53 protein-coding genes (1 of these 53 running past the window's edge) are annotated in these 57,671 nt (G+C 33.9%); 30 read left to right on the top strand and 23 right to left on the bottom strand.

Annotation, left to right across the window (positions count from 1 at the left end):
• From B0A75_RS13245 to B0A75_RS13230, 4 genes are all read left to right on the top strand, one after another.
• Positions 1–1,649: the 3' portion of a rhamnogalacturonan lyase gene (locus B0A75_RS13245; RefSeq protein ID WP_089054755.1), read on the top strand. Its footprint begins 205 nt before the window's first position; the window shows 1,649 of its 1,854 coding nt (coding positions 206–1,854); its start codon lies beyond the left edge, outside the window; it ends in the stop codon at positions 1,647–1,649.
• A gap of 266 nt (positions 1,650–1,915) precedes the next feature.
• Positions 1,916–2,377 (top strand): hypothetical protein, encoded by a 462-nt coding sequence (locus B0A75_RS13240; RefSeq protein WP_089054754.1) that lies wholly within the window; start codon positions 1,916–1,918, stop codon positions 2,375–2,377.
• A 17-nt stretch (positions 2,378–2,394) separates the two neighbouring features.
• A complete protein-coding gene (locus tag B0A75_RS13235) occupies positions 2,395–3,087 on the top strand; it encodes a hypothetical protein (protein ID WP_089054753.1) in 693 nt (230 codons plus the stop codon).
• A gap of 12 nt (positions 3,088–3,099) precedes the next feature.
• A complete protein-coding gene (locus tag B0A75_RS13230; protein ID WP_089054752.1) occupies positions 3,100–3,813 on the top strand; it encodes a DUF1266 domain-containing protein in 714 nt (237 codons plus the stop codon).
• Between the two features lie 246 nt (positions 3,814–4,059).
• Here the strand turns inward: B0A75_RS13230 and B0A75_RS13225 are convergent, their stop codons facing one another.
• On the bottom strand, positions 4,060–5,115 hold the full coding sequence (locus tag B0A75_RS13225) for a serine hydrolase domain-containing protein (protein ID WP_089054751.1): 1,056 nt from the start codon (positions 5,113–5,115) through the stop codon (positions 4,060–4,062).
• A 315-nt stretch (positions 5,116–5,430) separates the two neighbouring features.
• Between B0A75_RS13225 and B0A75_RS13220 the strand changes: the two genes are divergently transcribed.
• A complete protein-coding gene (locus tag B0A75_RS13220; protein ID WP_089054750.1) occupies positions 5,431–6,486 on the top strand; it encodes a hypothetical protein in 1,056 nt (351 codons plus the stop codon).
• A gap of 248 nt (positions 6,487–6,734) precedes the next feature.
• Here B0A75_RS13220 and B0A75_RS13215 read toward each other — a convergent pair whose 3' ends face one another.
• A complete protein-coding gene (locus tag B0A75_RS13215) occupies positions 6,735–7,775 on the bottom strand; it encodes a GntR family transcriptional regulator (RefSeq protein WP_089054749.1) in 1,041 nt (346 codons plus the stop codon).
• 394 nt (positions 7,776–8,169) lie between these two features.
• Between B0A75_RS13215 and rhaT the strand changes: the two genes are divergently transcribed.
• From rhaT to B0A75_RS13170, 9 genes are all read left to right on the top strand, one after another.
• Positions 8,170–9,219 (top strand): L-rhamnose/proton symporter RhaT, encoded by a 1,050-nt coding sequence (gene rhaT, locus B0A75_RS13210; RefSeq protein WP_089054748.1) that lies wholly within the window; start codon positions 8,170–8,172, stop codon positions 9,217–9,219.
• Between the two features lie 24 nt (positions 9,220–9,243).
• Positions 9,244–11,385: a bifunctional aldolase/short-chain dehydrogenase gene (locus B0A75_RS13205; protein ID WP_089054747.1), complete on the top strand. Its 2,142-nt coding sequence runs from the start codon at positions 9,244–9,246 to the stop codon at positions 11,383–11,385.
• 358 nt (positions 11,386–11,743) lie between these two features.
• On the top strand, positions 11,744–13,018 hold the full coding sequence (locus B0A75_RS13200; protein WP_089054746.1) for a TIM barrel protein: 1,275 nt from the start codon (positions 11,744–11,746) through the stop codon (positions 13,016–13,018).
• 36 nt (positions 13,019–13,054) lie between these two features.
• Positions 13,055–14,416: an FGGY-family carbohydrate kinase gene (locus B0A75_RS13195; RefSeq protein ID WP_089054745.1), complete on the top strand. Its 1,362-nt coding sequence runs from the start codon at positions 13,055–13,057 to the stop codon at positions 14,414–14,416.
• 183 nt (positions 14,417–14,599) lie between these two features.
• Positions 14,600–15,340, top strand: a complete 741-nt coding sequence (locus tag B0A75_RS13190; protein WP_089054744.1) for a (Fe-S)-binding protein — start codon at positions 14,600–14,602, stop codon at positions 15,338–15,340.
• 155 nt (positions 15,341–15,495) lie between these two features.
• Entirely contained in the window at positions 15,496–16,899 is a 1,404-nt protein-coding gene (locus B0A75_RS13185) for a lactate utilization protein B (protein ID WP_089054743.1), read from the top strand.
• Positions 16,889–17,476, top strand: coding sequence for a LutC/YkgG family protein (locus tag B0A75_RS13180; RefSeq protein ID WP_089054742.1), 588 nt, complete (start codon positions 16,889–16,891; stop codon positions 17,474–17,476). The genes B0A75_RS13185 and B0A75_RS13180 overlap by 11 nt, the downstream gene beginning before the upstream one ends.
• Before the next feature lie 396 nt (positions 17,477–17,872).
• Positions 17,873–21,700 (top strand): beta strand repeat-containing protein, encoded by a 3,828-nt coding sequence (locus B0A75_RS13175; protein ID WP_089054741.1) that lies wholly within the window; start codon positions 17,873–17,875, stop codon positions 21,698–21,700.
• Positions 21,701–21,705: 5 nt separating this feature from the next.
• Positions 21,706–22,959, top strand: coding sequence for a gliding motility-associated C-terminal domain-containing protein (locus B0A75_RS13170; RefSeq protein ID WP_089054740.1), 1,254 nt, complete (start codon positions 21,706–21,708; stop codon positions 22,957–22,959).
• Between the two features lie 46 nt (positions 22,960–23,005).
• Here the strand turns inward: B0A75_RS13170 and B0A75_RS13165 are convergent, their stop codons facing one another.
• Positions 23,006–23,338, bottom strand: coding sequence for a YegP family protein (locus B0A75_RS13165; protein WP_089054739.1), 333 nt, complete (start codon positions 23,336–23,338; stop codon positions 23,006–23,008).
• A 194-nt stretch (positions 23,339–23,532) separates the two neighbouring features.
• Between B0A75_RS13165 and B0A75_RS13160 the strand changes: the two genes are divergently transcribed.
• Complete coding sequence (locus B0A75_RS13160; protein WP_089054738.1) at positions 23,533–24,018, top strand: copper resistance protein NlpE; 486 nt, start codon at positions 23,533–23,535, stop codon at positions 24,016–24,018.
• Between the two features lie 77 nt (positions 24,019–24,095).
• Here the strand turns inward: B0A75_RS13160 and B0A75_RS13155 are convergent, their stop codons facing one another.
• The 4 genes from B0A75_RS13155 to B0A75_RS13140 all read right to left on the bottom strand — a co-directional run bounded on the left by B0A75_RS13155 (position 24,096) and on the right by B0A75_RS13140 (position 27,408).
• Positions 24,096–24,659: a DUF2911 domain-containing protein gene (locus B0A75_RS13155; RefSeq protein ID WP_089054737.1), complete on the bottom strand. Its 564-nt coding sequence runs from the start codon at positions 24,657–24,659 to the stop codon at positions 24,096–24,098.
• A gap of 129 nt (positions 24,660–24,788) precedes the next feature.
• The gene (gene uxuA, locus B0A75_RS13150; protein WP_089054736.1) at positions 24,789–25,973 is read right to left on the bottom strand and encodes a mannonate dehydratase; all 1,185 of its coding nucleotides are present in this window, start codon (positions 25,971–25,973) and stop codon (positions 24,789–24,791) included.
• A 31-nt stretch (positions 25,974–26,004) separates the two neighbouring features.
• Positions 26,005–26,817, bottom strand: coding sequence for an SDR family oxidoreductase (locus B0A75_RS13145; protein ID WP_089054735.1), 813 nt, complete (start codon positions 26,815–26,817; stop codon positions 26,005–26,007).
• A gap of 141 nt (positions 26,818–26,958) precedes the next feature.
• Positions 26,959–27,408: a YhcH/YjgK/YiaL family protein gene (locus B0A75_RS13140; RefSeq protein ID WP_089054734.1), complete on the bottom strand. Its 450-nt coding sequence runs from the start codon at positions 27,406–27,408 to the stop codon at positions 26,959–26,961.
• Between the two features lie 158 nt (positions 27,409–27,566).
• Between B0A75_RS13140 and B0A75_RS13135 the strand changes: the two genes are divergently transcribed.
• From B0A75_RS13135 to B0A75_RS13120, 4 genes are all read left to right on the top strand, one after another.
• Entirely contained in the window at positions 27,567–28,631 is a 1,065-nt protein-coding gene (locus tag B0A75_RS13135) for a LacI family DNA-binding transcriptional regulator (protein WP_317044189.1), read from the top strand.
• A 108-nt stretch (positions 28,632–28,739) separates the two neighbouring features.
• Entirely contained in the window at positions 28,740–29,375 is a 636-nt protein-coding gene (locus B0A75_RS13130; RefSeq protein ID WP_089054732.1) for an HAD family hydrolase, read from the top strand.
• A gap of 563 nt (positions 29,376–29,938) precedes the next feature.
• On the top strand, positions 29,939–30,964 hold the full coding sequence (locus tag B0A75_RS13125) for an NAD(P)-dependent alcohol dehydrogenase (RefSeq protein WP_089054770.1): 1,026 nt from the start codon (positions 29,939–29,941) through the stop codon (positions 30,962–30,964).
• 164 nt (positions 30,965–31,128) lie between these two features.
• Positions 31,129–31,503 (top strand): SpoIIAA family protein, encoded by a 375-nt coding sequence (locus B0A75_RS13120; protein ID WP_089054731.1) that lies wholly within the window; start codon positions 31,129–31,131, stop codon positions 31,501–31,503.
• A gap of 146 nt (positions 31,504–31,649) precedes the next feature.
• On the opposite strand, the gene B0A75_RS13115 is transcribed toward B0A75_RS13120, so the two are convergent.
• From B0A75_RS13115 to B0A75_RS13105, 3 genes are all read right to left on the bottom strand, one after another.
• Complete coding sequence (locus B0A75_RS13115; RefSeq protein WP_089054730.1) at positions 31,650–31,931, bottom strand: hypothetical protein; 282 nt, start codon at positions 31,929–31,931, stop codon at positions 31,650–31,652.
• Positions 31,932–32,202: 271 nt separating this feature from the next.
• Positions 32,203–32,589 carry a hypothetical protein gene (locus B0A75_RS13110; RefSeq protein ID WP_089054729.1) on the bottom strand — a complete coding sequence of 129 codons (387 nt, stop codon included), beginning with the start codon at positions 32,587–32,589 and terminating at the stop codon, positions 32,203–32,205.
• Positions 32,590–32,887: 298 nt separating this feature from the next.
• Positions 32,888–33,805, bottom strand: coding sequence for a DsbA family protein (locus tag B0A75_RS13105; RefSeq protein ID WP_089054728.1), 918 nt, complete (start codon positions 33,803–33,805; stop codon positions 32,888–32,890).
• A 165-nt stretch (positions 33,806–33,970) separates the two neighbouring features.
• Here B0A75_RS13105 and B0A75_RS13100 point away from each other — a divergent pair, with 165 nt between their 5' ends.
• From B0A75_RS13100 to B0A75_RS13085, 4 genes are all read left to right on the top strand, one after another.
• Positions 33,971–34,288 (top strand): winged helix-turn-helix transcriptional regulator, encoded by a 318-nt coding sequence (locus tag B0A75_RS13100; protein WP_089054727.1) that lies wholly within the window; start codon positions 33,971–33,973, stop codon positions 34,286–34,288.
• A gap of 35 nt (positions 34,289–34,323) precedes the next feature.
• A complete protein-coding gene (locus tag B0A75_RS13095) occupies positions 34,324–34,722 on the top strand; it encodes a hypothetical protein (protein WP_089054726.1) in 399 nt (132 codons plus the stop codon).
• A 212-nt stretch (positions 34,723–34,934) separates the two neighbouring features.
• Positions 34,935–35,411, top strand: coding sequence for a TlpA disulfide reductase family protein (locus tag B0A75_RS13090; protein WP_089054725.1), 477 nt, complete (start codon positions 34,935–34,937; stop codon positions 35,409–35,411).
• Between the two features lie 11 nt (positions 35,412–35,422).
• A complete protein-coding gene (locus B0A75_RS13085) occupies positions 35,423–36,034 on the top strand; it encodes a thioredoxin family protein (RefSeq protein ID WP_089054724.1) in 612 nt (203 codons plus the stop codon).
• A 48-nt stretch (positions 36,035–36,082) separates the two neighbouring features.
• Here the strand turns inward: B0A75_RS13085 and B0A75_RS13080 are convergent, their stop codons facing one another.
• Both B0A75_RS13080 and B0A75_RS13075 read right to left on the bottom strand, forming a co-directional pair.
• The gene (locus B0A75_RS13080; RefSeq protein ID WP_089054723.1) at positions 36,083–36,817 is read right to left on the bottom strand and encodes an AAA family ATPase; all 735 of its coding nucleotides are present in this window, start codon (positions 36,815–36,817) and stop codon (positions 36,083–36,085) included.
• Positions 36,818–36,848: 31 nt separating this feature from the next.
• The gene (locus B0A75_RS13075) at positions 36,849–37,580 is read right to left on the bottom strand and encodes a YggS family pyridoxal phosphate-dependent enzyme (protein WP_089054722.1); all 732 of its coding nucleotides are present in this window, start codon (positions 37,578–37,580) and stop codon (positions 36,849–36,851) included.
• 161 nt (positions 37,581–37,741) lie between these two features.
• Here B0A75_RS13075 and B0A75_RS13070 point away from each other — a divergent pair, with 161 nt between their 5' ends.
• Together B0A75_RS13070 and B0A75_RS13065 are read left to right on the top strand one after the other, a co-directional pair.
• Positions 37,742–37,969, top strand: coding sequence for a thioredoxin domain-containing protein (locus tag B0A75_RS13070; RefSeq protein WP_089054721.1), 228 nt, complete (start codon positions 37,742–37,744; stop codon positions 37,967–37,969).
• An 80-nt stretch (positions 37,970–38,049) separates the two neighbouring features.
• A complete protein-coding gene (locus B0A75_RS13065; protein WP_089054720.1) occupies positions 38,050–38,313 on the top strand; it encodes a DUF2024 family protein in 264 nt (87 codons plus the stop codon).
• A 57-nt stretch (positions 38,314–38,370) separates the two neighbouring features.
• Here the strand turns inward: B0A75_RS13065 and pdxR are convergent, their stop codons facing one another.
• Positions 38,371–39,783 carry a MocR-like pyridoxine biosynthesis transcription factor PdxR gene (gene pdxR, locus B0A75_RS13060; protein WP_089054719.1) on the bottom strand — a complete coding sequence of 471 codons (1,413 nt, stop codon included), beginning with the start codon at positions 39,781–39,783 and terminating at the stop codon, positions 38,371–38,373.
• Between the two features lie 97 nt (positions 39,784–39,880).
• Here pdxR and B0A75_RS13055 point away from each other — a divergent pair, with 97 nt between their 5' ends.
• Together B0A75_RS13055 and B0A75_RS13050 are read left to right on the top strand one after the other, a co-directional pair.
• Positions 39,881–40,342 (top strand): cupin domain-containing protein, encoded by a 462-nt coding sequence (locus tag B0A75_RS13055; protein ID WP_089054718.1) that lies wholly within the window; start codon positions 39,881–39,883, stop codon positions 40,340–40,342.
• Between the two features lie 12 nt (positions 40,343–40,354).
• Positions 40,355–41,245, top strand: coding sequence for a dihydrodipicolinate synthase family protein (locus B0A75_RS13050; RefSeq protein ID WP_089054717.1), 891 nt, complete (start codon positions 40,355–40,357; stop codon positions 41,243–41,245).
• 249 nt (positions 41,246–41,494) lie between these two features.
• On the opposite strand, the gene B0A75_RS13045 is transcribed toward B0A75_RS13050, so the two are convergent.
• The 3 genes from B0A75_RS13045 to B0A75_RS13035 are packed head-to-tail and all read right to left on the bottom strand — an operon-like array spanning position 41,495 to position 43,580.
• Positions 41,495–41,788 carry a DUF3861 family protein gene (locus tag B0A75_RS13045; protein WP_089054716.1) on the bottom strand — a complete coding sequence of 98 codons (294 nt, stop codon included), beginning with the start codon at positions 41,786–41,788 and terminating at the stop codon, positions 41,495–41,497.
• Between the two features lie 17 nt (positions 41,789–41,805).
• Positions 41,806–42,534 carry a LytR/AlgR family response regulator transcription factor gene (locus tag B0A75_RS13040; RefSeq protein ID WP_089054715.1) on the bottom strand — a complete coding sequence of 243 codons (729 nt, stop codon included), beginning with the start codon at positions 42,532–42,534 and terminating at the stop codon, positions 41,806–41,808.
• Positions 42,535–42,536: 2 nt separating this feature from the next.
• Positions 42,537–43,580 (bottom strand): sensor histidine kinase, encoded by a 1,044-nt coding sequence (locus tag B0A75_RS13035; RefSeq protein ID WP_089054714.1) that lies wholly within the window; start codon positions 43,578–43,580, stop codon positions 42,537–42,539.
• Positions 43,581–43,847: 267 nt separating this feature from the next.
• Here B0A75_RS13035 and B0A75_RS13030 point away from each other — a divergent pair, with 267 nt between their 5' ends.
• The 3 genes from B0A75_RS13030 to B0A75_RS13020 are packed head-to-tail and all read left to right on the top strand — an operon-like array spanning position 43,848 to position 49,606.
• Positions 43,848–45,011, top strand: coding sequence for an efflux RND transporter periplasmic adaptor subunit (locus tag B0A75_RS13030; RefSeq protein WP_089054713.1), 1,164 nt, complete (start codon positions 43,848–43,850; stop codon positions 45,009–45,011).
• Positions 45,012–45,013: 2 nt separating this feature from the next.
• Positions 45,014–48,181 (top strand): efflux RND transporter permease subunit, encoded by a 3,168-nt coding sequence (locus B0A75_RS13025; protein WP_089054712.1) that lies wholly within the window; start codon positions 45,014–45,016, stop codon positions 48,179–48,181.
• An 18-nt stretch (positions 48,182–48,199) separates the two neighbouring features.
• A complete protein-coding gene (locus B0A75_RS13020; protein ID WP_089054711.1) occupies positions 48,200–49,606 on the top strand; it encodes an efflux transporter outer membrane subunit in 1,407 nt (468 codons plus the stop codon).
• A 130-nt stretch (positions 49,607–49,736) separates the two neighbouring features.
• Here B0A75_RS13020 and fucP read toward each other — a convergent pair whose 3' ends face one another.
• The 7 genes from fucP to B0A75_RS12985 form a co-directional block, all read right to left on the bottom strand.
• Entirely contained in the window at positions 49,737–51,041 is a 1,305-nt protein-coding gene (fucP, locus tag B0A75_RS13015) for an L-fucose:H+ symporter permease (RefSeq protein ID WP_089054710.1), read from the bottom strand.
• A gap of 126 nt (positions 51,042–51,167) precedes the next feature.
• Positions 51,168–51,611, bottom strand: coding sequence for a MaoC/PaaZ C-terminal domain-containing protein (locus B0A75_RS13010; RefSeq protein WP_089054709.1), 444 nt, complete (start codon positions 51,609–51,611; stop codon positions 51,168–51,170).
• Positions 51,612–51,727: 116 nt separating this feature from the next.
• Positions 51,728–52,786 (bottom strand): Gfo/Idh/MocA family protein, encoded by a 1,059-nt coding sequence (locus B0A75_RS13005; RefSeq protein ID WP_089054708.1) that lies wholly within the window; start codon positions 52,784–52,786, stop codon positions 51,728–51,730.
• Between the two features lie 80 nt (positions 52,787–52,866).
• Entirely contained in the window at positions 52,867–54,093 is a 1,227-nt protein-coding gene (locus B0A75_RS13000) for an extracellular solute-binding protein (RefSeq protein WP_089054707.1), read from the bottom strand.
• Between the two features lie 3 nt (positions 54,094–54,096).
• A complete protein-coding gene (locus tag B0A75_RS12995) occupies positions 54,097–55,233 on the bottom strand; it encodes a CaiB/BaiF CoA transferase family protein (protein ID WP_089054706.1) in 1,137 nt (378 codons plus the stop codon).
• A 107-nt stretch (positions 55,234–55,340) separates the two neighbouring features.
• Complete coding sequence (locus B0A75_RS12990) at positions 55,341–56,483, bottom strand: CaiB/BaiF CoA transferase family protein (RefSeq protein WP_089054705.1); 1,143 nt, start codon at positions 56,481–56,483, stop codon at positions 55,341–55,343.
• A complete protein-coding gene (locus tag B0A75_RS12985) occupies positions 56,480–57,628 on the bottom strand; it encodes an ABC transporter substrate-binding protein (protein WP_089054704.1) in 1,149 nt (382 codons plus the stop codon). The genes B0A75_RS12990 and B0A75_RS12985 overlap by 4 nt, the downstream gene beginning before the upstream one ends.
• Positions 57,629–57,671 lie beyond the last annotated feature (43 nt).

The raw sequence follows: 57,671 nt of genomic DNA, 5'->3' as shown, positions 1-57,671 counted from the left end.
ATAATAAACCAATTACAGGCGCTACCAATTTTGTTGATATAAAAGGGAATTCTAAAGAAGAAAATACTTGGTTTGTTAAAACGGTTTTAAATGGAAAAGAATCTGAAGCTTCGGGGAGTTTTACAATTCCAGCAAATGCTTCTGATAAACAATATTTATCTATTAAATTAAGAGAAATTGAGGGCTATATTGCAAATGATGTTTCGGTTGGTGATTTAAATGGAAACGGAAAATACGATTTGATTGTTCATATGACGGGAAAAGGACATGATAATTCTCAAACAGGAATTACAGATCCGCCAATATTTCAGGCGTATACTTTAGATGGAATATTTTTATGGCAGATTAATCTCGGAAAAAACATCCGCGAAGGCGCACATTATACACAGTTTATGGTGTATGATTTAGATGGTGACGGTATAGCGGAATTGGTCTGTAAAACTGCAGATGGAACAACTGACAGCCAAGGAAATGTGGTTGGAGACGCCTCAAAAGACTGGGTTGACCGTGATTCTGATTCTAAAACGTATGGCAAGATTTTAAAAGGACCGGAATATCTTTCGGTTTTTGATGGTAAAACAGGAAAGTTGGTTACGACCGTAGATTATATTCCGCAGCGCGGCGATTTAGCAGGCTGGGGTGGAAGAGGAGGAAGCGGCGGCAATGATACCAAAGGAAATAGAATGGATCGTTTTATTGCCTGTATTGCTTATCTCGACGGAATTCATCCAAGTGTTGTAATGTGCCGTGGTTATTATGGCAGAACGGTTTTGGCTGCTTGGGATTTTAAAAATAAAAAATTAACGTCAAGATGGACTTTTGACAGTAAAGATGCTGAAAATCCATATTCGGGAATGGGGAATCATAACCTTACAGTTGCTGATGTCGATAATGACGGAAAAGATGAAATAATCTACGGATCGATGTGTGTTGATGACAACGGACAGGGTTTGTATACTACGGGTTTTAGACATGGAGATGCGATTCATGTTTCTGATCTAGATTTGGATATTCCGGGTTTAGAGGTTTTCGGAATTCATGAAATTGAAAATGGAACAACTGGCCCGGGTGTTACTTTGTTTTCGGCTAAAGATGGAAAAGTACTGTTTACAGGTTCTCTTAATGAAGATGTAGGACGAGGTGTTGCAGACAATATTGACCCAACCCGAAAAGGGGCGCAATGCTGGTGGTCGGGTTCTCCGTATCTGCATGATATGAAAGGAAATAATATTGGTAAAGCACCGAGTTCAACTAACTTCTTAATTTATTGGGACGGAGATACTTCGAGAGAACTTTTAAATTCAAATTATATCGATAAATATAATTTTGGAAGATTGTTTACTGCCGAAGGAGCAGTTTCAAACAACGGCACAAAATCGACACCTGCACTTTCTGCAGATATTTTAGGCGACTGGCGCGAAGAATTGATTTTGAGATCTGAAGATAATAAAGAACTTAGAATTTATTCCACAACAATTCCAACTAATGTCAGGCAATATACTTTAATGCACGATCCGCAATATCGATTAAGCATCGCTTGGCAGAATGTAGGCTATAATCAACCGCCGCATACTAGTTTTTATATGGGAGCAGCTATGGAATCGGCTCCAAAACCAAATATTGTATTGGTTAAATCTCAAGATAATTAAGCGAGACAGACATTCTAAATATTTTGTGAAATGTTAAAATAACATTTAAAATAAAATAACAATTAACCCTTTAAAATAAGGTTATTCTAGTAAAAAGGTTAAAAGTTTAATTTTATTGTTGTTTGGTGTAAGAAAAATGATATATATTTGAATAGAACTTTCCAAGAGGTTTTTTTTTACAATACTCGCATATTTTATTTTTTGTATTGTATTAAAATATAGACTAATTTAAAATAATCCTGATTAAATTGAGACGATTGAAAATTATGAATGATATAAAAAAGATTTTCTTATTAGTAATTATTAGTCTATTTTCTTTCACTACGGCCTCAGCCAAATTAAAAATACCAATTGGAAAAATTGATAAAATAGAAATTGTCTCAGACTTGCCAAACACCGATGAATACCTTTCAAAAGAAGAATCAAATGTACACTTAGATCTTGGCAGACTTCACCAAGAATATAGTATAGCATGGATGCCTGTTTGGATTACTCAAGAACCAAAACTAGTGTTAGTAAAACCAGATTCTGACCGCTATTATGAGTTGTCTAATGAACAGCTTGAAAAAATAATCAGTACAGATAAATTAAACAAAGTCGAGTTGTTAAAACTTGGGTTTTATACGCAGTATGGCGGAAAAATAATTCTATTTCTTCTGCTGTGCTTGATTTTTTACGGCTTGTTCGGAAAGGAAAAAAAGAAAGATGTCAAACCACTTAACCTTTAAATAAATTTAATTAAATTATGAATCCACTATTTTTAATTCCCGTTGTTTTAGTAATTGCCGGTATCATTTTTATGGTATACATGAATAAAAAACATGCTTCGGTAAAAAAAGAAATTGACTTAGATGTTGAAAGAACAAAATATGATCTTCATAAAGAAGAGGTTCTAAAACAAGATTTTCCACAACTAAAAGAATGGATGAAAGGAAAAACAATAGATGCCTATACATCTGCATCTGTGCCGCAGACTAAAGCTGAGAAAGTTCAGGAGATTGTAAGTGACGGCCTAAAAAATGTTGCGCTTTCGGCAGTAGGAGTTAAACTGCAAAGAATAGAAACAGAATGTTTTTGGGTATTGAGCGGTAATGATTTACACTTTTTCAGTACTGATACTGTTGGAGAATTAGACGAGCACATTGTTTTTGATAATTTCCGAATTGAAGAAGCAAAACTTAAAGATGGCGGAATCTTAAAATCACAGTTAGGAGTATACGCAAAATCGGCTGAAGAATATTTGCCAAAAGTACACATCATTACATTTAATATAGATGGTAATCCTTTGTCACTTGAAATTCATGACAGATTACATTATACGCCAGATCCAACAGATATTTTAAATGTAAATAAACAGTTCTTAACAAGAGCAAAATATCAGGTAGTAGGAGAGAATTTTGTAAAAGTATTACAAAGCAAGTTCCCTAATCTGCGATAAAAATAAATAGAAATGGTTTTTCTTTCAAAGATTTTTAATGCGTTTAAAAGTATACGATTAAACGATAAAAATGTAGTCGTTGGTCAACAATTAGATTATTTATTAATTAGTTCAATGTATGCTGAACAGCAATCTGCCTATCTTAACTCTTATGAAACAGGACTCAGCAAAAGTGTTTTAAAAACAATTTTGGAGGATTACTGGAGTATATTTGATAAAGATAGCGCCATCGAAATACTTTTAGATTTGCAGGAAAGAAATCAGGACGAATATATAGATATTGTGTATGATGCTTTTGAGAATAAAGAAGATTATGTTTCTATTTTGAAATCGAATTTACCTCGTGAAGAAGAAATTTTTAAAAGATATTTAGACATATACAGAAATCTAAATAATGTTGTTCCTGAATTAATCGAGCAAAATGTAATTAAAGATTTTGCCCAAATAAAAAGAACAAAAGATGCGGCTTGGAATTATGGAAGAGGAGCTTTTTTAGCACGTTGCTGTTATGAAGCTGGCTATCTTTCTGAAGCAGAATTGAAAGAATATCTTCAAAAATCATATAAAAGTCTAAAGAGCTATTGTGTCACTTGGGAAGAATATACCAAAAGCTATATATTTGGCAGACAGCTTTGGGGAGGTTCAAACAACAGCGGAATGATTCAAATTGCTGACGATTTACTTCATAACAAAAAAAGTCCTATGAGTAATAAAAAGTACTTATAAGGCAGAGATTAAGTCTCATTTTTAGCAAAAGAAAATTAGATATAAAGAAAAAAATCGCAGCGTATACTTTTGTAAACGCTGCTATTTTTTGTTTTCTAAGATTAGCTTCTTGATTAAAAGAAACTATGGTTTTGGTTTAAATTATAGCCAAAAAATCAGCCTTTGTTAGCTAGAGTTTCGGCAGTAGTTCCTTCAAATAGGTTAGAGTCACCGCTTGGTCCGCCGTGAATAAAAATAATAGCTTCTTCATTTTAAAAGAGTAGATTTTAAAACAATTCTTCGTATCTGCTGTTCAAAATAGTAGGCAATATCAAAGTTTTCATTTGCTTGATTTTCCATTACTATTACACTGGTGTTACTTGCAGGATAATATAAATTAACGGCAGTAAATCCTTCACTAGGATGAAATCCAGTGTGTCCAATTTCTTTTATAGCTGCTTTATCGTTAATTCGTAATCCATATCCATAACCAATTGGTTTGTCACTAAAAAGAATATGTGTATTTGTAATAGAGTAAGTTGTCATTAATTTATAAGTCTCGCTTTTTAGCAATTTACCATTATGTAATTTTTCATTCCATTTTGCTAAATCTGGTGCTGTTACAATTAAATTGGAACCAAAATATTGAGACGGCTCAAAATTAATTTTTTCATTTACTCTAAATGTTCCATCAGTTTTTACAGTATGTCCTTTTGTTAAAGTTTTTTGGGCACTTTCCGAAGGATAAGAACTATTATTCATCCCGCATTTTTTAAACAATGCTGTTACTAATTGATTATAGCTTTTTTTGCTTTGCTTTTCGAGAATTTCACCCAAAAGAGAATAGCCGGGATTAGAATAACTAAAATTACTTCCCGGAGAAAATTTCAAAGGTTTATCGAGGCTTTCACTGCTAATTCCGGATGTATTATTAAGCAGTTGGTGTACCGTAACAGAGTCTGCCCAGCTGTATTTAGAATCAGGTAAATATTTTCGAACGGTAGCTTTTAAATCGATTGTTCCTTTTTCGACTTCAGTTAAAACAAGCACTGCTGTAACTTGTTTAGCAATAGACATTGTCGAGAATCGATCAGAAATTTTAAGAGGCTCCTTTGTATTGAAATTACGATATCCGAAAGCTTTTGAGTATTTTGTTTTTCCGTTTTGTTGTATATAAACGACCCCATTAAATGATCTTGGACTTGTGACTTTAATTAAGCTGTCAATTTTAGCGGAATAATTATCCTCTTTTTGTGCAAAAGAATAACAGGAAGAAAATAACACAACAAATAGCGTACACGTTAGTCGAAGAAAATGATTCATTTAAGGTTAAGGATTTTTAAAATTAGAATGTTTTGTTTATGATATTTACTAATGGCAATGCTTGCTTTTACTTTTATTTTAACAGGATAAATGTAATTAAAATTGTTTTTAAGAAGTTGCTTTTAAATTAAAATTAGAGAATTATTTTACTTCAAATTTTGCGGTCGTTTTACGATTAAAAAAGAATGGTCAGCTTGGTAGTTTTTTGCAATAAAATACAATTCGTCATAAAAAAAATACAGTTCAGTACATAAAAATTTATTATTTACTCAGCTTAAAATACTTTTGAAGCAAAATAAAATAACCCTATAAACCATGAAGAAAACTTTAAAATTTTTTAAAATCACATTTATTTCTCTTTTAAGCATTTGTTTAATTTCCCTAATCTATTTTTACATCAGCAGTAAAATATTTATAGGTTCTGCAAACCAAGAAAATATTGATTATTTAGCAAAAAATCAAGTTGAGACAACACAGTCAATCAACGAGAAATTATTTGATGACGATTTTTATAAATCAAAAGTTTTTCTTTTAGGAGAAATTCACGGTTATGCAGATAATCAAACTCTAGATAAGGAGATGTTATTTTTCCTGAATAAAAAAGCTGGAATCAAGTATTATATTGCCGAAATGGATAGTTTAACAGCTAAAAAACTAAACAGCTTTTTATTAAAAAACAGCAAAGACGAAGCAGTACTAAAAGATGTTGTTTTAAATATAGCTAAAAGAATTCCTCAGCAATCGAGTCAAGAATTATTTGATAAATGGAATGCTGTTTATGATTACAATCAAAAGTTATCTGATTCTTCAAAAATTACTGTAATCGGAATAGATAAGAATTTTGATGATACTTCAAAAGGTTCGAGAGATTTAGCTATGATCGCGAATTTTAAGAATTCAATTAAAAAAATGAATATCGAGAATGAAAAGTTTTACGGTCTTTTTGGATATTTTCATACTATACAAAAGAAATCTAAGGGAGGAAAAGAAACATTTGCCACACAATTAAAAGAGGCTGGAATTAAAACAACAAGTATGGTTAGTTATACTATAGACAGCGAAATGTATCTTCCTAAAAACCCGCAACTTCCAACACCAGAAAACGAGAGGGTAGATTGGATCAATGCAGATGGACCTTTAATGCTTGTAAAAGGAATTAATGATTTAAAAGAATTAAGCAAACCTAATGCGATTACTCTTTTCAAGCTTAATGCTCAAAATTCGCCTTATCTTAAATCACAAAATCTAATAAACATAAAATCTAGAGTTTTTGGAGAGAACATTGTTCCTCAAGAAGGTTCGTTTACAACAGATTATTTTCAATATGTTTTTCTTCTTAGAAACTCTAAGGCATTAAGTAAATTGAAATAAAAAAGTACTAGAACTTTTTATTGTGATTTTAGATTTGATCTTAAGTTGATCGAATCAAAAAATCGGAAAGCAGTGAAATAGTATACTTATTTAAAAAGTCTTAAAATTACCTCCAGCTAAGTTTGGAGGTAATTTTAAAGTATTAATATTGTTTTGAAAAGAATATATTTTGTTAGAAAGAAACAAAAAACCTTAAGTTTTCAAAAAGAAAACCTTTGAACCTTTGCTTCTCTGAACCTTTGAAGCTGTTAAATAGAATTTCGATCAATAAAATTAAAAGGCACTTTTACTTGTCCTTTTTCTTTATTTAAAATCATTCGTGCAGCGGTTTCGCCCATTACATTAAAATCTGTAGACATTACAGTAATTCCTAATAATTCCTTCAAAGGAGTATCGTTATAAGAGATAACGCCGATTTCTTCTCCTAGAATAAATTCTTCATCACGAATTTGCTTCATTAAGTTTACAAGATCAGACTCTTCAATGGTAATAAATAAATCTCCTTTTTTAAGAATCATATCATCGTATACTTCGCTTAGAACTTCGAAATTAATTTCGTGTTCTACGCAGAATTTTCTAAATCCGTGCAAGATTCTTCTTGGATAAGGATAAACAGCTTTGTCGGGATAAACTAGAATCAGCTTTTTGTATTTTGATATTTTTTCTAAACCTTCTTTTAAAGCATTGTAAATATCATTTTCAAAATCCTGATATATTTTAATGATTTCGCCTTCCATTCCTAGTTTAATGTTGTCCATTAAAACTAATTTTTCCTGCGGAATTCTTTGAATTGCTTTTGCAACTTCATCAGTAAAACTCAAATGTTTTAACTCATCAGTTTTAAAATGTGTGGTAATTACATAATAATCATAAGCACCTTCAAACTTGTCTAACAAATTCAAAAACAATGTTTCATCACAATGATAAATGTGAAGGTCAGTATGAGCATTAGCACCAAGTGTGTTGATAAACGAGCTGTACGTTTTCATTTTGTAGGCGCTCAGTTTATTAAATAAAAACAGAATATTTACTTTAGATTCTAGTTTTGTTCTGGTAATGTAGTATCCTTTTCCTCTAATCGATGAAATAATTTTTCGTTCTTTCAGGATATTATATGCCTTTTCTACTGTATCGCGCGACATATAAAATTCTTCACTAAAACTGTTTATAGAGGGGATTTTTTGATTTATTTTTAAATTTCCGTTAGCAATATTCTGTAAAATCGAGTCTACAATTTGTTTGTATTTTGGAACCCTCGAATCTTCATCTATTTTAATTAATTTAATCATGATTATGTTTTGCAAACTAGTTTCATATTTTGGTCATGAAACATAATTTTAAATTATAATATTAAAAAAATGGTTTTTAAAACCTGCTTTACATACTGATTTTATTACTTTCCTTACAAAAAAAGCGCAATTAGATACGGCTTGTTTTATATTTAAGTGTTTTTCACAATTTGGTAGTGAACTGAGGATATAATAATTACGAAATCAATCGCTAAAATAGCGTTTTTAAATTTACTTTTCCAATACTTAAGGATTGTTCTTTGCAAATAATAAGCAGTTTTAACATAATTACAAGATTCATAAAGGATAGTACAGGACAGTTTTCTTTCGAGCATTATATTATTTTACAAAACGAAATTAACTATCACAATTAACCAAAAAAACAAATTATTAAATGGAATCATTATTAGGAATTATTTTTCATTCTATCGGAGGATTTTCGTCAGGTAGTTTTTATATGCCTTTTAAAAAAGTTAAAGATTGGGCTTGGGAAAGCTACTGGCTTGTGGGCGGTTTCTTTTCGTGGTTAATTGTACCGCCGATTGCAGCTTATTTAACGATTCCAAATTTTACAGAAATCATCGTTGCGGCTTCTCCTTCTATTAAAGCCTTTACGTATTCGATGGGATTAATTTGGGGAGTCGGAGGTTTAACATACGGTTTAGGCGTTCGCTATCTTGGAATGTCATTAGGAAATTCAATTACCTTAGGATTTTGTTCTGCTTTTGGAGCATTAGTTCCTTCTATTTATTACGATTTATACCCAACAGCAGGTAAAATTTCATTTTCGGATATGCTGGCAAGTTCTGGCGGACAATTGGTTTTATTGGGTGTTGCAGTTTGCCTTTTAGGAATCGCTATTTCTGGAAAAGCTGGAATGCTGAAAGAAAAAGATTTTGCAACTGGACATGAAGATAAGGACAAAGATTTTAGTCTAGCAAAAGGTTTAACTGTAGCGGTTATTTCTGGGATATTAAGCTCGTTCTTTAATTACGGAATCGAAGCTGGAAAACCAATGGCAGAAAAAGCAGTTGAATTTGGCTGTAATCCTTTATTTCAAAACAACGTAACTTATATTGTTTTGCTTTGGGGAGGTTTGACTACCAATTTTATTTGGTGTCTATATCTTAATTTCAAAAATAAAAGTATTGGTGATTACACCAACAAATCTACTCCAATTACTAAAAACGTGCTTTTTTCAGCACTTGCCGGAACAATGTGGTTTTTGCAGTTTTTCTTTTACGGAATGGGCGAAAGCAAATTAGGAAACGGTGCAAGTTCATGGATTCTGCACATGGCAACGATTATTCTAACGGCTAATTTCTGGGGATTCTATTTGAAAGAATGGACTGGAGTATCGAAAAAAACATTTAGAACATTCCTTTGGGGAATCGGATTAATTATGCTTTCGATTGTTTTAGTGGGAATTGGAAACTCTTTATAAATACTGAAAAAACATATGATAACAATGTCAAATACAAATACAAAAAATATGAATTTTAAGCATGTTAGCTATCTTTGGGATGAGGCAAAAGCTCAAGAACTAGCTGGTGATGAAGTAGCGCTTTTCATTTATCGCTCTAACTTATTGGGAGCCGATTTAAGATTGACAAACTACGGAGGAGGAAATACTTCTGTAAAAATTACGGATAAAGATCCATTAACTGGAGCAAGCTCTGAAGTTATGTGGATTAAAGGTTCTGGAGGTGATATTGGAACTTTAACAAAATCAGGTTGTGCGGCATTATATTTAGACAGACTTCGCAATCTTGAAAATGTATACAGAGGAATTGAGTTTGAAGATGAAATGGTAGAATTGTTCAATCACTGTATTTTCGACTTAGCTTCAAAAGCGCCGTCTATCGATACGCCTTTGCATGGTTTCTTACCATTCAAACACATCGATCACTTGCATCCAGATGCGGCAATTGCAATCGCAGCAGCAAAAGACGGAGCAAAAATTACAGAAGAATTATTTAACGGAGAAATCGGCTGGGTTGGATGGCAGCGTCCGGGCTTCGATTTAGGACTTCAATTAAGAAGTTGTTTAGAAGAAGCAGAAAAGAAAGGTAAAAAACTAAGAGGAATCATGTTAGGTTCTCACGGTTTATTTACTTGGGGTGATACTGCATACGAAAGTTACATCAATACATTGGAAGTAATCGAAAAATGTGCTGAATACCTTGAAAACAATTACGGTAAAAAACGCCCGGTTTTTGGAGGTCAGAAAATCGAAAGCCTTCCAGAAGCAGATCGTAAATTGAAAGCCGCAAAAGTTGCTCCGATTTTAAGAGGTTTCTGTTCATCAGAACGTCAAATGATTGGTCACTATACAGATGACGCAAGAGTTTTAGAATTCATTAATTCAAACGATCTTTCAAAATTAGCTCCATTAGGAACTTCTTGCCCAGATCACTTTTTAAGAACTAAAATCAGTCCATTGGTTTTAGAATTAGATCCAAACGAAGATTTATCAGATATAAATGCGGTTAAAGCAAAACTAGCTCCGGCTTTTGAAGCTTACCGCGCAATGTACAAAGACTATTATAATGCCTGCAAGAAATCGAATTCTCCTGCAATGCGTGATCCAAATCCAGTTGTGATTTTATATCCTGGAGTTGGTATGTTCACTTTTGCAAAAGATAAAACGATGGCACGTTTGGCATCAGAATATTATGTGAATGCAGTAAATGTAATGAAAGGTGCTGAAGCGGTTTCAGAATATACTTCGCTGCCTCACCAAGAAGCTTTTGATATCGAATATTGGTTATTAGAAGAAGCAAAATTACAACGTATGCCAAAACCAAAAGCATTGTCTGGGAGAGTAGCTGTAATTACAGGTTCTGCGGGCGGAATTGGTAAAGCTATTGCTAAGAAATTTGCTCAAGAAGGCGCTTGCGTGGTAATCAACGATATTAATCAAGAGCGTTTAGAAGGCGCAACAGCTGAGTTTATTAAAGCTTTTGGAAAAGATGCGGTTGCGAGTACATTACTTAATGTAACAGATGAAGCTAGTACAGAATTAGCTTTAGATCAAGCTTCTTTAGCTTTTGGTGGTGTAGATATTATTGTAAACAATGCAGGAATCAGTATTTCAAAATCTATTGCAGAACATACTCTTGAAGAATGGGATAGATTATACGATATCTTGGTAAAAGGACAATTTATTGTTTCTAAGGCCGGAATCGAAGTAATGCGTAAACAAGGTTTTGGAGGTGATATTGTGAATATTGTTTCTAAAAATGCTGTTGTTGCTGGTCCAAACAATCCTGGATACGGTTCTGCCAAAGCGGCACAAGCACATTTAACACGTTTAATGGCTGCCGAATTAGGAGCTGATAAAATACGTGTAAATACAGTAAATCCTGATGCTGTAATCTCAGATTCAAATATTTGGTCTGGTGGATGGGCAGAAGGTCGTGCAAAAGCATATGGAATTACAGTTGAAGAACTTCCAGCTTATTATGCAAAACGTACGTTATTAAATGAAATCATATTGCCAGATGATATTGCAAATGCTTGTTTTGCTTTTGTTGGTGGTTTACTTGGTAAATCAACAGGGAACGCTTTAAACGTAGACGGCGGTGTTGCAATGGGCTTTTATAGATAAAGATTGTTTAGGTTTTTTTATAAGTTTGTTTAAGCAAAAGTGGTTTTTTGTGGTCTAACGTTCGATATTTCGGACGTTAGATTTTTTTAGATATAACACTTTTATAAAGAAGACTAAATAGCATAAAATAATAAAGTTAAACGCAGAGAACGATTATATAATTTTGGAGTTCAAAAAATGCTTTAACCTATAGAAATATAGTTTTTTCTTAAGTTTTAAAATAGAAAAAATGATTCATCATTAATGCATAATTAGGTATTTTGATGGGAGAACTTTTAAGGTTATATTTTTATGTGTTAAAAACACACGAATAAAATTAAATTGTATATCTTGTATCTCTATTAAAATAATAAGTATTATGATAATCGGATCAAACAATATTGAATCTCATAACGAGGAATTATTAAAAAAGCACCAAAATAAACTGGTTTTTACAGCATCAGAAATTGATAATACAGAAGCCATTATTCAAAAGTTAATCGACTTTCAAATTGCAATTCCATCTTGGGCTTTAGGAACAGGAGGAACAAGATTTGGGCGTTTTGCAGGTGGAGGAGAACCGCGCTCAATCGAAGAAAAAATCGAAGATGTTGGTTTGCTTCATAAATTAAACAATGCTTCAGGAGCTATTTCGCTGCATATTCCATGGGATATTCCACAAGATTATAAAGCAATAAAAGCGCTTGCGGCACAGCACAATTTAAAGTTCGACGCCATGAACTCGAATACATTTCAAGATCAGGCAGATGCAGAGCATACTTATAAATACGGTTCGTTACAAAATGTAAATAAAGCAGTTCGTAAACAAGCGATTGCTCATAATATTGAAGTTATTAAACACGGAATCGAATTAGGATCTGAGTCATTAACAGTTTGGCTTGCCGATGGTTCTAATTTCCCTGGACAGTTGAACTTTCGTAAAGCGTATCAAAATACATTAGAAAGTTTAGAAGAAATCTATGATGCATTACCTTCAAACTGGAAATTATTTTTAGAATATAAATGTGCTGAGCCTAACTTTTATTCAACGACAGTTGCTGATTGGGGACAGTCTTATTCGTATGTTAAAAAGTTAGGCGATAAAGCGCAGACATTAGTCGATTTAGGACATCATTTACCAAATGCAAATATCGAGCAGATTGTTTCTTTATTATTAATGGAAAACAAACTGGGTGGATTCCACTTTAACGATTCAAAATACGGTGATGACGATTTAACGGCGGGAGCTTTAAAACCATATCAGTTATTTTTAATTTTTAATGAATTGGTTGAAGGAATGGATGCAAGAGGAATGAATCACGCCAAAGATCTTGGCTGGATGATCGACGCATCGCACAACATCAAAGATCCGTTAGAAGATTTATTGCAGTCTGTAGAAGCTATTATGATTGCTTATGCGCAGGCTCTTTCTGTAGACAGAAAAGAATTAGAAAAAGCACAGGAAGAGAATGATGTAGTAAAAGCACAGGAAATTCTTCAGAATGCTTTCCGTACAGACGTTCGCGCGTTAGTTGCCGAGGCTCGTTTCCGTTCAGGTGCTGCTTTAAATCCAGTTGAATTGTACAGAAGTCTATCTGTTAGAAAAAATCTAATTGGAGAAAGAGGATTAAAAACATTAGCTACAGGCCTGTAATTTATAATTGATAATTCACAATTTATAATTAATTAAATGAATGTAGTTGCAATTTTTGATATTGGTAAAACAAACAAAAAAGTATTCTTATTTGATGAAAACTATAGAATCGTTTGGGAGAAATCAGTCAATCTGGACGAAACAGTCGACGAAGACGGTTTTCCTTGCGAGAATATAGAAGTGCTTAAAAATTGGATTTTTGAGCGTTTAGAAGAAATAAAAGCTTTAACCAATTATGTATTAAAAGCGATCAATTTTAGTACCTACGGTGCTAGTTTTGTCTACATTGATAAAGAAGGAAAAATTTTAACTCCTCTGTATAATTACCTAAAAGATTATCCAGAGGATTTAAAAGACGAATTCTATCATAAATATAAAGGCAAAGAAAGATTTGCTGTAAAAACGGCTTCTCCAGTTTTGGGAAGTTTAAATTCAGGAATGCAGATTTATCGTTTAAAAGAAGAAAGACCAGAATTATTCGAAAAGGTTGTATATTGTTTACACCTTCCGCAATTTTTGAGTTTTCTTTTAACCAATGAAGCTTACGCCGATATTACAAGTGTGGGTTGTCATACCAATCTTTGGAATTTCAAGAAAATGAAATACCATAAATGGTTAAAAAACGAAGGCATTTCATTTAAAATTCCTGAGTTCTATTCAGGAAAAGACGTTATCAAAACAAAAGACGGCTTATCTGTAGGTGCAGGACTTCACGATAGTTCATCAGCAATAATTCCGTATACCATAAATTTTACAGAACCTTTTGTTTTATTGTCAACAGGAACTTGGAGCATTTCCTTGAATCCGTTCAATAATAAACAATTGACTTTTGAGGAATTACAAAACGATTGTTTGTGTTATTTGCAATACACAGAAAAACCGGTAAAAGCCGCAAGACTTTTTGCAGGAAACGAACACGAAATACAAACCAAAAGGTTAGCAGAATATTTTAAAGTTCCTGTCGATAGATACAAAGAGGTTTATTTTGATAAAAACATTGTATCTAATTTAAGAGCTCTAAATTTTCAGATTATTTACCCTAAAAAGTATAATTTTGATATACTGAAAGAATGTCCTTTTCAAAAAAGAGAGCTGAAGACATTTAAAAGCTATGAAATTGCCTATCATCAATTAATGTTAGATTTGGTAGAACAACAAGTATTTTCAACTAACTTAGTCATTCATAACAGTCCTGTAAAGAAAATTTTTGTAGATGGAGGTTTCAGTAAAAATTCAATTTATATGAATTTATTAGCCGAAGCTTTCCCTGATATTGAAGTTTATGCCGCATCAATGGCGCAGGCAAGTGCTTTGGGAGCTGCATTGGCAATTCATCAAAACTGGAATCCTAAACCAATTCAGAATGACTTGATTGATTTGAAATTTTATAAGCATTGAAACAATTAAAAATTGAGAATTAAAAATTAAAAAATCTGTTCCTAATAGTTATTGGGATAAAGGATTAAAAAGATTTTTGTTTCTCGCAGATTTGGTAGATTGTGGAGATAAAAAATGCGTGATATTTGAATAAAAATTGGTTTAATCTGCCAAATCTGCGAGTAAAAAATAAAACAATAAAAAATGAAAATCGGGCTATTTATACCGTGTTATGTCGATCAGTTTTACCCAAAAGTGGGTATTGCGACATATGAACTTTTACAGAAATTAGGTTGTGAAGTTCATTTTCCGATGGGACAAACCTGCTGCGGACAGCCAATGGCAAACAGCGGTTATGCACACTTAACAAAAGGCTGTGATACTAATTTTATAGCCAATTTTTCAGGATTCGATTATATTGTATGCCCTTCAGGAAGTTGTGTTCTGCATGTAAAAGACCATTTGCATGATGATAAAAATGAACAAGCAGCAACAAAAATCAGAAACAGTGTTTTTGAATTAACAGAGTTTATAACTGATATTTTAAAAATTGACCATATCGACGGACGTTTTCCTTTTAGAGTAGGAATGCATGTAAGCTGCCACGGACAACGTGGATTGCATCTTTCGCAGATGTCAGAATTAAATGCGCCGTTTTTCTCGAAACCCGAGCAATTACTTCACAATATCGAAGGACTTGATTTAGTTGCTTTAACCAGAAAAGATGAATGCTGCGGTTTTGGAGGAACATTTTGTGTTACTGAAGAAGCTGTTTCTGTAAAAATGGGACAAGACCGAATTAAAGATCACCAAAGTCATGATGTTGATTATATTACAGGCGGTGATATGTCTTGCTTAATGCATTTAGACGGGATCTTGAAAAGACAAAAGAGCAAGATCAAAACCATCCATATTGCAGAAATATTAAATTCCCTCGGAAACTAAAAATAGATGTTGTTTATAAAACTTAACCGCAAAGTGCGTAATCCCGATAGCTATCGGGATACGCAATGTTCGCAAAGTTATTTTTTATCCTTGCGCACTTTGCGGTTAAATAAAACATTATAAACATTTCAAAATTGACTTTTAAATAATTAAAAATGTCATCAGAAAAAATAATACAGCACAGCGAAGCCGCAGCAAAATTCAACAAAGATGTGGAGCGTGTCAATTGGCACGATGAAACACTTTGGTTTGTTCGTGCGAAACGTGATAAATCGGCACATCAAATTGATGATTGGGAATTATTACGTGAAACGGCTTCAAAAATCAAAGGCAATGTGCTTTCAAATATTCATGATTATTTAGTAGAATTTGAAGCCAATGCGCAAAGAAACGGAATTATTGTACATTGGGCAGCTGATGCGAAAGAACACAATGAAATAGTGCATTCGATCATGGCAAAACATGATGTAAAGCAAATGGTGAAATCCAAATCAATGCTTACAGAAGAATGCCATTTAAATGATTATTTAGCCGAAAAAGGGATAGAAGTTATCGATTCAGATTTAGGTGAATATATTGTACAACTTCGTAAAGAACCGCCTAGTCATATTGTATTGCCTGCTATTCACTTAAAGAAAGAAGATGTAAGCGAAACTTTCCACGAACATCTGGGAACTGAAAAAGGAAATTTTGATCCTCAGTATTTAACAGAATCGGCTCGTCATAGTTTAAGAAATACCTTTTTAACTAGAAAAGTGGCTTTAACAGGAGTAAATTTTGCGGTAGCAGAAACCGGTGAATTTGTAGTCTGTACCAATGAAGGAAATGCCGATATGGGTGCACATTTGGCCGATGTTCATATTGCTTGTATGGGATTTGAAAAGCTGATTCCACAACGCAAGCATTTAGGAGTTTTCTTGAGGTTATTAGCAAGAAGTGCAACAGGACAGCCTATAACAACTTTTTCAAGTCATTTCAAAAAGCCAAGAGAAGGAAAAGAACTTCATATCGTAATTGTCGACAACGGCAGAAGCAAACAGTTAGGGCGTGAAGATTTTAGAAATTCTTTAAAATGTATTCGCTGCGGTGCTTGTATGAATACCTGTCCAGTTTACAGACGAAGCGGCGGACACAGTTATCACAATGCGGTAGCAGGACCAATTGGTTCTATTTTGGCACCAAATTTAGATATGAGCAAAAATGCCGATCTGCCTTTTGCAAGCACGCTATGCGGTTCTTGCACAAACGTTTGTCCAGTAAAAATTGATATTCACGATCAATTGTATAAGTGGCGTCAGGTTTTGGTAAAAGACGGTTATACACCAAAAGCCAAAACCATCGCAATGAAAACGATGGCAACAGTATTGGCAAATCCAACTATTTTTAACATTGCAGGAAAATCAGGAAGATTTGTAATGAAAAATATTCCTGCAATGGTCAATAATAAAATGAACAAATGGTACGATCAGCGCGAAATGCCAGACGTTCCTGAGGAATCTTTTAGAGAATGGTACAAGAAAAATTCAAGAGAATCTAAAGCAAAAGATAATGAGCAGTAAAGCCGAAATTTTAAACAGAATAAAACTAAATCAGCCTGATTTGGTTACAGAACTGCCAGATTTAAGTCTTTTAGGTTCCGAAGATTTTGATACCTTAGAAACCTATAAAACGGTTTTAAAAGGAATTGGAGGAGATCCTGTTGAAGTATCTAATTATGAAGAAATAATTACGTATATAAAGGTTAATTATAATCTTAAAAAGAGAGTAATTACAACATTGCCGGAGCTTTCAGAAATCGCTTCTTTAGATTGGACAACTGTTGATCCGCATATGCTTCATGATGTTGAATTAACCGTTGTAAAAGCACATTTTGGAGTTGCAGAAAATAGCGGACTCTGGGTTACGGATGCTATTTTAGGACAGCGGGTAGCACCATTTATTGCACAGTATCTTGCAATAATTGTTCGTAAAAATGATATTATAAGAACCATGCAGCAAGCTTATGAAAGAATCGGAAATCAGGAATATGGTTTTGGAACTTTTATTGCAGGACCATCTAAAACTGCAGATATAGAACAATCGCTGGTTTTAGGCGCACATGGTGCAAGAGGATTGATTGTATTCTTGTTAGATTAAAAAAGATTTTATTTAAAAAAGAGGGCTATTAGGCCCTCTTTTTTTGTTTTAAATAGTCACAAAATCTAAGGAGATAAATGTAAGTAAAATAATATTCTGTATTATTTAAGTGCTTGGTATTTAGTATATTGTCTTTTTTGCATATATTTACGTGTTCTTAATAATGAATTTCTTTTTTATGTCCATACCATATTAAATTTCATTCTCCGCCATTAAAATTTAGATTGTTAATACTTCAGACTTTTTAGTAAAAATTGTAAGCAATAATAATATATTAAGGCATAAAATATTTACTGTAAGAAATTATTTGTTTTAGTAGTAATTTTTAGGATACTTGCGTAAGTATTTATTTATATATTCACGATTTTTTATTCTTAACATTATAATTTATTTCGTATGAAAATATATATATCTATTATAGTTCTATTTTTATGTGGTTTTGTTGCTTATTCGCAAGTTGGTATTGGAACACCAATGCCTAATTCTTCTTCTCAGTTAGAAATTGTTGCATCAAATCGCGGAGTACTAATTCCAAGAGTAAGTTTAATTAACTCAACAGATGTGTCGACAATAGCCAATGGGAATGTAAATAGTTTGCTGGTGTTTAATATTGCTGCAATTGCTGATATAAAACCGGGATATTACTATTGGTATAATAGTAAATGGAATAGAATTGTAATTGATAGTGAAACTTCTACAGCTCTAGGAACAGTTATCTATAATTCCACAACTACAGAGTTCTCTTATGTTGATTCTTCTGGAGATTTGAAGCCTATTGATTTTGGTGTGATCGTAAAAGCAAATGAAACGATTACAACACAAATACAAAATTTAGGAACAGGAGTAATTACGTATATTAATGAAGCTGGAACTCCATCAACTTCTCAAGTAGTGAGTACAAATCCGAGTAACTTACTGGTAGTTGGAACTGATGGCGGAGCGATGTTAAATCCTTCGGCTATTGCCAAAACAATTACTGTTTCAAATGCTTCAAGTGGAAATACTTCAACAATAACGGTGGACGGAATTACAAGTGCTGGAGCCCCAATTGTTAATAATAATGAAATTTCATTATCAGGAACAAGTTTAACCACAACAGTAAATGGTGTTTCGAGTGCGGCTTTAGATTTGGCTCCTGTACTTTCAGCAGGAACGACTAATACTTTAAGTCTTTCAGGAAATACCTTGACTTCAGATGTAAATGGAGTTGCTTCAATCTCTTCTGCTGTGAGCGGAGTTTCAAATGCATCAAATAATAATATTGCAACGGTAACAGTTAACGGAATCACAAGTGCAGGTGCTCCAATCGTCAACAATAATGAAACGTCGTTATCAGGAACAAGTTTGACTACAACAGTAAATGGCGTTTCGAGTGCGGCTTTAGATTTGGCTCCTGTACTTTCAGCAGGAACGACTAATACTTTGAGTTTGGCAGGAAACACTTTGACTTCGGATGTAAATGGAGTTGCTTCAACTTCGGCTGCCGTGAGTGGTGTTTCAAATACATCAAACATCAATACTGCAACGGTAACAGTTAATGGTATTACAAGTACAGGTGCTCCAATTGTCAATAATAATGAAACTTCATTGTCAGGAACAAGTTTGACTACGACTGTAAATGGTGTTTCTAGTGCGGCTTTAGATTTGGCTCCTATACTTTCAGCAGGAACGACTAATACTTTGAGTTTGGCAGGAAACACTTTGACTTCGGATGTAAATGGAGTTACTTCAACTTCGGCTGCCGTGAGTGGTGTTTCTAATTCAAGTTCAATAAATTCTTTAACAACAACAGTAAATGGAATAGCAGGAACAGCAGTAAATCTTGTAAATAGTAATACTTTGATAGGTACAAAAGGAAGTTTAGTTTCAACTGTAAATGGTGTTGCTTCATCACCTGGAGTTTCAGTTTTAATTTCAGCTAATAATGGTTTAACAGTACTTGATGGAAATGTACAATTAGGAGGAAGTTTAATAAAACCTACTACTATTACTGCTGATAATACCAATACTTTGGCCATTTCAGGTTTACAAACGGTTGCTGCACCTACAGCAGATAATCTGGTAACAGCAGATAGTAATGGAATTTTGCACCAAAGAACAGTGGTAGATGCAGTTGGAAGCATAGGCTGGCTAATATCAGGAAATACAGGTACAAACCCAGCAAGTCCAACATTTAACTTTTTAGGTACTAAAGATGACCAGCCTTTAATGTTTAGAATTGCCAATGTAGCATCTGGTACGATTGCTAAAAGCAATACTGCTTTAGGTTATCAGGCTTTGAGTACAGGTACTGTAGGTATTGAGAATACAGCCATAGGTGTGAATGCACTTGCACTAGGAGGAGGATTCTCTGATAACACAGCCGTTGGATTTAGCGCGTTAAGTAAGTTAAATTCAACAATTGGTAATACAGCTGTAGGTGGATTAGCATTGGGTAATTTCACAGGACCAGGCAGCGGTTGGAATACATCTGTAGGGTATTTAGCCTTATTGGGTAATCTTACAGGTGGATATAATAATGCTTTTGGGGCAAATGCATTAAATAAAACGACAGGCAGTAATAATTTAGGGCTTGGATATAATGCACTTGCTGTAAATACTTCGGGGAGTTATAATGTGGCGATTGGAACTAATGCTGGTCTTACCAGCACTACTGGAAATGGTAATATATTGATTGGAGGCGGTGGTGCTGTCGCAGCTTTAAATACCAATACCTCTGCACCAGGAGTCAGCAATGAAATGAATATTGGTAACACTTTGTTTGGAACAGGAGTAAATGGTAGTGTAGGAGGAACTGCAGGTAAAATTGGAATTAATACAAATGCGCCAACTAATACATTACATGTTACCAGTACAGCTGACCCGATTCGTGCTGAGGGATTACAAGCTGGTAATTCTGCGACAGATAGTTTTGTAGTAGCTACCACAACCGGTGTTTTAAGGACTCTAACAGCTTCTGGTGCAAATTTTTGGAGAATGGCTGGTAATGGAGGAACTGATTCTTCTGTAAATTTTTTGGGTACTACTGATGGGCAGCCTTTAATGTTCAAAATAAATAATGTAAAAGCTGGAATGTTATCCCAAACAGGTACGACAGCATTTGGGCTTCGAGCATTATCCAATGCAGTAGGAACTAATAATACAGCTTTTGGGCACAATACATTAACAGGCGCTACAAGCGGCACAGGAAATGTCGCTGTTGGATATAAAGCGCTCGAAATTAATACAGGCAGTTTTAATACAGGACTAGGTGTAGGCGCTCTTATTGTCAATACTTCTGGAAATCAAAATGTCGGAATGGGGAATAGTGCACTTGGTTCTTTAGCAAGCGGAACCGGTAATACTGCATTAGGGTATCAGGCAGGTGCAAACATTGCATCAGGAAGCCAAAATATTATTATAGGAAACACTGTAGATCTTTTTCCTCTTGCTCCAACGACAGTAGGAAGCAATCGCTTAAATATTGGTAATGCTATTTATGGTACTGGGGTAAATAACCTTTCGACATCAGCGAAAGCTGCAAAAATAGGTATTAATATAGATACACCTACAAATACTTTGCATGTGTCTCCTCAGGCAATAGGTGTTGATAATCCAGTACGTATAGATGGTTTACTCACTAGTATTTCGACAACAGATAATGTAGTAGTCGCAGATGCGTCGGGTATTTTAAAGATAAAAAATCCAGCTTTAATAGCTTTAGAGCCTTGGCAGATACAGTCTACGACAAATAAAGCGACTTCAAATACTGATGCAATATATCAAATGGGGAAAATAGGAATAAATACCACAAACTTGTTAGGAACTGCTGATCCAACTGTGTGGCTTGCAGTAAATGGAGCAATACAAACAGCAACAGATACTTATCCTGATTATGTATTTGAAAATTATTTTAATAAAGCGAATCCAAGTAATAAAAAATATTCTTTTAAATCGTTAACAGAAATCGAAAAGTTTGTGAATGAAAATAAACATCTGCCTGGGGTTACAGGAATTGGTGAGTTGTCAAAAAATGAAAAGGGCGATTATATTTTTAATGTTACACAATTATCAGTTCAGGTTTTAGAAAAAGTAGAAGAGCTGTATCTTCATGTTATTGAACAGCAAAAAGTACTGGAAGCAAAGGATAGAGAAATTCAAAATCTTAAGCAGAAATCGGCTGAAATGGATTTGCGTTTGGAGCGTTTGGAAAAATTATTGGCACAAACACCATCTAATAAATAATTAAGATGAAAACGAAACATTTGAAATGGTGTATAATTACAATCTTTTACATTGGAAAGTTGTTTTCGCAAAATGTAAATACGGGTGAATTATCAGTTTTACCCAATACGCAGTTTTCTACTATTACAGATTTTGATAATAAAGTAAGCGGCGATATTTTAAATGATGGGAATTTTTATGTTTATTCTAATTTTAAAAACGATGGACTATTTACTTATACTGATTTGAGTGATGGAAAAACTTTTTTTGCAGGAAATAATGAGCAGTATATTGAAGGAACCGCGCCGCCTTATTTTCAAAATATCGAATTTAATAATATATCGAGTTTAGAGCCTTTTCGATTAGTAACTACACTTGTTATTAATAAAATAGCAGTATTTAAGAACGGAATTGTTGACGCCGCTAATGATAAAGGAAAAATAATTTTTAATGAAAATGCATTTCATTCTAATACAAGTAATTTGAGTTTTGTTGATGGGAGAGTAGAAAAAAAAGGTTCAGCGAAATTTGAATTTCCAATTGGTGACGATGTCTTTTACAGGCCATCACTAAATGAGGAAAGTCAAAATGTAAATAACATTTATACAACAGAATACTTTTTTGAAAGTATAGGAAGTATTTATCCTTATACAAGTAAAGAGGAAAAAATCATAGCAATAGATCAAGCCGAATACTGGAACTTAACTCAGGAAAAAGGAACGGATAAAGCAGTTTTAAGTTTAACATTAGACAAAAATACTACACCCGATGCTTTCTTTCAGGAAAGTAATGAAACTGAACTGGCAATTGTAAGATGGGATACAGCATCTGCTAAATGGATTAATGAAGAGGGAGTAACCGCCGATCTTCTTACCGGAGCAGATTTTACAAAACTAGTAACTACGCAAGTAAGCGGCTATGGAATTTTTACAATTGCTATGGTTAAAAAAGACAACCCGGCGCCCCCATCTGATGAAATTTTAATTTATAATGCGATTTCACCTAATGGAGATGGTATAAACGATAGTTTCGTAATTAAAGGAATTGATAAATTTCCTGATAACAGAGTTCAAATTTACAATCGTTGGGGAGTAAAAGTGTATGATGCAAAATCGTACAATGAAACGGATAATATGTTTCTTGGATTTTCAGAAGGACGCGGCACAGTAAAGAAAGATGAAGGTCTGCCAACTGGAACTTATTTTTATATTTTAGAATACAAAAAAGAAGATAAAACAGTTAAGAGATCAGGTTATCTCTATGTAAGTAATAATAGATAGAATAAAAAAACGAGGTATTTTACACCTCGTTTTTGTTTTATATTTTTTATGATGTTTGATCATCAACAACTGCGTCAGGAGCGTTTTTCTTTACAGATTCAATTCCGTTTTCTCTTGCAGCTACACTTTCATACATTTCGCTTGAACCAATTATTTGACCATTGCTGGCTTTTAAATTAAAATACGGTTTTCCATTGCTGGATTCTTTTCTGTCATAACGACCATCATCTTGTGAGTTTGTTTTTACAGATTCGATTCCGTTTGTGCAGGCCGCTTTCGTTGTATAGCCTTCACTTGTTAAAATTGTCTGGCCGTTACCAGCTTTCAAATTAAATTGAAATTCACCATTGGTTCTTTTAGTAATTACAAATTTTCCCATTTAGTTTTTTATTTAAGTTAACTATAATATTTTGCTTTCTATAAAAATACAAAACTTAGTTATACAATCGCTAGTGTCAGAAAAAATAATTAATAGGATAATTATAACGGAATATTTTCTTTACAATTTGGAGGTTTTGAATAATAGAATAAGAGATTTCTTTATATTTGAATTAAATATTAGCTATAATTATTATGAGAAAACTATGTATTGTATTAGTAATTGCAACGCTGATTTCATCTTGCAATTCTAAAAAGAAGGAAGATACAGTAGAAACTGCTGTGAAAGATTCAACAACAGTAAGTACTGAAAAAAGCACAGCCGCTAAGGTTGATGTTTATGAAGGATTATTACCGTGTGCAGATTGCAGCGGTATAGAAACTGTTCTAAAAATTTATCAAGGAGATGGCACCATGGAAAGCCATAAGTTCGAATTGTATACCATTTACAAGGGGAAATCGCCTGAAAAAGAGTTTGTAGAAAAAGGAACTTTTAATACCGAAAGAGGTTTAGAAAACGATCCAAACGGGACAATCTATGTATTGAATTGGGATAAACCGGCAGAGAACCAGATTTATTACGGTTATTACAGCGCAGATCCTGAGAAAGTATATATGTTAGATCGAGAGAAAAAAATTATCAAATCAGAGCTGAATTATGCTTTAACCTTGAAAAAGTAATAAGATAAGAATCAATTAGCTTAGATAAAAAAAGAGACCTTTTAAAGTCTCTTTTTTTAGTATATAATAATGCTTAATTATTTAATTGTAATAGGCAGTTCAACCGTTGTTTTATCCCATCCAATTACCAAATTTGCTGTAGTGCCTTGTGATGTAAAAGCAATTGATAAAGCTTCGATAACTGTAGAAACAGGTTTTACAGGAACAGATACTCGAACAACATCTTTACTTTCGTCATATGCATAACCACCCCATAAATCAAGTTCTTTGTTGATAATAATCGTCCATTTGTCTTTTTCAGGAATTGCAAATAAACTATAAGTTCCTGCAGGAACATTTTTACCGCCAATAGTTACAGGTTTGTAAAATTTAATTTCTGTATTTTCATTAGCACCAACTCTCCAAACTTCTCCATATTTTATCAAATCACCAAAAATAGTACGTCCTTTCACAGACGGTCTTGCATAGGTAACTTTGACAACAGGAGTTGGATTATCAGTTTTTTTGAACTTAACAGCTTTGTTAGGAAAATAAGAAATATCTACAGGACTTGCATCCAGTGGAGCAAATTTTACAACTTCCTGAGCTTGAACTGTAAATGCAGCAAATAAAGTAACTGCAAGTAAACTTAATTTTTTCATAGGATTACAATTTTTAGAATAAGTACAAAGTAAGTTAATAGTCAATAAAAATCACATCAATACAATTAGTTTTTTGTTAATGAATTGGTAATGACTCTTAAATTTAGTCTAAAACAACATTGAAAAAATTTAAAGAGATTTTTTAATTCCCATTTCAAGTCCTCTTAATTCAGCTAAACCACGTAATCGTCCAATTGCAGAATAACCGGGATTTGTTTTTTTCTTTAAATCATCCAGCATTTGATGTCCGTGATCTGGACGCATTGGCAGTTTGCTGTTGTTTCTTTTTTCAACCTCTAGAATTGCTTTTACCACTTCATACATATCTACATCGCCTTCAAGATGATTTGCTTCATAAAAACTGCCTTCTTCATCTCTCTGTGTACTTCTTAAGTGAATGAAATTCATTTTATCTCCATGACGTCTTACAATTCCAGGTAAATCATTATCAGCTCTAACGCCGTATGAACCTGTGCACATTGTAAATCCGTTTGATTTTGAAGGTGCTGCGTTCATTAATTCGATCAAATCTTCCTCAGTACTTACCACTCTTGGCAAGCCTAAAATTGGGTAAGGAGGATCATCAGGATGAATGGCCATTAAAACACCTTTACTCTCTGCAACTGGAATAATCTGCTTTAAAAAGTAAAACAAGTTATCTTTTAAAGCCTGTCTGTCAATATGATTATAAGCACTTAATGTAATTAAAAAATCCTCAACAGTATAAGCTTCTTCAGCGCCTGGAAGCCCAGCCAGAATGTTTTGTTGTAATTTTACCTTATCCTCATCAGTCATTGCTTCAAAATAACTTTTCGCTTTTTGAGTCTGCTCTGGTGAATATTCCCTTTCAGCACCAGGCCTTTTTAAAATAAACAATTCAAAAGCCGCAAAAGCATTAATGTCAAAACGAAGTGCTTTCGATCCGTCTTCAACCGTATAAGATAAATCAGTTCTAGACCAGTCTAAAACCGGCATAAAATTATAGCAGACACATTTAATACCGCATAAAGCTAGATTGAGAATGCTTTCCTTATAGTTTTCAATGTATTGAAGATAATTTCCAGTTTGTTTTTTAATGTCTTCATGTACAGGAATACTTTCTACAACTGACCAAGTTAACCCTGAAGCGCCTTTTTTAGGATCACCGTCTTGATATTCAATTTCGATTTTTCGTTTATTGATTTCGTCTACGCCCCAAACTTCTCCATTCGGAATATGATGTAAAGCAGTTACAATTCCGGTTGCGCCAGTTTGTGCAATATCTTGTAAAGAAACAGGGTCATTTGGTCCGAACCATCTTAATGTTTGTTCCATTTTGTATTATGTTGTTTTGTAATTTAGTTTATTAAATACTCGTTGCGGCAAATCCGCCGTCAACTTTTAAAATAGTTCCCGTTACGAATTTTGACATATCACTGCATAAGAATAAAAGAGCGCCGTCAATATCTTCTGGTGTCCCAAATCTTCCCATTGGCGTATGATCGATGATTTTTTCGCCTCTTGGAGTCAGATTTCCTTCAGGAGTTAATAATAAAGCTCGGTTTTGTTCTCCAATAAAAAATCCAGGCGAAATAGCGTTTACGCGAATTCCCTCGCCATATTTCTGTGCTAATTCAACCGCCATCCATTGTGTAAAATTGTCGATTGCCGCTTTTGAAGCTGAATATCCCACAACTCGTGTTAATGGTCTTTGAGCCGATGCCGATGAAATATTGATGATATTTCCTGATTTCTGTTTTGCAAAAACCTCCGAAAAAACCTGAGTAGGAAGCATAGTTCCTATGATATTCAAGTCAACAACTTTTTGTAAATCATCGCTTTTCATATCATAAACAGCTTGATCAGGTTGTACAGTTGCTCCCGGCATATTGCCGCCCGCAGCATTAATTAAAATATCCAAACGCCCGTATTTTTCAACAATAAAGTCTTTTGCTTTTTCTAATTCTTCTTTATTCAAAACATTGGCTTGAATCGCAAAACCCTGTCCGCCATTTGCTTCTATATGCTGTACTGTTTTTTCTGCTTTTTCAATAGATTGAGAAACGATCCCAACAATAACACCTTGTTTCGCCAAAACGTTTGCGAAATTACTTCCTAACACACCCGCACCGCCTGTAATAAGCGCAATTTTTCCTTTTAGATTAAATATTGAATCCATTTAGTTTTATTTAAAATACAATACTTTAAATTCCAAAATCTAATTTTTGAAAAGTAAAGTAGATTATATAAGTTTGATTTTAATGTTTAAGTTTTTCCTTGGAATTTGGAATTTAAAACTTGGATTTTCCCCAACAGGGAACTAGATCTTTACTTTAAAAACCAATTTTTTCAAGAAACCTTCGCCAATCATTGCTGCGTGAACATCATCAGGAAATAAAATGGCAAATTGTTTTTCCTGCAATTCAAAAAACATATCTGGTTTATCATAGAAAAAACGTACGTCTCTTTGGTCGCTGTAATCACCATTTGGTTTTGTACATTTTTCTCTTGGTTTCCAAGCAAAAGTTTCAGGACCTTGTATCGAAATTTGAATATCAATATTTTTATCATGGCATTCAAATCCTTTGATGCTTTCTTCTCTTGTACTTCCATCACCATGAATAACAATAAGTTTTAGACCTTCACAGATTTCAAACGAACCAGTTTCAAGGCTGGCAATATCAGTTTGGCTAACGTATTCAAAAGCTTTTTGAAAATTGGGATGCAGATTGTAATATTTCGCTGCATTATGTAATGAATCTATTATCATGAGGTAAGATTTAATTTTTTGTTTTTGAAATAAATAGTATAAAAGCTTCTGCCATTTATATATAATGTGTAATTTTACGTGTACGCACACGGTGTTTTACAAATGTATGTAAAATGTAAAGTATAACAACCTATTTTTGCTTAAAAAAATAGAATTTTATAATAGGCTTTTATCATTTTAACTTAAAAATAATCAATATCATAACAATAAAGAAAATTGCCGAATTAGCTAATGTTTCTCCAGGAACTGTTGACCGAATTATTCATAATCGCGGACAGGCGGCACAAGAAACTGTAGATAAAGTCAACGCTATAATTGAAGAATTTGGTTATAAACGTAATATTTTGGCGAGTAATCTGGCTTTAAATAAGAAGTTTCATTTTGCCGTTTTTCTTCCCAAACATGAAAATCTTGAATATTGGCGCAGTCAGACAGAGGGAATAGAAAAAGCCGCTGCTGAGTTTAGTAAATTCGGAATTGTTTTGGATTATTTCTATTATGATTATAATGCGGCTTCTTTTAAAGAATCAGTAAAAAAAGTAATGAGTTTTGAGTGCGACGGATTGCTTTTTGCGCCCATTTTTCATGAAGATTCCGTTCAGTTTTTAAACGAATACAAAAAAAAGAATATTCCTGTTGTGATGATCGATTCCAATATTTCAAACAATAATGAATATGCTTATGTAGGTCAAGATGCTTTTCAGAGCGGTTATTTGGCGGGAAGACTTATTAGCTTTGCAGTAAAAAATCAAAGAAACATTTTGATTTTTAAAATTACTAGAGAAATAGAAAGTACCTCAGTTTATTTGCAGCGAATAAAGGGATTTTATTCTTTTTTTGAAGACAATAATGAACTTACAAATTTTAAATTTTCTGAAGTTACTTTAAAAGATTCAAGTGTTGATGAGCTAAATCTTGAAATGTTTTCTGGAATAAGCAGCATTTTCGTGCCCAATTCAAGGGCCTATATTGCCGCTCAATTTTTAGAACAAAACAACATAAAAGGTATTCGAATTATAGGCTACGATTTATTAAAAGAAAACATAGAATACTTAAATAAAGGCGTAATTGATTTTTTGATCAATCAAAGACCCGAAGATCAGGGTTATATGGCAATTCAGTATTTGTATAAAAAAATGGTTTTAAAAGAAGATACAGAGCCCACGCATTATATGCCGCTTGAAATAATTTTGAAAGAGAATTATTCTCCAGTCAAAAAGTAATTTTTTGTCATCTATAATAATGCGGCAGTTAAGTGAATTATATTCTGTAATTTACACGAACTAGCTTTTGAGTAAGTTAAAATTGTAATTAAATGAAAATCAATAAAAATGGTTAAATGTATTATTTTCGATTGTGATGGTGTGTTAGTAGATACAGAGAAAATTGGCAACGGAGTATTGCTTGAAATGGCGTCAGAACATGGCTTTGAAATGAAAATTGAAGACGCTTATCGCAGTTTCAACGGTCGTAAGTTAAAAGATTGTTTCAAGTATATTGAAGAAACTATTGATAAAGAACTTCCAGAAACTTTTGAAACAGAATTTCGTCAGAGAAGTTTTGATGCTTTTAAAACGCAGGTTAAACCAATGGAAGGTGTTCTTGAGTTTATAGAGAAACTTACAATTCCGTATTGCGTCGCTTCAAGCGGGCCAGTCGAAAAGATTTGTTTAAATCTTGAAGTTGCTGGTTTGCTGGGTAAATTCGAGAATAAAATGTTTAGTTCATACCAAATTGAGAGTTGGAAACCAGAACCAGGAATTTTTTTGCACGCTGCCAAGGAAATGGGTTTTAATGTAAAAGACTGTATTGTGGTTGAAGACAGCGTCGCAGGTGTACGAGCCGGAATAGATGGCGGTTTTAAAGTATATGGTTTTGCAAACGGATATAATGATAGTGATTTAGAAAAGGAAGGAGCAATACTCTTTAGAAGTTACGAGGAACTTGCTGTTATTTTAAGTTTATAATAGAAAATGGCTGTCACAAAACGACAGCCATTTTTTATTTAAGATATGTCTATTTCTTGATGCGATTACTAAAGGAGCGCGTGAAATAGTTTATTTAAATTCCTAAACATTATGATTTCGTAACAATGCCATAAACATAATAGCAATTTAAAGTTCTAAAATTGCAACTCCTTAGAGAGTTTATATCAAGTATAGTTTTTTTAATTGTTTACGTTTTTTAATGAATGAAGATACGGCTCATTTTTTTTTAAATTGAACATTTATAAACGATATAAGATTCAAACTATAATGACAACAATAAAATAGTTGCTGATACTTTAAAACAAACCACTAAAGTTTATGATCTAGTATTAAAAGACAATTAAAATGTTGTGTTAGTTTATTTTTTATTTTTTTGACAAAACCTATTTCTTTACTGAAATAGGTTTTTGTGTTTTATACACTTAACCAGACCCTTGATTCTTGGTTTAGATTGCGTTAAGAAATGTATAAATAGCCTTGAAAATGTGAGAGTTGAATTTTATTTGATTAAATTTACTAAACTAACTTATAAAAAAAATCTTATGAAAGCAGTGCGTTTTTTTGGACATAAAGATGTTAGAATTGTAAATGATTTAGAAAAACCATCTCCAAAAGGTGATGAGGTATTATTAAAAATTGGAGGTGCTGGAGTATGTCACTCAGATTTACATATAATTGATGATGGCATTGTATCTGGTGTTACTTTTACATTGGGGCATGAAAACGCAGGCTGGATAGAAGAAATAGGAGAGGATGTAAAAGGATTTAAAAAGGGAGACGCAGTTTTGGTCTACGGTCCTTGGGGATGCGGTCATTGTAAACCTTGTCAGCATTCTAATGAAAATTATTGCGACCACCAGTCTGAAATGGCTTTTGGCGGCGGACTTGGATTAAATGGCGGAATGGCCGATTATATGCTTGTACCTTCATCGCGTTTGCTGGTGCCAATTCATGATTTAGATCCTGTGATTGCGGCTCCTTTAACAGATGCTGCTTTAACGCCGTACTCAGCTATAAAGAGATCATTGCATAAATTGATGCCGGATGAATATGTAGTTGTAATTGGGGTTGGCGGATTGGGTCATGTGGCTCTTCAAATTTTATCAGAAATGTGCGGCTCAACTATTATTGCCTGCGATATAACTCCAGAAAGACTCGAATTTGCTAAAAAATTAGGAGCTGCTTATGCTATTAATTCTACAGATAAAGATGCAGCCGAACAAATAAAGAAAATTACAGGAATTAAAAAAGCCAAAGTCGTAATCGATTTTGTAGGAGCAACTTCTACAATAGATTTAGGAACAAAAATAATTGGACTAGACGGTGATTTAACGATTGTTGGTCTTGGCGGCGGAAATTATGAATACAATATGAATGGTCTGCCTTTTGGTGTAAGCTTAACAAATCCTTATTGGGGTTCTAGAACTGAATTAATGGAAGTAATTGGACTTGCACTTCAAAAGAAGATTCATATTGAAGTTGAAAAATACAATTTAGATCAGGCAGTCGAAGTTTATGATAAGCTACGACATGGACAAATAAAAGGGAGAGCAGTATTAATTCCCTAATTGTAATCTTATAAAAAAAGGACTGAATGTGTGTAATAAAAAATAAAAATCTAATAGTAAATTTGAGTTGCCTTTTACTATTCTAATGGTAAAATTCGAATTAATATTTTGAAGGAATAAGACTTGGCAGACTCAAAAAATAATAACTCAAAAAGTGTAATATCATGATACATCAAATTGACACAACTGATAATTTAGTTGCTTTTAGAGCATTGGCAGAAATGACAAAAGAAGATTTTTTGATTGTTGTAGTTCCTGCCGTTGAGCATTTGGTAAAGCAGACTAATGAAATTAATTTTTTACTGGTTTTAGATACTGAAGTAGAAAAGTTTACAGCAGGCGAGTGGCTTCAAGAAGCGCTGCTTGGTCTTAAGAATCTTGGAAAATGGAATAGAGCAGCGATCGTATCAGATTCTGAAGAAATAATTTCGCTTGCAAACGGATTCGGCTATGTAGTTCCAGGAGAATTTCACGGTTTTAGAAAAGAATCTTTTAATAAAGCATTAAACTGGGTAGAAGGAAATATTAATCTTGCCTAAAAAAGTGATTTCAATTTTTCAATCAATTTTATTTTAAACTAAAAAAAACACCTGTAAATTCACGAATTGTAATCAAAAAAAATGGTGAATTTACAGGTGTTTCATTTTAGATTTCAAGTTTTTAAACGGAAGTTTAAAAACACTGCCTAATAATTATATTCGATACCGCTGCTGTCGGTTTTTTCTCTTTTCTCTTTAGAAGTTTCTGTTATCTTTTTATAGCATGCCGCTGCAAGCAAAGGTACAGCAAGACTTCCTACCACTGCGGCCGTTTTATTTTGTCCAACTTTTTTAAGTACGGCTCCAGCTAAAAGAGAACCTAATCCCGCAAATACTAAATGTTTAACTGATGGTCTGTAGTCCTTGTAATCTTTTTTTTCAGGTTTAATTCCGTGTAATAATGGGTCTATAAAATTTAGTTTTTCCATAATTATGATAATTTATTTTAATGATACCTAATTTTGTCTAATGTAATAAAAATGTTACGTTTATTCTACTTTTAACTGTTGATTTTTTTTACGGATTGTTAAACCAGAAAGAAATCATAAGATTATAAAGATCGGCGAAAATCCAGCCAAAATCAATCATCAGGGATCGTTTAACAAAAGTTTATAATAGTAAACGATAAAAACGTTAATTGTATCCTAAAGCTAGGATTGTCATGTGCTAAAAATGTTCTGTTTTAAAGTCTAGTTGATATTAGGCTCTAGGATGATTTTCAGGATAATGTTCGGCATCAAAATCAGTTAAATCTTCATCTTTATCTAAATCCCTTCCTTTCTCTAAATCATCTTCAAAGTTTAGTTCATTATTGGTACTTTGGTTTTCCTCATGATTGGTTTTTTCACTATCATTAGTGATCAAATTATCTTCATTTATAACTCGTTCTTCATTAGGAATGTTTTCCATTCTTATCGATTCATTTACACTAAAATCAGTAGTTTGATCTCGTCCGTCATCGATAAACTCTTCTTGATATTGATATGGATCTTCGTCAGGTGAAAAATTTACGGTATAATCAAAATTTTCCTGATCCATAAAATCAGGGTCTCTAAGACCATAATCTTGGTTGTTTAGCTTTTTCATAACTTTTCTATTTTTTCATTATTTCTTAGCTTCCAAAGTTTTTTATATATTCTGAAAAATAGAGAAAAAGACCTCTTTTATAGTTGATTTAGAGGAGTTTAATTCTCATTAGTTTTTAGCATATTTACAAAGGTACTTTAAAAATTGAAAAAACTTTTATAGAAAAGTAGATTATAGCTGCATAATTTTCAGGTACTTAGGTTTACTTCTGAAATCAATAGAAATTGCAGCTTGCAGTTAAGTATAAACATTAAAAAAGCCATAAAGAAAATGATCTTTATGGCTTCGGTCCAAAAAACTAACTTCTAAAATAAAGTGAATGATTTTTTATAGATATTTTCCCCAATTTTCCATCCTTAAATAATTCATCAAGTATTTCTTCCGCCTGATTATATGAAATATCTAAAATCACGGCATGTTCTTTTGGAGCCAATGTTGGATAGATCTCAAAAAGAGATAATGGATTTTCATTTTTAAATATCTTCTTTTTTGCTTCAGGATGTAATGCCAGCAAAGCATTTTCATAATAAGCATATGGTTTAGAACCATAAACTGTTAGTTGATTGTTGTTTTTATCAGCAAAAAATAAAGTTGGAAAACCTCTTACACCAAGTGTTCTCGCTAAATTTAAATCCTCCTGAAAAAGCCTTTTAGCATCTCCATCGTAATCACTTTTTAGTCTTGCAATGTCAAGATTTGCAAGTTTGGCCGCTTCAGCAATATTATCCCATTTAGCAATATTCTTTTTTTCGAGATATAATTTCTCACGTAGGATACGCATAAAAATTAGTGCTTTTTCTTTACTCTGAATTTGCGCGGCTTTCATAGCAATGCAAGAAGGATAAGAAGAATTCAATGGATCTTCAAGCCAAACATCGCCGTCAATTGGCATTTGGTAATGTTGACTTGCTTCATCCCAATGATGAGCAACGTCCGATGGTTTACTTATTCCGCCGCTGTTGTAACTCCAATCAGGCAGTAAACCGCCCATTTTGTACTCTATTTCAAAATATTCGGAATATTCCAGTTTTAGTTTTCTCAATTGCGGTTCAATTCCCCAGCATGAAGAACAAATAGGGTCTGTATAATAAATAATTTTTACAGGTTTATTTTCGGATTTAATAACCGTTGTTTCATTTGATGCTTTGCCAATTGGCATTTCGCACATACCGCTTTCAGAATCACACAGTAACGGATTTGTTTTATTATCGTTCATTCTAGAATTAGTTTGCGATTGACAGCTCGCACTGCAAATCAGGATTAATAACAGCGAAAGTATTTTCATAATTACTGTTTATAATTCTTGCTTTAGGTTTTAATTTATATTTTTACATAACAAAGCTCGTCCATATTTAATAACAAATCAATTAGTCTAAAAAAGATGACTACAGAAAGTAAAGCAGAAAAAGATAACGAATGTCCGGCACAAGCACTTTTGAAGTTATTATCAGGTAAGTGGAAACCAGAGATTTTTCTATTAGCAGTAGAGGGTCCGCTGCGTTTCAATACACTTTTAAGAGATTTAAAAGGATCAAATAAACAATCGATCGCCGTTGCTCTTCGTGAGCTGGAAGATTTCGAACTTTTAGATAAAAAGATTATCAAGCTAAAGCCGCTTCACATTGAATATACGTTATCTGAGAAGGGAAAATCGTTGATTCCTGTTTTTAAACAATTAGAATTGTTTTTAGAGAAATAGATTTTTTTTGAAGTATAAAGAAAACTTAAATAGATATGAAAAGACTAGTTTTAATTTTATTCATGCTGTTGCAATTTCCTTTAAGTTTTGGGAGTAATCAAACAGAAGAGCCATCTTCACAGAAAATTATTGGAACTTGGTATGCCGACAGGAATCGAAATACAAAATGGATTTTTACTCAAGACAGGAAAATCTATAATTATGATAAGGATGTTTTTAAGGTAATGTATGGTTATACTATTTCTCATCGCTGTCAAAACAATTCAAACGATACTGCTGAATTTTTGACTTTCATGGACAGAGACGGTAATGAATTCTGTTTTAGAATAAATGGAATTAATGAGAATAAAAACGGAATTCTATCTCTTACTAAATTGGATAATGGAGAAACGCTCTTGTTTGTTAACAATTTAAATGTAACAACTGGAAGGTAATATTAAAAAAAAAAATGTTTCGCTCCTCTGGAGCTTGAAATCATAGAGTATATAATCGCTATAAATATTATGCTTCTCTGGAGCATTTTTTTTTACTAAGTGGTCTAATTATACTAAACGTTTTTTCTAGTATTAAACTTTCATTAACAAAAACTAAAACTTCATTAGTTTATATTTGTGAGGCAAAAAATAATTCTAAAGTATTGTAAATCATGAAAATTAAGTCTGTTTTTTATCTGTTTCTATTTGCCATTTTTTCAGTTTCATCGTATAGTCAAAATGTAAAACTGCTTACAATAGATCAGCTTAATGAAAGAATTGAAAAGGGAAAAGACAGTACTTATGTTGTTAATTTTTGGGCAACTTGGTGTGCGCCTTGTATAAAAGAGTTACCGCATTTTGAAAAATTGAGTGCAGAACATAAATCAGATAAATTGGCGGTATTACTAGTAAGTTTGGATTTTAAATCAAAGCTGAATTCGAATGTAATTCCGTTTGTGAAAAGAAAAAATCTGAAAAACGAAGTATTTCTATTGAATGAAGGAAGTCCGCAGGAATTTATTGACCGTATCGATCCAAGTTGGTCAGGAAGTATTCCAGCAACGCTTTTTATAAAAAATGACAAGCGAAAGTTTGTCGAAAGTGAATTTACTTACGAACAATTATTAACTGAATATAAAAAACTGTAAATCCGAAAACCATGAAAAAAATAATTCTTTTATTAACGCTGGCGTTCTCTGCCTTTCTAGCTCAGGCGCAAACCGCAACACTTAAAGCTGGTGATACCGCTCCAGATTTTAAATTGAAAAATGTAGATAATAAAGAGGTTTCTTTTGCAAGTTTCCCAAAAGCAAAAGGTTATATAGTCGTTTTTACTTGTAATACGTGTCCATATGCAGTAGGTTACGAACAAAGAATAATTGATTTAGATAAAAAGTTCAAACCACAAGGATATCCTGTAATTGCAATTAACCCTAACGATCCAGAAGCTTCTAAAGCAGATACTTTTGATAAGATGCAGGATTTGGCAAAAGAAAAAAAATATCCTTTTCCATACTTGTTAGATCCAGGACAAAAAATTACCGATGAGTATGGTGCAAAACGTACGCCTCACATTTTTATCGTTTCTAAAACAGCAAAAGGAAATGTGGTAGAATATGTTGGCGCGATTGATAATGATCCAGAGGGTACAAAAGCAGATAAAGTTAAATATGCTGAAGATGTAATTGCAGCTTTAAAAAGCAATCAAAAACCTGCTGTAACACAAACTAAAGAAATTGGCTGTACTGTGAAAAGAAAAGCTAAAGCTTAATAATATTGTTCTATAAATGAAAACGCCTCAAAATTTTGAGGCGTTTTTTTATGAAATAGTTTCAATACGTTTCTTTTGTTCTTGAAGTTCCAATTCAGCAATAATTTGCCTTTTCATTGCTGTGTGAACATAATCTTTTGCTTCGGCATAGGAAATATCATATTTACGTGAAATATCCTGTAAATGGGCAGGAAAAACATCAAGTATTTTATCATAATACACATTCAGTTCATTTTTACTCGGCATTTCAAATTTTAGTTTAATTTGAAACCTGCGGAGCAATGCAGAATCAATACTATTGTAAAAGTTCGTAGCGCAAATCAACAAACTATCTGTTGGGAAATAATCGATTAATTGAATGATCGTATTTACCAAACGTCTCATTTCGGCAACATCTTTATCGTCACTTTCTCGGCTTCTGCCAATTTGATCAAATTCATCTAGAAATAAAACTGCTTTTTCGCGAATTGCTTTATCAAAAAGAGCCTTTACATTTTTTGAAGTTTCTCCAATTTTAGCATTAATTAAAGTGCTGAGGTTGATAATAACAATGTTTTTATTTAAAGCTGTTGCTACGGCTTTTGCAGTTGTAGTTTTACCACAGCCGGAATGGCCGTAAAGCAGTATTTTATTGTCGACGTTGAGATTGTATTTTTTTAATTCGTCAATATACTTATGCTCTTTGATTGTGTTAAGCAATGTCGTTTTGTTTTCTTCACTGAAAAGCAAATCATCTAGTGCAATTTTTTCAGTATCGTTTACAACAAGTTCGTACAGATTCATTTGTGTGTTTTATTTGATGCAAAATTATGCTTTATTCTGCAATATTTTCATTCCAGATTTCTTTTCCTAGAAAACGATTTCCAAAAATTGAAGTTCCCACTCTTACGATATTAGAACCTTCGGCAATAGCCAGTTCTAAATCCTGCGACATTCCCATTGAAAGTTTTAAATTGGTTACGTCTTCAATTTGAGCATCATAAATTTGATCCCTTATTTCTCGAAGTAATTGTAATGACGGACGCATTTTTTCTTTCTCAACGTCTAATAAACCAATTGTCATTAAGCCTTTAATTTTTAAAGTTTTATGCTTTTTTATTTTTTTAATAAAAGAGATAACTTCAGTTGGTGCAAGTCCAAATTTACTTTCTTCAAACGAGGTGTTTATTTGAATAAAAACATTGATGCTTCTGTTTTCTTTTAATAATTGTTTGTCTAATTCTTCGGCTAAAGACAATCGGTCTAAAGATTGAATACAGGATGCGTATTTTAAAACATCTTTGACTTTGTTGGTTTGAAGATGTCCAATAAAATGACGTTCTATATTTAAATCTTTCAAACCAGACTCTTTATCGCGAAGTTCCTGCATTTTGTTTTCGCCAATAAGCGTTTCGCCAGCTTCTATTGCAATTCGTATTTTTTCTGCCGAAACGGTTTTGGTTGCCAATAATAATTGTACGTCTGATGATTTTCGGTTAGAAAGTCTGCAGGCATCCTCAATTCGCTGATGAACTTGTTTTAAATTGTAAATTATATCCTCCTTCATAGCTGCAAAGGTAAAGGCATTGAGAAACGTAAAAAAGATCCAGTTTTGAGTATTTCAAATAGTCCAGTTTCTTCTATAAATGAGAAAACTGGATTATTTAAGGACTGTATATCCTTTCTAATTTTGTCATGGCAATAAAGTCAAATTAAAAACAAATACAAATGAGCAAATCAATTTTTTATCACGCCGGCTGTCCAGTTTGTGTAAGTGCCGAACACGACATTTTAAGTTTAGTTAAAGATGTTGAAGTAGTAAATATTGGAGAAGACAGAGCGAGAATTTCAGAAGCTCAAAAAGCAGGAGTACAATCTGTACCTGCCTTAGTAACTCCAAACGGAAATGTGCTTCATATTAATTTTGGAGCTTCAATTGCAGATGTAATTGGGTAGATATAAGTACCTCTTTAGAAACTATCTAAAGAGGTTTTATAGCTTTTAAATTTAGAATAATTTATATACAATAAAACAATATGAAAGTAGCAGTATGGGATACTTATGTAACTCGAAAAGACGGAGAGGTTATGCATTTTGATATTTTGGTTGATGAAAATACAAGCGATACAGAACAGGTTTTTGAATATGGAAAAGCGTATCTAAAAAGTGTTTCTCAAGAAGGTCAGCCTTTAACTTCAAAAGAATGCCGATTTTGTCATATCGATAAAGCGCCTTTGGAAATTGAAAACCAAATTCGTAAAAACGGCTTTTCGATTATCGAAATGGAAAATTGTAATTAACTAGTATTTCTTAATTTAATATAGACTGAAAATCTTGTGTTTTCAGTCTTTTTTGTTTTATAAATACTTAGAGAGCGCAATGATGCCTTCTTCTAATTGCTTTTCGTTTAGTGAGGCATAACCTAAGCGTAAACCTAAAACAGGTTTTTCAAAACTAAATTTCTCAGGATTCATGATTTTGATTCCTTTAGTTAACAGTTCATCACATACTTTTTGAAGATTGGTTTCAGTAGTTGGAACAATCCAAAAAGCCAATCCGCCTTCTGGTTTAATAAAAGTAATTTTGTCTTTAAGATGGAGCTTGCAAAGACTTTCAAAATAATCTCTTTTAGCCTTGTAAATTAAACTCGTTCGCTTAAGATGTCTTTTTATTTTGCCTTCGTTTATAAGGTTCAAGACAGCTTCTTCCATGATGTTATCACCTTGAACGTCGATGATTTTTCTGTGTTTTCCTATTTTTTCTACGTTTTCTACTGAACTTGCTAGATAACCAATTCGCAGTGCCGGCGCAACAATTTTACTTAACGTGCCTATATAAACAAAGTTTTTGGCTTTGCTGTAACTTGAAATGGGTAAAATTGGTCGCTGCCCGAAATGAAATTCATTATCATAATCATCCTCAATAATGGTGAAATTATACTGATTGGATAATTCTATCAATTTCAATCTTTTTTTTAAGCTCATTGTAACCGTCGTCGGAAATTGATGATGAGGTGTAACATAAATGGCTTTTATGTTTTTATGTTTTTTTAGATAAGCTTCAACCTCATTTAGATCTAAACCATCTAATGCAACGCTTACTGGAAGCAGTTTTGCGCCAGCATTTTCAAAAGCTTCCCAAGCAGGTTTGTAGCCGGGATTTTCAATTATCACAAAATCATCTTTAGTAAGCAAACAATGAGCCGCCAAATACATTGCCATTTGACTTCCTCTTGTGATACAGATTTCATTTGCCGAAACGTTCATCCCTCTTTTAAAATTCAGCATCTGGACTATTGCTTTTCTAAATTCGATATCACCAAGTTCAGTACTGTATCCCATAATTTGTCTTCGGGACTTTCGATTAAAGATTTCTCTGTAAGCACGAGCAAGATCATTCATCGGCGCAAGACTGCTGTCGGGTAGTCCATCATCAAAAATAAGATGCGTTTTTGCTTCTGCAATAGTTGTATTAATCTGAGAATCGTTCTGTTTATCACAAAGCATATCAGGTGATAAATCGGCAATAAAAGTACCTTTTCTATCAATTGTAATGAGCCAGCCTTCGGCAGTTAAGACGTCTAATGCTTCGATGACTGTATTTCTGTTTACGCTCAGTAAACCAGCGAGTTGTCTGCTTCCAGGTAAAGCATTTCCTGAGGTAAGTTTGTGTGATTTAATTGCGACGATAATGGCATCGGCAATTTGCAGATATAGTGCTTTATCTGATTTCTTATCTAATTGAATTTCAAATTGCCATGGTCGTAACATCTGGACTAGTTATTTGTGATAAAACTGTGTTATCTGTGCAGTCCAAAGTTACGATATTTTTGTCACGCAATAATGCATCAACTAAAATTTAATGAACATGGAAACTAAAGAAAAAAAATTCTCATCAAAAGATTTTCATCAAACTTATGCAAGACCAAGTTTTGTAATGCCTGAAAAATTAATTCATAGAAATGTTGAAAATGCGGGGGTACATGATCAATTTTCTACAGAACGAAAACATCCAGTGTTTTTTGTCGATTTGCCAAGTAAAAATGTAAGTATGACTATTGGAGGATTATTGCCTGGACAATTAACGAACAGACATAGACATACGTACGAAACATTGTTGTATGTAATTGAAGGTTCTGGATATACTGAAATCGAAGATCAAAAAGTAGAGTGGAAGGCTGGAGATGCGGTTTATATTCCGGCTTGGACATGGCACAGACATCAAAACTTAAGTAATACTGAAAATGCAAAATACATTGCGACTGAAAATGCACCGCAATTGCAAAATTTAGGAGTAGCACTTAGAGAAGAAGAGGGAAGAGATTTATAAAAAAGCGAAGAAATGAAAAACAACCAGTTTAAAGGTATTATTGCCTATCCAATTACGCCATTTGATGAAAATGAAAAAGTTGATATTAAGCTTTATAAGCAATTATTAGAGCGGTTAATTGTATCAGGATCTCACGCAGTTGCTCCGCTGGGAAGTACAGGAGTAATGCCTTATTTGAATGATGAAGAAAAGGAGGCTATTACTGAAGCAACTGTTGAGCAGACAAAAGGGCGGGTTCCGATATTAGTAGGAGTTTCAAATTTAACAACTGAAAAAACTATTTATCATGCAAAAGCGGCTGAAAAGGCTGGAGCCGATGCTGTAATGATTATTCCGATGAGCTATTGGAAACTAAGCGATGATGAAATTGTGAAACATTACGACACTGTCGCGAAGCAAATTTCTATTCCAATAATGGCTTACAATAACCCAGCTACGGCAGGAATTGATATGTCGCCTGCTTTATTGAAAAGACTTCTTGAAATTCCAAATGTTACGATGATTAAGGAAAGTACCGGCGATGTTCAAAGAATGCATTATTTGAAGAAAGAGTTAGGCGAAGATGTTGCTTTTTACAACGGATCAAATCCGCTGGCGCTTTCTGCATTCGCTGCAGGAGCAGCGGGTTGGTGTACAGCAGCTCCCAATTTAATTCCTGAATTGAATATTGCGTTATACAACGCAATTCAAAATAATGATTTAAAAGAAGCTCAAAAAGTATTTTACAAGCAGATCAATTTGTTGAAGTTTATTGTAGAAAAAGGACTTCCAAGAGCAATAAAATCTGGTTTGAATAGTATGGGAATTGACGGTGGAAAATTAAGAAAACCGCTATTGCCGTTAACTGAAAAAGAAAGCAGCGAACTTAGTGTTATTTTGAAGTTAATTAATGATTTGAATTAGTTAAGCTGAATAATAAGTGCAGCATCATCATTAAACACATATAAACATAGAATTCCAGCCGCAGAAAAAGGCGTTTCACTTATTTTAAATGCACAAAGCCGACTATGTGAGAGAAATAAATTTCTCTTTTGTATTCTTGTTTTGACAGTATATCTATGTTTCTATGTGTTAAAAAAAAGATCATGGATTATGACTACTAAAAAAACAGCCAAACTTGATTATCAGGTTTGGCTGTTTTTATGTGTAAAATTATAAACTTTTAAGCTTTTTCATGAAGATAGGAAACACTTCGTTTAATTCGTCAAACAAAGGATTTTTGCGATGCTTGATGTGTATTTCATTAAATAGTTTTAAGCCTACGGCAAACTGTGTTGCTTCATGCGGATTATCGAATATGTTTTTGTCTTTTATTTTTTCTATGATTCCAAAGATTTCATCGTGATTACTAAACTCCAGTCCAAGTTCTTTTGCGGGTTCTGTTTCACCATTTGCATATTGTTTTAGACTTAATGTCAAATGATATTTGTTTGATCTTTTTTCCATGATATTCTATTTCAATTTTATTTTAACCATTTATCTACGATGGTTTTAAACGTTTCTTTGTATTGTTCGCCTACTGTAATTTCAAATTTTCCAATGAATAGTGAGTTTTTACTAATAGCGGTAATTTGATCCAGCGAAACAATAAATGAGCGGTGAACTCTCATAAATTTGGTTGAAGGCAGTTTTTCTTCCAATGCTTTTAAGGAAATAAGCGACAGCACTGTTTTTTGAGAATCATCGAGATGTACTTTTACATAATCTTTCAAACTTTCGATATATAAAATATGTTTTAAAGAAATTCTAACCCATTGATATTCTACTTTTAAGAAAATAAACTCATCATCGGCAGTAATAGACTGAAATTGGTTAGAGTTATCTTCTGTTAATTGCAGTACTTTGTTTGCGGCACGCAGAAATTCTTCATAGCTAAAAGGTTTTAAGAGATAATCTACTGCATTTACTCTATAACCTTCTATTGCATAATGGTTGTAAGCTGTTGTAAAAACAATTCTTGGCAGTGATCCCGGCTGATCTTGCAAAAGTCGGGCGAGTTCCATACCAGTTAAATTTGGCATGTTTATATCCAAGAAAACAAGATCTGGCTGTTTGTCGCGAATTAAAGCCATAGCTTCAACTGCATTATCACAACTGGCACTCAATTGTAAAAAAGGCGTTTGCTCAATAAAAGTTTCCACGAGCTTTAATGCGAGTGGTTCATCGTCTACAGCTATACATTTTAATACCATCGTTAATCTAAAGTTAAGTGCAGTTTTACATTGTATTTACCATTTGGAGCAATACCAGCTTTTAAAGTATGCTTGTCAGGGTAAATTAAATGTAGTCTGCGTTTTGTATTTGTTAACCCAATACCGCCTTCATTTGTAGTTGAAGATTTTTCGAAATACGTATTTTCTACTTCGAATTCTAAAGTACTGTCCTTCTGCCTCAGCGAAATATGAATTTCACTTTTATCAGTAGCATGAACACCATGTTTAAAAGCATTTTCTACTAAAGGTAATAATAACATTGGAACTATTGGGTAATCGTGGATTTTTTGCGGTATATCAGTTGTAATAGTAAGTTTACTGTTGGCACGAAGTTTCATTAAAGCAATAAAATCCTTCATGAAGTCAGCTTCTTTCAGTAAAGTCGTCGTTTCTTCAGTACTATAAAGTAAGTAACGCATCATTCGGCTTAGAGTATGCAGCGCATTTCTAGAATCTTCAATATCAGTGTAAGTAAGCGAATAAATACTATTAAGAGAATTAAAGAAAAAGTGCGGATTTATCTGTGCTTTAAGCATCGCCAATTCAGCCATTGTTTTATCCTGTTCCAGTTTTTGTTTGTGCTGAGCAGCTTTCTGCCAATGTTGCAGCATAGCCCAGCTTGTACTGATTCCTAAAACCAATAAAGTTAACATTAAAACATAATTGTCAAAATAGGGGCTTTTATACTTTTTTAGTCCTAAAACCAGGCGGATTTTGCTGTGAAGATCTGTTTGCGACGTATAAAAAAAGGCGATGATCTGCATAGCAAAAACAATAAGCAGAGCCCACAGCAGAAATGGCGAAGTATTATCTTTTATTATGGTTTTTGGAACTATAATTCGGGCATTCGAATAGAAAACAATTATTAATAAAAACAGTACTATTATCTGCCAAATCCAAAAAACTGTTGGAAGTACTACATTCCAGGTTAAAGGGATGTAAAACAACATGATAAATCCCAATAATAACCAGCTCAAAATATGCAGTCCAGTAAATAAATAAGGTCTAAAAATGTTTGAAGCCATTATACGTTTTTCTTTTTTTATGACAATATTACATTTTATTTAAATAAGATATAAAAGCAATCGCTAAAAAGAGATTTAGAGACTTTATAAACCTTATTAGAACCGATGAGTTTAGAAATTAAACAGTTGTTTAATTTTTAGAAAATTTCATCGTGTGTCAGTTCATCTCTATCGATTGTCTTTTGCTTTTCGTCTATTTCCTATTTTTCGCGTATTCTATTTTAGTTCTTTTGCTTACTAATAAATAGATAATTACACATTTTAACAATGAATAAGCAATCGTTTTTAAGCATTTTCGCAGCATCAATTATTATCGCATCTTGTGGTAATAAAAATGATAAATCGGCTCAAGCCGGAGGCGCGCCACAAGTTAAAGAGTATAAAACGCTGACATTACAGCCAGAATCAGCTACGCTAAACAGCGATTATCCTGCTAGTATTCAAGGACAGCAGAATATTGATATTCGACCAAGAGTTGAAGGTTATATTGACAAGATTTTTGTAGATGAAGGTGCAGTAGTAAAAGCAGGCCAGCCATTGTTTAAAATCAGTGCACCAGAATACGAGCAGCAAGTACGAACTGCTGCAGCAAGCATTAAAAGCGCACAAGCTGATGTAAGCAGCGCAAAACTTGCAGTTAACAAAGTAAAGCCATTAGTAGAAAAAGGTATTATAAGCAAATATGACTTAGAGTCAGCTCAATATACTTACGAATCAGCATTAGCAGCTTTAGCACAGGCAAATGCAGCTTTAGTAAATGCAAAAATCAATTTAGGATATACAACAGTAACAAGTCCAGTAGACGGTGTTGTAGGTTCAATCCCATTTCGTTTAGGAAGTTTAGTAAGTTCTAATACTGCTGAAGCTTTAACAACAGTTTCGAGTATAGGAAATGTGTATGCTTATTTTGCTATGAATGAAAAAGCGCTTTTAAACTTTACTAAAGATAATACCGGAATGTCGTTAAGTCAGAAAATTAAAAGTCTGCCAGATGTTTCTTTATTGCTTTCAGATGGTTCAGCTTACGATCAAAAAGGAAAAATAGAGACTGTAAACGGGTTGATTAATACTGAAACAGGAACTGTAAATATTAGAGCTCGTTTTTCAAATCCAAAAGGAATTATTAGAAGCGGAAGCAGCACAACAATTAGAATTCCTAGTGAAGTAAAAGATGCTATGATCATTCCTCAGAGTGCAACATTTGAACTTCAGGATAAAATTTTTGCAGTAGTTGTAGGTAAAGATGGCAAAACTAAAAATGCCAATATTACGATTCTTGAAAATACAGCCAAAAACTATTACGTAGTAACAAGCGGTTTGAAAGCAGGAGATGAAATTGTATTAGAAGGAGTAGCTTCTTTAAAAGAGGGAAGTGAGATTAAAGCTAATAATCAAAAATCAGAAATGATTTATGCTGACTTAAAACAATAAAGATGTTTAAAAAATTTATACAAAGACCCGTACTCTCGACGGTAATATCTGTTATTATTGTCATTTTAGGTGTTTTAGGCCTAATAGAGTTACCTATTTCTCAATATCCGGATATTGCGCCTCCTACTGTAAACGTAGCGGCAAGTTATACTGGAGCCAATGCCGATGTGGTACTTAAAAGTATTGTAATTCCGCTTGAAGAGCAGATTAATGGTGTAGAGAACATGACTTACATGACTTCTACAGCAACAAATGACGGAAATTCTTCGATTAAAATTTTCTTTAAAGTTGGTACAGATCCTGATTTAGCGGCGGTAAACGTTCAAAATAGAGTTTCAAGAGCAACAAGTTTATTACCAGTTGAGGTAACTCAGGCAGGGGTTACAGTAACCAAAAGTCAGAGTAGTAACTTATTGATATTCTCTTTATACAGTGATGATAAAGCTTACGATCAAACGTTTCTTCAAAATTATGCTAAGATCAATCTTGTTCCTCAGATCCAGCGTGTAGTTGGAGTAGGAGATGTAACCGTTTTTGGTGCAAAAGATTACTCTATGCGAATTTGGCTGAAACCAGATGTAATGCAGCAATATAAATTGATTCCGAGTGATATTTCGGCTGCTTTGGCAGAACAAAATATCGAAGCGGCACCTGGTAAATTTGGTGAAAACGGAAATCAAGCGTTTCAATATGTAATTAAATACAAAGGACGTTTAACCAGTGCTCAGGAATTTGAGGATATTGTTATTAAATCGGTTGGAAACGGACAAATGCTCCGACTTAAAGATGTGGCTAAAGTAGAGTTAGGATCTTTAAGTTATGCTCAAACCATTAAAACAAACGGTGTAGAATCGGCAGCAATGGCGATCAGCCAGACTCCAGGATCTAATGCACGTGATGTAATTATTAATTCTAAAAAATTAATTGAAGAAGCGGCGAAGACTTTTCCAAAAGGAATGAAGTATACCATTATGGTTGATGTCAACGAAAATTTGGATGCCTCTATTGAGAAAGTAATTCATACTTTGATCGAAGCTTTTATATTAGTTTTCATCGTAGTATTTATCTTCCTTCAAGATTTTAGATCCACTTTAATTCCGGCAATTGCAGTTCCGGTTGCAATTGTGGGAACGTTCTTCTTCCTGAATTTATTCGGATTTACGATTAACTTGTTGACGCTGTTTGCTATGGTTCTTGCTATTGGTATTGTCGTCGATGATGCAATTGTGGTCGTCGAGGCGGTGCACGCCAAATTAGATCACGGTTATAAATCGGCAAAAAAAGCAACGATTCATGCTATGGACGAAATTTCGGGAGCAATTATTTCGATTACATTAGTAATGGCGGCGGTATTTATTCCAGTAACTTTTATTACGGGATCAACAGGAGTTTTCTATAAGCAGTTTGGTATTACACTGGCTGTAGCGATTATACTTTCGGCAGTAAATGCCTTGACGCTGAGTCCGGCTTTATGTGCGCTTTTACTTAAACCGCATGCAGATGACCATAAACATAAAAGCTATTTACAGCGCTTTTATACTTCATTTAACGTTGCATTTGATAATGTAACCAAAAGATATAAACGTTCAGTAAGTTTCCTTTCTGTAAAAAAATGGATTGTATTAGCCTCAATTTTGATTTCAGGTCTGGCATTATTTTACATGATGAAAACCACGCCATCTGCTTTCGTTCCTTCGGAAGATCAGGGAACTGTTTTTGCCAATATCAGTTTGCCGCCATCATCTTCTATGGAGCGTTCTGATGTAATTGCGAAACAAGTAGACAGTATTGCTAAGACGATTCCAGGAGTTAAAAATACACTTCGTATTGTGGGGCAGAATTTTACTGCTGGAGCGGGAAGTGCGTACAGTATGGTTATTGTAAAACTGGTACCGTGGGGTGATCGTGATTTAAGTGTTGATGATGTTATTGGGCAGCTTTTTGCTAAAACAAGAGGAATACGTGAAGCTAATATTTTCTTTATTTCACCTCCTACTATTCAAGGTTTTGGACAAAGCGGCGGATTCGAATTTCAGCTTCAAGATAAAGGTGGACATACAACTGCTGAGTTTTTTAAAGTGAATACTGAGTTTTTAGAAAAGTTATCTAAACGTCCAGAAATACAATACGCGACAACACCTTTTAATCCTGGCTTCCCGCAGTATATGATGGACATTAATTTGGCAAAAGCCAAAGATGCAGGAGTTTCGATAAATACAATTTTATCAACCATGCAGGGATATTATGGTGGATTGTATGCTTCAAATTTCAATAAGTTTGGAAAACAGTATCGTGTGATGATTCAGGCTTCGCCAGAATTTAGAACCAATACAGAAGGATTAAATAAAATCTTTATTCGTAACAGTGCTGGAAATATGGCTCCAATTACTGAGTTTGTAAAAATGACCAGAGTTTTTGGACCAGAATCGATTTCAAGATTTAACCTTTTCTCTTCTATTTCGATTACAGGAGCTCCAAATCCAGGATTTAGTTCTGGAGATGCAATCAAAGCGATTCAAGAAGTTGCAGCAGAAAATCTGCCTGCAGGTTACGGATATGAATTTTCAGGGTTAACGCGTGAGGAATTAGCATCAGGAAGTGAAACGATTTTCATCTTTATTTTGTGTTTAGTATTCGTTTACTTCTTATTAAGTGCGCAGTATGAAAGTTATATTTTGCCGTTTGCAGTATTATTCTCCATTCCGTTTGGATTAGCGGGAGCGTATTTGTTCTCGATTGTGTTCAAGCTAAACAGTAATATCTATTTGCAGATTTCCTTAATCATGCTTATCGGACTTCTTGCGAAGAATGGTATTTTGATCGTCGAATTTGCCCTTGATAGAAGACGTAAAGGTCTGCCAATTGTGCAAGCAGCAATCGAAGGAGCCGTAGCACGTTTACGACCAATTTTAATGACTTCGTTTGCCTTTATTTTAGGACTTGTTCCTTTAATGTTTGCTACTGGAGCAGGAGCTGTAGGAAATAGATCGATTGGAACAGGAGCTGTTGGAGGTATGTTAATTGGAACCATTTTAGGAGTATTTGTAATTCCGGTTCTGTTTATCATTTTCCAAACCTTACAAGAAAGAGTAAGCGGTCCTGCAAAAGACGGTTATGATGATGAAGACGATGATGAGGAAATTCAGTTACTAGAAGCTCACAAAGAGTAAAATTTAATTAAAACAGAGATGACTAATAGTTCAAATAAATATATTCTGATGGTAATCACAGCCGCACTTTTAAGTGCGTGCTCGATTACCAAAAAGTACGAACGTCCAACAACGCTCTCAACAGATAAACTGTATCGCGATCAGGCTTCTGCCGATTCTACTACAATTGCCGATATGCCTTGGCAGAGTGTTTTTAAAGATGAAAAATTAAATGCGTTAATTCAAAAAGGATTAGACCAAAATCTTAATCTGAAAAATGCAATTGAAAATATTGTGCAGTCGAGAGCCGTTTTGCGTCAAAGTAAATTAGCGTATTATCCAACATTAAATGTAGATGCAAACATTACGCGAAATAAACAATCACAAGCGGGACTTAATTTTCCTCCAGGAATTAATATCAATACATTAACTACAACCCATAAACTAGGGTTAAGTTCTTCGTGGGAAATTGATGTTTGGGGAAAACTAAGCAGTTCAAAAAGAGCAGCTTTAGCTTCTTATCTTGCTACAGATGCTGCAAAGCAAGCAATTCAGACACAATTGATTTCAGACATTGCAAATAATTATTTCTTGTTGTTAGCTTACGATAAACAATTAGCAATTACAGAAGCTACATTGGCAAGTCGAATTAAGAACGTTGAAACGATTAAAGCATTAAAAGAAGGAGCTATTGTAACTGGTGCAGCTGTAGTACAAAGTGAAGCCAATCAACATGCTGCTGAGGTATTGATTCCAGATTTAAAACAAAGCATTCGTGAAACCGAGAATGCAATAAATATTTTGTTAGGGCAGGCGCCTGGAGCAATTGAAAGAGGAGTATTAGGTACGCAGATTATTCCTGAGAATATTGCTGTAGGCATGCCTTCACAATTACTGCACAATCGTCCAGATGTTCGTCAAGCGGAATTTAATTTCAGAGTTGCTTTTGAATCGACGAATTTGGCTAAAACTTATTTTTATCCAAGTTTAACCCTTACTGCCAGCACCGGATTTTCGAATTTAGAGTTAAAAGATTTTTTTAGTAATTCTATTTTCTATTCGATTATTGGCGGTTTAACACAGCCGATTTTTAATCAAGGGCTTAATAAAATGAGATTGACAAATGCGCAGTCACAACAATTACAAGCTTACAATAATTTTCAACAAAGTCTTTTAAATGCAGGACAAGAAGTTTCAAATGCTTTGTATGCTTATGAGATGGCAGTAGAAAAAGAAGATTCAAGAGAAAAACAAATTGAAGCTTTAGAAAAAGCAGTCGATTTTACGCAACAGCTTTTAGAGTACAGCTCGGCAACAAATTACACCGATGTATTAACTTCAGAACAAAACCTTTTAGCGGCGCAATTGAGCGGTGTAAATGATAACCTGCAAAAACTGCAAGCCGTTGTTAATTTGTACAGATCTCTTGGCGGAGGCTGGAAATAGAAGTAAAAGCAATAAAAATTCCACAATGATCATGTTTCTTCGATGATCGCCTATTAATTAAATTTAAACATGACGAAAAACGCCTCAATTAATTGAGGCGTTTTTTATTAAATCTAAAATTTTGAATGATTTATTGTTTTAAAGCTTTCACTTTATGTCCATATAAACCAAACGATAAAATAATCACAAAACACAAAAGCGGAATAATATAACCTGATTGAATATCGTCATGTTTCATATCGATTAAAGTTCCCATTGCATAAGGAAGAATTGCACCGCCCACAATAGACATTACAAGCCATGAAGAACCAGTTTCTGTATTCGATTTTAAACCAACTAATCCTAATGAGAAAATAGTCGGGAACATAATCGACATAAAAAAACCGATACCGCCTAAAGCGTAGATAACTACGATTCCAGTTCCGTAAATGGCTAACAAACAAAGTACAATACTGGCAGCGCAATAAATAGAAAGTAAAACATAATCCTTTACAAACTTCAGGAAGAAAGTTCCAATAAAACGTCCTGCCATAAATAAGAAACCGTAAATACCAAGATAATATCCTGCTGTTTTTTCATCTAAACCTGCGCCTTGCTGGGCAATTCTAATAAAGAAACTCGTAATACAAACTTGTGCACCAACATAAAAGAACTGCGCTGCAACAGCCCAGCTTAAATGACGAAATTTTAAAACAGAGAAAAATCCTGGTTTAATTTCGGCTTCAGTATGCTGAGGTTTCATCGATGGTAAATGCATGAAATAGAATATAATCGCTACTAAAACCAATACACTTCCTAAAATAATATAAGGCATTTTTACTGCAGCAGCTTCACCTAATAAATAAGATGCTTTTTCTGCTTCGGGCATAGCAGCCATTTGTTCAGGTGTGTGATTTGTACCAGAAAGGATAAATAATGAACCTACAATTGGAGCAATCATAGCCGCTAAACCGTTGAATGAAGCCGCTAAATTCAATCTTTTAGAAGAAGATTCAGCAGGCCCTAAAATTGCCGCATAAGGATTGGCGCTTGTCTCTAAAATTGTCAATCCGCAGCCAATTACAAATAGTGCAAATAAAAACAATTCATAAGTTCTCGTATTTGCTGCAGGCACAAACAAAAATGCTCCGGCAGCGAAAACCAATAATCCAGTGATAATACTGTTTTTATAACCAAATCGTTTAATGAGCATTCCCGCTGGAATCGCCATTATAAAATAAGCGAAAAACACCGAAGTATCAATCAATGTCGATTGACGGTTGTTTAATTCACACGCTTTTTTTAAATGCGGAATTAAAATAGAATCCAGATTGTGTGCCATTCCCCAAAGGAAAAATAAGCTGGTAATTAAAATAAATGGCAAAAGGTATTTTGTTCCCTTTCCGCCTTCTGACGCTACTTCGTGTATGTCGCCAGTTTGGTTTGTTACTTGCATTAGTTAGTTTTTTTTAGTTTTTTAGTTGCTAAGATTCTAAGGTGCTTAGGTTCTGAGTTTTTTCTCTGCTGCGAATGTTCTAAGACGCAAAGTTTTTAAATATTAGCATCTTAGAAACTTAGCGCCTTAGGACCTTTTCTTCACAAGAAGAAGATGATCACATACCAAAACCACTTCACCTCTTTGGTTAATGATTTCAACATGTTCTGTTACAGTTCCCATTTCGGGATTTTTGGCTTCGCCTTTTTCAGAAATGGTAATTTCAGAATGGATCGTGTCACCAATATGAACTGGTTTTACAAAACGCATTTTGTCATATCCTCTAGAAAAAGCTTCAGGATTTATTTCAGAAGCAGTTAATCCGATACCAATGGCAAAAACCATAGTTCCATGCGCAATACGTTGTCCGAACGGCTGTGTTTTACACCATTCAGCATCCATGTGATGAGGGAAAAAATCTCCCGTATGTCCGGCATGAACTACAAAATCGGTTTCTGTAATGGTTCTGCCTAAAGTTACTCGCTTATCGTCAAGTAAGTAATCCTCGAAAAAAGTTGATTTGAAATACATAAATATTTAGTCGTAAAGTTGTAAAGTCTATAGTTTGAAAGTCAAAAGTCTAAAGTTGTAATGTTAAAAGATATAAAGTTATAAAGCCAAGTCTTTAAGACTTTTGACTTTAAGACTTAAATTAAAATTCCTCCGTTTGTGTTGCTGACGTAGCAGGCTTCAACAACTTTCATGGTATCTAAAACGTCTTGAACACTTGCTAGTAATTTTGAGTCTGAGCCTTCTTTAAAGCGCATTAAATTTGACATCGTTCCAATGAAAGCTTCTGGAAACCATGAGCCTTCAAGATCAACTTTTTTCCATTCATATTTGCCTTCTTCATTTTCAATTGCATATTCAAAAATGTCTGGAAGTCCGTTAGGATAATTCATCAGTAAACCCATTTTAGCTTTGATCGCGCCTTTTGTTCCTTCCCATTTAATGTAACTTTCTTCATGATTTGGACCAAAATGATGATCGTGATTTGTGTTGATAACAACGTGTTTATCTTCTCCATAATCCAGAATAATAGTAGAACGGGATGATGATAATTTTTTAAGCGGATGTTTGGCTGTTTTCGCCATTACACTTTTCGGGTTTCCGAGAAAAGATCTAATACAATCAATGTAATGCACACTGTGAAAGAGAATCTCCAATCTTGGATGTTCTTTTATTAACGGAAACAATTCCCAAGGTGTATTTACCGTAACCTTAAATTCAAAATCGTATAAATCGCCGATCAATCCTTCATTGATTAAATATCTCGCAGCGCTGACAAATGGTGAAAAACGAAGTTGAAAATTGATTGCCGCAACGAGGTTTTTTCTTTCGCAGACTGCAACAATCTCTCTAGCTTGAGCCAAATCATTTCCCATAGGTTTCTGAATCAAAACTGCTGCTCCATCTGGTAATTGTTCTAATATTTCAATATATTGATCAGGCAAAACTGTAATGTCATAAACCGCATTTGATGGTGCATTTTTAACCGCATCGGCAACATTTTCAAAAACATGCTGAATCTCAAATTCTTTGGCTAGATCATGCGCTTTTGCAATCGTTCTATTTGTAATGCCAAAAACCGTAAAACCAGCCATTTTGTATGCAGGTAAATGCGCGTCTTTCACAATTCCGCTGGCTCCGATAATAATAATCGGCTGTTTGGTTTCGGGCAGTAAAGGTTTATATGGAATATTCATTTTGTTAACTTTTTTATGGTTAGTTACTAGAAGCAAACTTTGTCAAAGTTCTAAACTTTGACAAAGTTGACTGCACGTAATCATTTCGTTAATTTTTCAATATTATGCTGTGTTATTTCTAAAAGTATTTTTGACGGAATTTCTGTTTCAATTGCTTTTAAAACCATCTGATCTATAAATTCAGTCACTTTAGGCCAGATTGGAGTTTGTGGTAAAGTCAAAGCATTTTCATGCAGCATTTCTAGTTTATGGTAGTACGGAATCGTTTTATTGATTTCGGCATCATTCCAAGTCGATTTTCGACAGCCAATTCCGCCTTCAGTAGTCAATAATTTATCGCTTTCAGCCGTTGTCGCGAATCGTAGAAAATCGTAAGCCAATTGCTGGTTTTTACTCCCAGTTCCAATCGTGTAAAGCCAATACACATTTAACGAAGCCGTTTTACAGTCAGCATTAAAAGGCAATTCTGTAATATCAACTTTACCTTTTACTTTCGATTCCTCGATTACTTCACACATGGAGGCAAATCCGAACCAGTTAATTGCCATTGCTGCTTGTCCTTCGGCGAAAGCCATACCTGCTTCAACGGAACCAAAATTTTTGGATCCAGGATGAACGGCATCCGTATTACTTACTATAGTTCTATAATAATCTAAAGCTTCAGCAGCTTGATTATGATTGATATTAATTTGATTGTTATTGTCCAAAAGTGAGCCGCCGCGTGTCCATAACTGTAAACAGAAATCGAAAACCATATTGTGGCCGTCAGGATAATTAGCAAAAACACAGCCGTATAAATTGCTTTCAGGGCGGTTGAAAAATGTCGCGATTTGGGTGAATTGCTCCCAAGTTTTAGGAGGGAACAATTCGTAACCAAATTGTTTTTTGAAGTTTTCCTTTTCTGTTGGATTTTCAAATAAATCCTTTCTAAAAATTAAGCACTCAGGCCCATCATGAAAAGGAAGACCGTATGTTCCGTTATTAATCTGCTGTAAATGCAATAAAGATTTGTGCCATCCGTCAGGATAATTCTGCGGAGGATTTTGAGAAATAAAAGAGGTTAAATCTAGAACCGCTTTTTCATTTGCAGCATCAAAAATCCAATCCGTATTTAGGTGTGCAATATCCCATTTACCCTTTTTTAAACCTTTTTTTGTGATGGTTTTTTCATAAAGATCGTGAAGTTCCATTGGAACCATTTCAACGTCAATCTGAATATTGTTTTTCAAACAAAAAGCATCCCACAGCTTTTGCAGCGTGCTTTCAAAAGGAGAAAATTTTCTAACAGCGATTCTAAATTTGGCCATATTTTATGCTATAAACTCGTTTATAATTCGCTCATTATCCTGTCCTAATTTTGGAGAACCTTTAGTTGATGTAAAATATTCACCGTCAATTTTTATAGGACATCTTGTAGTTTTATACGAATAGCCGTCAAGCATTTCAACTTGCTGTGTAAACTCTAAAACTTTAAAACCATCTTCTTTGAAAAGCTGTTCATAGTTTAAAACGCCTGCGCACCAAATGTCAGCCGGTTCTAAAATATCCAGCCAATACTGCGTTTCCTGCGTCAATAGGTGAGAAGCCAGAATATTTTTTATTTCGTCTCTCAGCGTAAATTTATTCTCTGGGAATTGCAATAATTTATCACATTTCAGTAACGAAGCCAAAACTGGAATTGATCCCATTGCCAAAGCCAGATAACCGTTTTTGGTTTCGTAAATTCCGTATGGCGCGCCTAGATAAGCATGAGCATTATTAGTTTTAGTTCGAACTGGCAATTCGCCGCCATCATTAAAGAAGGTTGTAATAGTCTCAAACTGAAAATCAAAAGCAGATTCCAGCATACTTACTTGAACAGTTCCGCCTATATTTTGTGTTGCTTTTTTATATAAAGATGCTAAAATTCCCTGTGCTAAATGTGCACCGGCGAGCATGTCAACAATTGACAATCCCATTGGTACAGGGCCATCTTCCTGATTACCGCTCAGCCAAGTTAAAGCCGTTAAAGATTGCAATAATAAATCCTGTCCGGGTAAATCTTTAAGTTCAGGATGATTTCCAAAACCCGAAATCGAAGCATAAACCACCGTTGGATTTATTGCTTTTACATCATCATAACTTAAACCTATGCGTTCCATTACGCCCGGTCTGAAATTATGCATGACAACATCGGCTTTCGCTAATAATTTTTTTAATTTTTGAAGTTCCTCGGGTTGTTTAAAATCAATGGCAAACGATTCTTTATTTCTGTTTATGGTATGAAAAACAGACGATTCACCGTTCATAATTAAGTCAGAAGTATATAAGGTTCGGCAAATATCGCCAGTTCCTGGTTTTTCAATTTTTATAACGCGTGCGCCCAAATCTGCCAAGCGAAGACTTGCTGACGGACCTGAAAGAAACTGACTAAAATCTACTATTAAATAATCTTCTAATGGCTTCATTTTTTTGTTTAACCGTTTTATTGTTTATTCGTTTAATCGTTGTATTTGTTTAACCATTAATTCGTCGTTTTGTTTTATACGATTAAACAAATCAACGATTCAACAGTTTACCGAATAAACTCTTTGTGTATTACTGCATTATCTTCGCCCACTTTAGGAGCTGCTTTTGTACTGCCTAAAATTTCGCCGTCAAGCTGAATCGGACTTCGGGTTGTAACCAAAGTTTCGCCGTCTGAATTTTTTACGGTTTGTTTTAATTGTAAATCCTTCACAAAAGACTGTTGGTCTAAAGTTTCATAATCGAGAACTTTTCCGGCCCAAATTCCTTGTTTTTGAAGTAATTCTAACCAATAATCGGCTTTCCGGTCTGCTAATTTATTGGCTAAAAGGATTCTGATTTCGTCTCTTTTTTCAAACCAAAGATGTTTGTCAGCATATTGATTTAAATCGACTCCAATCGTGTTTCCTATGAAAAGTAAATCGCCCATTGCCAGCGAAATATAATCGTCTTGTGTTTTATAAACTCCGTAAGGTGCACTCAAAAAAGCATGTGCACTTCCTTTAATATCGCCTCGTTCCGGTTGTTGTCCGCCATCGTTTAAGAAAGAAGTAAGCGCTTCAAACTGAACATCTAGAATAGATTCCAGTAAACTCACTTCAACTAAAACACCTTTTCCTGTTTTGGCTCTTTTTAATAATGCAACCAAAATTCCTTGTACAAAATGATTCCCGCACATTAAATCCGCCACAGCCAGACCAAACGGAACCGGCCCTTGACTTTTTCGTCCGCTCAACCAGCTCAAACCCGAAAGTGATTGCAAAAGCAAATCTTGTCCCGGTTTTTTCGCCCAAGGACCTTTATCTCCGTAACCTGTTATAGTTCCGTAAATGATCTTCGGATTAATGGTAAGCGTTGTATTATAATTCAGTCCGATTTTTTCCATTACACCCGGTCTGAAATTATGTGTCATAATATCTGCCTTTTCGATTAGTTTTTTAATTAAAACCAAATCATCGGGATTTTTTAAATCGGCTGCAAAAGATTCTTTATTTCTGTTAATCGTGTGAAACAAAAGGCTGCTGTCATCAACAAAAAGATCTTTGATGCTTAATTGTCTGCAAGCTTCACCTTTTACGGGACGTTCAATTTTAATAACTCTCGCACCTAAATCGGCTAATTTTAATCCAGCAGAAGGACCCGCCAAAAACTGGCAGAACTCTAAAACAATTAATCCTTCTAATGGTTTCATGAGTTTTGCAATTTTAAAGATTTAGCATAAAGCAGATCCAATTCTTCTAAAACCAGTTCTTCGTTACCGCCGTACAATAAATAATCACGAACCACATCGCCGGCATGATCCTGAAAATACATATGTCCGGAGTATCTTGGCCTTAAAAATGCTCTTTCTAAAGCAGGCAGCGTATTTTTGAAATAATTATTTGTGATCGAATTGATTCTGTCGTTTTTCCATGCTTGTAAATGTCCTGGCTGACCGCCATTATCGGCAAAAATATTCTGCTGAACATGAGATGATCCTGTAAATTCGGCATAACGAATCGCTTCGGGAATATGCTTGCTGAAAGAAGAAACGGCTAATCCTGTTCCGCCCAAAGAGCTTATCATTGGTGCATTATTCAGCTTTACTAAATCATAAAAATGAAGCAGATTCTTGCTGTATCCTGCTCTAGAATAATTTGAATATCCATAAGCAAATGGGCAATAAGCAATTTCATCTGAATTAACCATTGCCTCGTAAACTTGAATTGGATTTCGATTAAAGTTTGCAGGATCAATTAATTGTGCCAATTCTCTAAACAACTGTAAAGCTATTTTTCCTGTTTGTGTAGAAATAACTTTATCTTCAGATTGAAACGGAGTTTCTCCTAAACTGCAGCAAAACATATAAAAACTCATTAAAACATCAACAGGAATTCCAGCAAATGCGACCAAACCTTTTTTGGCTAAAGCCAATAAATCGTCATATGTTTGAGGGACTTCAAGTCCTGCTTTTTCTAAAATATCTAAACGTGCTGCAGCTACTGGAGTAGCAGCATCAATTGGCAAAGCCCATAATTTATTACTGAAAACATAACTTCCGTATGATTTTCCAACGGTATTTATTTCTTGGTCTTTTATATAATCAGAAGATAAATAATCAGAAAGTGGGAGTATAGCATTAGTATGCGCTCCAAAACCTGTCCACGGATGATCGATTACAAGTAAGTCAAATCTTTTTGCAAGATCTTCAATTGAAGCATCTGCAAATTCTTGTAAACTTCTTTTCTCCCAAGTAATTTCGATTTCAGGATTTAACTCGGTAAAGCGCTGTGCCGTTGCAACCATAGGCAATAAACCTCTTGTATGATTCCACGTAATGCCTTTTAATACTGCCATTTTTGATTGAATTATGTATATGGAAAATAATAAATGTAAAAAA

It is taken from the genome of Flavobacterium oncorhynchi (genome assembly GCF_002217355.1).
Classification (GTDB): domain Bacteria; phylum Bacteroidota; class Bacteroidia; order Flavobacteriales; family Flavobacteriaceae; genus Flavobacterium; species Flavobacterium oncorhynchi.
The sequence above is the reverse complement of the archived record's forward strand: the minus strand, read 5'-3'. Positions and strand labels throughout refer to the sequence as shown.

Bases quoted from the DNA above. Each gene is read 5' to 3' on its own strand.
- B0A75_RS13065 (WP_089054720.1), top strand. From the start codon at position 38,050: ATGAAAGTAGCAGTATGGGATACTTATGTAACTCGAAAAGACGGAGAG.
- B0A75_RS13190 (WP_089054744.1), top strand. From the start codon at position 14,600: ATGAAAATCGGGCTATTTATACCGTGTTATGTCGATCAGTTTTACCCA.
- B0A75_RS13170 (WP_089054740.1), top strand. From the start codon at position 21,706: ATGAAAACGAAACATTTGAAATGGTGTATAATTACAATCTTTTACATT.
- B0A75_RS13050 (WP_089054717.1), top strand. From the start codon at position 40,355: ATGAAAAACAACCAGTTTAAAGGTATTATTGCCTATCCAATTACGCCA.
- B0A75_RS13195 (WP_089054745.1), top strand. From the start codon at position 13,055: ATGAATGTAGTTGCAATTTTTGATATTGGTAAAACAAACAAAAAAGTA.
- pdxR (WP_089054719.1), bottom strand. From the start codon at position 39,783: ATGTTACGACCATGGCAATTTGAAATTCAATTAGATAAGAAATCAGAT.
- B0A75_RS13125 (WP_089054770.1), top strand. From the start codon at position 29,939: ATGAAAGCAGTGCGTTTTTTTGGACATAAAGATGTTAGAATTGTAAAT.
- B0A75_RS13155 (WP_089054737.1), bottom strand. From the start codon at position 24,659: ATGAAAAAATTAAGTTTACTTGCAGTTACTTTATTTGCTGCATTTACA.
- B0A75_RS12995 (WP_089054706.1), bottom strand. From the start codon at position 55,233: ATGAAGCCATTAGAAGATTATTTAATAGTAGATTTTAGTCAGTTTCTT.
- B0A75_RS13030 (WP_089054713.1), top strand. From the start codon at position 43,848: ATGAATAAGCAATCGTTTTTAAGCATTTTCGCAGCATCAATTATTATC.
- B0A75_RS13005 (WP_089054708.1), bottom strand. From the start codon at position 52,786: ATGAATATTCCATATAAACCTTTACTGCCCGAAACCAAACAGCCGATT.
- B0A75_RS13230 (WP_089054752.1), top strand. From the start codon at position 3,100: ATGGTTTTTCTTTCAAAGATTTTTAATGCGTTTAAAAGTATACGATTA.
- B0A75_RS12990 (WP_089054705.1), bottom strand. From the start codon at position 56,483: ATGAAACCATTAGAAGGATTAATTGTTTTAGAGTTCTGCCAGTTTTTG.
- fucP (WP_089054710.1), bottom strand. From the start codon at position 51,041: ATGCAAGTAACAAACCAAACTGGCGACATACACGAAGTAGCGTCAGAA.
- B0A75_RS13120 (WP_089054731.1), top strand. From the start codon at position 31,129: ATGATACATCAAATTGACACAACTGATAATTTAGTTGCTTTTAGAGCA.
- B0A75_RS13240 (WP_089054754.1), top strand. From the start codon at position 1,916: ATGAATGATATAAAAAAGATTTTCTTATTAGTAATTATTAGTCTATTT.
- rhaT (WP_089054748.1), top strand. From the start codon at position 8,170: ATGGAATCATTATTAGGAATTATTTTTCATTCTATCGGAGGATTTTCG.
- B0A75_RS13215 (WP_089054749.1), bottom strand. From the start codon at position 7,775: ATGATTAAATTAATTAAAATAGATGAAGATTCGAGGGTTCCAAAATAC.
- B0A75_RS13145 (WP_089054735.1), bottom strand. From the start codon at position 26,817: ATGGATTCAATATTTAATCTAAAAGGAAAAATTGCGCTTATTACAGGC.
- B0A75_RS13110 (WP_089054729.1), bottom strand. From the start codon at position 32,589: ATGAAAAAGCTAAACAACCAAGATTATGGTCTTAGAGACCCTGATTTT.
- B0A75_RS13130 (WP_089054732.1), top strand. From the start codon at position 28,740: ATGGTTAAATGTATTATTTTCGATTGTGATGGTGTGTTAGTAGATACA.
- B0A75_RS13090 (WP_089054725.1), top strand. From the start codon at position 34,935: ATGAAAATTAAGTCTGTTTTTTATCTGTTTCTATTTGCCATTTTTTCA.
- B0A75_RS13070 (WP_089054721.1), top strand. From the start codon at position 37,742: ATGAGCAAATCAATTTTTTATCACGCCGGCTGTCCAGTTTGTGTAAGT.
- B0A75_RS13000 (WP_089054707.1), bottom strand. From the start codon at position 54,093: ATGGCCAAATTTAGAATCGCTGTTAGAAAATTTTCTCCTTTTGAAAGC.
- B0A75_RS13040 (WP_089054715.1), bottom strand. From the start codon at position 42,534: ATGGTATTAAAATGTATAGCTGTAGACGATGAACCACTCGCATTAAAG.
- B0A75_RS13100 (WP_089054727.1), top strand. From the start codon at position 33,971: ATGACTACAGAAAGTAAAGCAGAAAAAGATAACGAATGTCCGGCACAA.
- B0A75_RS13185 (WP_089054743.1), top strand. From the start codon at position 15,496: ATGTCATCAGAAAAAATAATACAGCACAGCGAAGCCGCAGCAAAATTC.
- B0A75_RS13075 (WP_089054722.1), bottom strand. From the start codon at position 37,580: ATGAAGGAGGATATAATTTACAATTTAAAACAAGTTCATCAGCGAATT.
- B0A75_RS13115 (WP_089054730.1), bottom strand. From the start codon at position 31,931: ATGGAAAAACTAAATTTTATAGACCCATTATTACACGGAATTAAACCT.
- B0A75_RS13235 (WP_089054753.1), top strand. From the start codon at position 2,395: ATGAATCCACTATTTTTAATTCCCGTTGTTTTAGTAATTGCCGGTATC.
- B0A75_RS13160 (WP_089054738.1), top strand. From the start codon at position 23,533: ATGAGAAAACTATGTATTGTATTAGTAATTGCAACGCTGATTTCATCT.
- B0A75_RS13085 (WP_089054724.1), top strand. From the start codon at position 35,423: ATGAAAAAAATAATTCTTTTATTAACGCTGGCGTTCTCTGCCTTTCTA.
- B0A75_RS13020 (WP_089054711.1), top strand. From the start codon at position 48,200: ATGACTAATAGTTCAAATAAATATATTCTGATGGTAATCACAGCCGCA.
- B0A75_RS13010 (WP_089054709.1), bottom strand. From the start codon at position 51,611: ATGTATTTCAAATCAACTTTTTTCGAGGATTACTTACTTGACGATAAG.
- B0A75_RS13220 (WP_089054750.1), top strand. From the start codon at position 5,431: ATGAAGAAAACTTTAAAATTTTTTAAAATCACATTTATTTCTCTTTTA.
- B0A75_RS12985 (WP_089054704.1), bottom strand. From the start codon at position 57,628: ATGGCAGTATTAAAAGGCATTACGTGGAATCATACAAGAGGTTTATTG.
- B0A75_RS13105 (WP_089054728.1), bottom strand. From the start codon at position 33,805: ATGAACGATAATAAAACAAATCCGTTACTGTGTGATTCTGAAAGCGGT.
- B0A75_RS13205 (WP_089054747.1), top strand. From the start codon at position 9,244: ATGTCAAATACAAATACAAAAAATATGAATTTTAAGCATGTTAGCTAT.
- B0A75_RS13025 (WP_089054712.1), top strand. From the start codon at position 45,014: ATGTTTAAAAAATTTATACAAAGACCCGTACTCTCGACGGTAATATCT.
- B0A75_RS13055 (WP_089054718.1), top strand. From the start codon at position 39,881: ATGGAAACTAAAGAAAAAAAATTCTCATCAAAAGATTTTCATCAAACT.
- B0A75_RS13080 (WP_089054723.1), bottom strand. From the start codon at position 36,817: ATGAATCTGTACGAACTTGTTGTAAACGATACTGAAAAAATTGCACTA.
- B0A75_RS13200 (WP_089054746.1), top strand. From the start codon at position 11,744: ATGATAATCGGATCAAACAATATTGAATCTCATAACGAGGAATTATTA.
- B0A75_RS13140 (WP_089054734.1), bottom strand. From the start codon at position 27,408: ATGATAATAGATTCATTACATAATGCAGCGAAATATTACAATCTGCAT.
- B0A75_RS13095 (WP_089054726.1), top strand. From the start codon at position 34,324: ATGAAAAGACTAGTTTTAATTTTATTCATGCTGTTGCAATTTCCTTTA.
- B0A75_RS13225 (WP_089054751.1), bottom strand. From the start codon at position 5,115: ATGAATCATTTTCTTCGACTAACGTGTACGCTATTTGTTGTGTTATTT.
- B0A75_RS13035 (WP_089054714.1), bottom strand. From the start codon at position 43,580: ATGGCTTCAAACATTTTTAGACCTTATTTATTTACTGGACTGCATATT.
- B0A75_RS13165 (WP_089054739.1), bottom strand. From the start codon at position 23,338: ATGGGAAAATTTGTAATTACTAAAAGAACCAATGGTGAATTTCAATTT.
- uxuA (WP_089054736.1), bottom strand. From the start codon at position 25,973: ATGGAACAAACATTAAGATGGTTCGGACCAAATGACCCTGTTTCTTTA.
- B0A75_RS13175 (WP_089054741.1), top strand. From the start codon at position 17,873: ATGAAAATATATATATCTATTATAGTTCTATTTTTATGTGGTTTTGTT.
- B0A75_RS13045 (WP_089054716.1), bottom strand. From the start codon at position 41,788: ATGGAAAAAAGATCAAACAAATATCATTTGACATTAAGTCTAAAACAA.
- B0A75_RS13180 (WP_089054742.1), top strand. From the start codon at position 16,889: ATGAGCAGTAAAGCCGAAATTTTAAACAGAATAAAACTAAATCAGCCT.